The sequence below is a fragment of the Streptomyces sp. NPDC006510 genome, from assembly GCF_040611955.1.
GTDB lineage: Bacteria > Actinomycetota > Actinomycetes > Streptomycetales > Streptomycetaceae > Streptomyces.
Window position 1 is genome coordinate 1 of the sequence record NZ_JBEXPH010000030.1, and the last position, 54,876, is coordinate 54,876.

The 54,876-nt window shown below is 69.3% G+C and carries 53 protein-coding genes and 8 pseudogenes (1 of these 61 only partly in view); 31 read left to right on the forward strand and 30 right to left on the reverse strand.

Annotated features, from left to right (window positions below; genetic code table 11):
• Positions 1-96, forward strand: a pseudogene (locus ABZY11_RS12505) (IS630 family transposase); the annotation flags it as partial.
• Between the two features lie 152 nt (positions 97-248).
• On the opposite strand, the gene ABZY11_RS12510 reads toward ABZY11_RS12505, so the two are convergent.
• Together ABZY11_RS12510 and ABZY11_RS12515 are read right to left on the reverse strand one after the other, a co-directional pair.
• Entirely contained in the window at positions 249-890 is a 642-nt protein-coding gene (locus ABZY11_RS12510) for a DUF5701 family protein (protein ID WP_356479102.1), read from the reverse strand.
• Positions 891-1,219: 329 nt separating this feature from the next.
• Positions 1,220-1,792 (reverse strand): class I SAM-dependent methyltransferase, encoded by a 573-nt coding sequence (locus ABZY11_RS12515; protein WP_356479103.1) that lies wholly within the window; start codon positions 1,790-1,792, stop codon positions 1,220-1,222.
• 358 nt (positions 1,793-2,150) lie between these two features.
• Here ABZY11_RS12515 and ABZY11_RS12520 point away from each other — a divergent pair.
• The 3 genes and pseudogenes from ABZY11_RS12520 to ABZY11_RS12530 form a co-directional block, all read left to right on the forward strand.
• Positions 2,151-2,443, forward strand: a pseudogene (locus ABZY11_RS12520) (hypothetical protein); the annotation flags it as partial.
• Positions 2,444-2,508: 65 nt separating this feature from the next.
• Positions 2,509-2,790: a hypothetical protein gene (locus tag ABZY11_RS12525; protein ID WP_356479158.1), complete on the forward strand. Its 282-nt coding sequence runs from the start codon at positions 2,509-2,511 to the stop codon at positions 2,788-2,790.
• A 95-nt stretch (positions 2,791-2,885) separates the two neighbouring features.
• Positions 2,886-3,329: an HIT family protein gene (locus ABZY11_RS12530; RefSeq protein WP_356479104.1), complete on the forward strand. Its 444-nt coding sequence runs from the start codon at positions 2,886-2,888 to the stop codon at positions 3,327-3,329.
• 179 nt (positions 3,330-3,508) lie between these two features.
• Here the strand turns inward: ABZY11_RS12530 and ABZY11_RS12535 are convergent, their stop codons facing one another.
• Together ABZY11_RS12535 and ABZY11_RS12540 are read right to left on the reverse strand one after the other, a co-directional pair.
• The gene (locus ABZY11_RS12535) at positions 3,509-3,850 is read right to left on the reverse strand and encodes a DUF5713 family protein (RefSeq protein WP_356479154.1); all 342 of its coding nucleotides are present in this window, start codon (positions 3,848-3,850) and stop codon (positions 3,509-3,511) included.
• 631 nt (positions 3,851-4,481) lie between these two features.
• Positions 4,482-5,015: a hypothetical protein gene (locus tag ABZY11_RS12540; RefSeq protein WP_356479105.1), complete on the reverse strand. Its 534-nt coding sequence runs from the start codon at positions 5,013-5,015 to the stop codon at positions 4,482-4,484.
• Between the two features lie 99 nt (positions 5,016-5,114).
• Between ABZY11_RS12540 and ABZY11_RS12545 the strand changes: the two are divergent.
• Positions 5,115-5,489 (forward strand): annotated as a pseudogene (locus tag ABZY11_RS12545) (MFS transporter); the annotation flags it as partial.
• Positions 5,490-5,700: 211 nt separating this feature from the next.
• Here the strand turns inward: ABZY11_RS12545 and ABZY11_RS12550 are convergent.
• From ABZY11_RS12550 to ABZY11_RS12575, 6 genes are all read right to left on the reverse strand, one after another.
• Entirely contained in the window at positions 5,701-6,072 is a 372-nt protein-coding gene (locus ABZY11_RS12550; RefSeq protein ID WP_356479106.1) for a hypothetical protein, read from the reverse strand.
• 131 nt (positions 6,073-6,203) lie between these two features.
• On the reverse strand, positions 6,204-7,580 hold the full coding sequence (locus ABZY11_RS12555) for an SMI1/KNR4 family protein (RefSeq protein ID WP_356479107.1): 1,377 nt from the start codon (positions 7,578-7,580) through the stop codon (positions 6,204-6,206).
• A 135-nt stretch (positions 7,581-7,715) separates the two neighbouring features.
• Positions 7,716-8,657 (reverse strand): aminoglycoside phosphotransferase family protein, encoded by a 942-nt coding sequence (locus ABZY11_RS12560; protein WP_356479108.1) that lies wholly within the window; start codon positions 8,655-8,657, stop codon positions 7,716-7,718.
• Between the two features lie 83 nt (positions 8,658-8,740).
• Complete coding sequence (locus ABZY11_RS12565) at positions 8,741-9,175, reverse strand: GrpB family protein (protein ID WP_356479109.1); 435 nt, start codon at positions 9,173-9,175, stop codon at positions 8,741-8,743.
• Positions 9,141-9,356 carry a hypothetical protein gene (locus tag ABZY11_RS12570; RefSeq protein WP_356479110.1) on the reverse strand — a complete coding sequence of 72 codons (216 nt, stop codon included), beginning with the start codon at positions 9,354-9,356 and terminating at the stop codon, positions 9,141-9,143. The genes ABZY11_RS12565 and ABZY11_RS12570 overlap by 35 nt, the downstream gene beginning before the upstream one ends.
• A 218-nt stretch (positions 9,357-9,574) precedes the next feature.
• Positions 9,575-10,186 carry a TetR/AcrR family transcriptional regulator gene (locus ABZY11_RS12575; protein ID WP_356479111.1) on the reverse strand — a complete coding sequence of 204 codons (612 nt, stop codon included), beginning with the start codon at positions 10,184-10,186 and terminating at the stop codon, positions 9,575-9,577.
• A 247-nt stretch (positions 10,187-10,433) separates the two neighbouring features.
• On the opposite strand from ABZY11_RS12575, the gene ABZY11_RS12580 reads away from it, so the two are divergent.
• From ABZY11_RS12580 to ABZY11_RS12600, 5 genes and pseudogenes are all read left to right on the forward strand, one after another.
• Positions 10,434-10,991 carry a 2Fe-2S iron-sulfur cluster-binding protein gene (locus tag ABZY11_RS12580; RefSeq protein WP_356479112.1) on the forward strand — a complete coding sequence of 186 codons (558 nt, stop codon included), beginning with the start codon at positions 10,434-10,436 and terminating at the stop codon, positions 10,989-10,991.
• Positions 10,988-11,980 carry a xanthine dehydrogenase family protein subunit M gene (locus ABZY11_RS12585; protein WP_356479113.1) on the forward strand — a complete coding sequence of 331 codons (993 nt, stop codon included), beginning with the start codon at positions 10,988-10,990 and terminating at the stop codon, positions 11,978-11,980. Before ABZY11_RS12580 ends, ABZY11_RS12585 begins: the two co-directional genes overlap by 4 nt.
• Entirely contained in the window at positions 11,977-14,139 is a 2,163-nt protein-coding gene (locus ABZY11_RS12590) for a xanthine dehydrogenase family protein molybdopterin-binding subunit (RefSeq protein ID WP_356479114.1), read from the forward strand. The genes ABZY11_RS12585 and ABZY11_RS12590 overlap by 4 nt, the downstream gene beginning before the upstream one ends.
• The gene (locus ABZY11_RS12595; RefSeq protein WP_356479115.1) at positions 14,132-15,280 is read left to right on the forward strand and encodes an XdhC family protein; all 1,149 of its coding nucleotides are present in this window, start codon (positions 14,132-14,134) and stop codon (positions 15,278-15,280) included. The genes ABZY11_RS12590 and ABZY11_RS12595 overlap by 8 nt, the downstream gene beginning before the upstream one ends.
• 42 nt (positions 15,281-15,322) lie before the next feature.
• Positions 15,323-15,477: pseudogene (locus tag ABZY11_RS12600) on the forward strand (IS5/IS1182 family transposase); the annotation flags it as partial.
• 129 nt (positions 15,478-15,606) lie between these two features.
• Here ABZY11_RS12600 and ABZY11_RS12605 read toward each other — a convergent pair.
• From ABZY11_RS12605 to ABZY11_RS12625, 5 genes are all read right to left on the reverse strand, one after another.
• On the reverse strand, positions 15,607-16,086 hold the full coding sequence (locus ABZY11_RS12605) for a hypothetical protein (RefSeq protein ID WP_356479116.1): 480 nt from the start codon (positions 16,084-16,086) through the stop codon (positions 15,607-15,609).
• Positions 16,087-16,170: 84 nt separating this feature from the next.
• Positions 16,171-16,923 carry a MarC family protein gene (locus ABZY11_RS12610; protein WP_356479117.1) on the reverse strand — a complete coding sequence of 251 codons (753 nt, stop codon included), beginning with the start codon at positions 16,921-16,923 and terminating at the stop codon, positions 16,171-16,173.
• Positions 16,924-16,983: 60 nt separating this feature from the next.
• Positions 16,984-17,442, reverse strand: coding sequence for a hypothetical protein (locus ABZY11_RS12615; protein ID WP_356479118.1), 459 nt, complete (start codon positions 17,440-17,442; stop codon positions 16,984-16,986).
• A gap of 244 nt (positions 17,443-17,686) precedes the next feature.
• Positions 17,687-18,712 (reverse strand): hypothetical protein, encoded by a 1,026-nt coding sequence (locus tag ABZY11_RS12620; RefSeq protein ID WP_356479119.1) that lies wholly within the window; start codon positions 18,710-18,712, stop codon positions 17,687-17,689.
• Between the two features lie 342 nt (positions 18,713-19,054).
• Entirely contained in the window at positions 19,055-19,537 is a 483-nt protein-coding gene (locus ABZY11_RS12625; RefSeq protein WP_356479120.1) for a hypothetical protein, read from the reverse strand.
• A 239-nt stretch (positions 19,538-19,776) separates the two neighbouring features.
• Here ABZY11_RS12625 and ABZY11_RS12630 point away from each other — a divergent pair, with 239 nt between their 5' ends.
• From ABZY11_RS12630 to ABZY11_RS12645, 4 genes are all read left to right on the forward strand, one after another.
• A complete protein-coding gene (locus tag ABZY11_RS12630; protein WP_356479155.1) occupies positions 19,777-20,538 on the forward strand; it encodes a DeoR/GlpR family DNA-binding transcription regulator in 762 nt (253 codons plus the stop codon).
• The gene (gene pfkB, locus ABZY11_RS12635; RefSeq protein ID WP_356479121.1) at positions 20,535-21,482 is read left to right on the forward strand and encodes a 1-phosphofructokinase; all 948 of its coding nucleotides are present in this window, start codon (positions 20,535-20,537) and stop codon (positions 21,480-21,482) included. Before ABZY11_RS12630 ends, pfkB begins: the two co-directional genes overlap by 4 nt.
• 85 nt (positions 21,483-21,567) lie before the next feature.
• Entirely contained in the window at positions 21,568-23,610 is a 2,043-nt protein-coding gene (locus ABZY11_RS12640; protein ID WP_356479122.1) for a fructose-specific PTS transporter subunit EIIC, read from the forward strand.
• A gap of 45 nt (positions 23,611-23,655) precedes the next feature.
• Positions 23,656-23,928, forward strand: a complete 273-nt coding sequence (locus ABZY11_RS12645; RefSeq protein ID WP_356479123.1) for an HPr family phosphocarrier protein — start codon at positions 23,656-23,658, stop codon at positions 23,926-23,928.
• A gap of 288 nt (positions 23,929-24,216) precedes the next feature.
• Here the strand turns inward: ABZY11_RS12645 and ABZY11_RS12650 are convergent.
• Both ABZY11_RS12650 and ABZY11_RS12655 read right to left on the reverse strand, forming a co-directional pair.
• Positions 24,217-24,868, reverse strand: a pseudogene (locus tag ABZY11_RS12650) (SUMF1/EgtB/PvdO family nonheme iron enzyme).
• A 245-nt stretch (positions 24,869-25,113) separates the two neighbouring features.
• A complete protein-coding gene (locus tag ABZY11_RS12655) occupies positions 25,114-25,611 on the reverse strand; it encodes an NUDIX domain-containing protein (RefSeq protein WP_356479124.1) in 498 nt (165 codons plus the stop codon).
• Positions 25,612-25,653: 42 nt separating this feature from the next.
• Between ABZY11_RS12655 and ABZY11_RS12660 the strand changes: the two genes are divergently transcribed.
• Positions 25,654-26,340, forward strand: a complete 687-nt coding sequence (locus ABZY11_RS12660; RefSeq protein WP_356479125.1) for an NUDIX domain-containing protein — start codon at positions 25,654-25,656, stop codon at positions 26,338-26,340.
• Positions 26,341-26,556: 216 nt separating this feature from the next.
• Here the strand turns inward: ABZY11_RS12660 and ABZY11_RS12665 are convergent, their stop codons facing one another.
• Positions 26,557-27,738, reverse strand: a complete 1,182-nt coding sequence (locus ABZY11_RS12665) for a S1 family peptidase (RefSeq protein ID WP_356479126.1) — start codon at positions 27,736-27,738, stop codon at positions 26,557-26,559.
• Positions 27,739-28,059: 321 nt separating this feature from the next.
• On the opposite strand from ABZY11_RS12665, the gene ABZY11_RS12670 reads away from it, so the two are divergent.
• Positions 28,060-29,373 (forward strand): nucleotidyl transferase AbiEii/AbiGii toxin family protein, encoded by a 1,314-nt coding sequence (locus ABZY11_RS12670; RefSeq protein WP_356479127.1) that lies wholly within the window; start codon positions 28,060-28,062, stop codon positions 29,371-29,373.
• 30 nt (positions 29,374-29,403) lie between these two features.
• Here ABZY11_RS12670 and ABZY11_RS12675 read toward each other — a convergent pair whose 3' ends face one another.
• Together ABZY11_RS12675 and ABZY11_RS12680 are read right to left on the reverse strand one after the other, a co-directional pair.
• Complete coding sequence (locus ABZY11_RS12675; protein ID WP_356479128.1) at positions 29,404-29,673, reverse strand: hypothetical protein; 270 nt, start codon at positions 29,671-29,673, stop codon at positions 29,404-29,406.
• A gap of 35 nt (positions 29,674-29,708) precedes the next feature.
• Positions 29,709-30,173, reverse strand: coding sequence for a MarR family winged helix-turn-helix transcriptional regulator (locus ABZY11_RS12680; RefSeq protein WP_356479156.1), 465 nt, complete (start codon positions 30,171-30,173; stop codon positions 29,709-29,711).
• 57 nt (positions 30,174-30,230) lie between these two features.
• Between ABZY11_RS12680 and ABZY11_RS12685 the strand changes: the two genes are divergently transcribed.
• Positions 30,231-30,638 (forward strand): glyoxalase/bleomycin resistance/extradiol dioxygenase family protein, encoded by a 408-nt coding sequence (locus ABZY11_RS12685; protein WP_356479129.1) that lies wholly within the window; start codon positions 30,231-30,233, stop codon positions 30,636-30,638.
• 198 nt (positions 30,639-30,836) lie between these two features.
• Here ABZY11_RS12685 and ABZY11_RS12690 read toward each other — a convergent pair whose 3' ends face one another.
• Positions 30,837-31,388, reverse strand: coding sequence for a glycoside hydrolase family 25 protein (locus tag ABZY11_RS12690; RefSeq protein WP_356479130.1), 552 nt, complete (start codon positions 31,386-31,388; stop codon positions 30,837-30,839).
• A gap of 135 nt (positions 31,389-31,523) precedes the next feature.
• On the opposite strand from ABZY11_RS12690, the gene ABZY11_RS12695 reads away from it, so the two are divergent.
• The 3 genes and pseudogenes from ABZY11_RS12695 (at position 31,524) to ABZY11_RS12705 (ending at position 33,265) form a co-directional block, all read left to right on the forward strand.
• Positions 31,524-32,237, forward strand: coding sequence for an NAD(P)-binding domain-containing protein (locus tag ABZY11_RS12695; RefSeq protein WP_356479131.1), 714 nt, complete (start codon positions 31,524-31,526; stop codon positions 32,235-32,237).
• A 121-nt stretch (positions 32,238-32,358) separates the two neighbouring features.
• Positions 32,359-32,448: pseudogene (locus ABZY11_RS12700) on the forward strand (IS5/IS1182 family transposase); the annotation flags it as partial.
• Between the two features lie 175 nt (positions 32,449-32,623).
• Positions 32,624-33,265, forward strand: a complete 642-nt coding sequence (locus tag ABZY11_RS12705) for a maleylpyruvate isomerase N-terminal domain-containing protein (RefSeq protein ID WP_356479132.1) — start codon at positions 32,624-32,626, stop codon at positions 33,263-33,265.
• A 202-nt stretch (positions 33,266-33,467) separates the two neighbouring features.
• Here the strand turns inward: ABZY11_RS12705 and ABZY11_RS12710 are convergent.
• From ABZY11_RS12710 to ABZY11_RS12720, 3 genes and pseudogenes are all read right to left on the reverse strand, one after another.
• Positions 33,468-33,696: pseudogene (locus ABZY11_RS12710) on the reverse strand (SDR family NAD(P)-dependent oxidoreductase); the annotation flags it as partial.
• Between the two features lie 146 nt (positions 33,697-33,842).
• On the reverse strand, positions 33,843-35,207 hold the full coding sequence (locus ABZY11_RS12715; RefSeq protein ID WP_356479133.1) for a radical SAM protein: 1,365 nt from the start codon (positions 35,205-35,207) through the stop codon (positions 33,843-33,845).
• A 181-nt stretch (positions 35,208-35,388) separates the two neighbouring features.
• A complete protein-coding gene (locus ABZY11_RS12720) occupies positions 35,389-36,234 on the reverse strand; it encodes a pentapeptide repeat-containing protein (protein WP_356479134.1) in 846 nt (281 codons plus the stop codon).
• A gap of 151 nt (positions 36,235-36,385) precedes the next feature.
• Between ABZY11_RS12720 and ABZY11_RS12725 the strand changes: the two genes are divergently transcribed.
• From ABZY11_RS12725 to ABZY11_RS12755, 7 genes are all read left to right on the forward strand, one after another.
• Entirely contained in the window at positions 36,386-36,508 is a 123-nt protein-coding gene (locus tag ABZY11_RS12725; RefSeq protein WP_356479135.1) for an FAD-linked oxidase C-terminal domain-containing protein, read from the forward strand.
• A 119-nt stretch (positions 36,509-36,627) separates the two neighbouring features.
• Positions 36,628-37,119 carry a hypothetical protein gene (locus ABZY11_RS12730; protein ID WP_356479136.1) on the forward strand — a complete coding sequence of 164 codons (492 nt, stop codon included), beginning with the start codon at positions 36,628-36,630 and terminating at the stop codon, positions 37,117-37,119.
• Between the two features lie 88 nt (positions 37,120-37,207).
• Entirely contained in the window at positions 37,208-37,435 is a 228-nt protein-coding gene (locus ABZY11_RS12735; RefSeq protein WP_356479137.1) for a hypothetical protein, read from the forward strand.
• Between the two features lie 297 nt (positions 37,436-37,732).
• Positions 37,733-38,899 carry an L-rhamnose isomerase gene (gene rhaI, locus ABZY11_RS12740; RefSeq protein ID WP_356479138.1) on the forward strand — a complete coding sequence of 389 codons (1,167 nt, stop codon included), beginning with the start codon at positions 37,733-37,735 and terminating at the stop codon, positions 38,897-38,899.
• A gap of 65 nt (positions 38,900-38,964) precedes the next feature.
• The gene (locus ABZY11_RS12745) at positions 38,965-41,010 is read left to right on the forward strand and encodes a bifunctional aldolase/short-chain dehydrogenase (RefSeq protein ID WP_356479139.1); all 2,046 of its coding nucleotides are present in this window, start codon (positions 38,965-38,967) and stop codon (positions 41,008-41,010) included.
• Positions 41,011-41,115: 105 nt separating this feature from the next.
• Complete coding sequence (locus ABZY11_RS12750; protein WP_356479140.1) at positions 41,116-42,594, forward strand: rhamnulokinase family protein; 1,479 nt, start codon at positions 41,116-41,118, stop codon at positions 42,592-42,594.
• 86 nt (positions 42,595-42,680) lie between these two features.
• Entirely contained in the window at positions 42,681-44,144 is a 1,464-nt protein-coding gene (locus tag ABZY11_RS12755; protein WP_356479141.1) for an L-fucose/L-arabinose isomerase family protein, read from the forward strand.
• A gap of 36 nt (positions 44,145-44,180) precedes the next feature.
• On the opposite strand, the gene ABZY11_RS12760 is transcribed toward ABZY11_RS12755, so the two are convergent.
• Complete coding sequence (locus ABZY11_RS12760; RefSeq protein ID WP_356479142.1) at positions 44,181-45,254, reverse strand: enoyl-CoA hydratase/isomerase family protein; 1,074 nt, start codon at positions 45,252-45,254, stop codon at positions 44,181-44,183.
• Between the two features lie 243 nt (positions 45,255-45,497).
• Between ABZY11_RS12760 and ABZY11_RS12765 the strand changes: the two genes are divergently transcribed.
• The gene (locus tag ABZY11_RS12765) at positions 45,498-47,630 is read left to right on the forward strand and encodes a SpoIIE family protein phosphatase (RefSeq protein WP_356479143.1); all 2,133 of its coding nucleotides are present in this window, start codon (positions 45,498-45,500) and stop codon (positions 47,628-47,630) included.
• 139 nt (positions 47,631-47,769) lie between these two features.
• On the opposite strand, the pseudogene ABZY11_RS12770 reads toward ABZY11_RS12765, so the two are convergent.
• The 5 genes and pseudogenes from ABZY11_RS12770 to ABZY11_RS12790 form a co-directional block, all read right to left on the reverse strand.
• Positions 47,770-48,139, reverse strand: a pseudogene (locus ABZY11_RS12770) (LAETG motif-containing sortase-dependent surface protein); the annotation flags it as partial.
• 132 nt (positions 48,140-48,271) lie between these two features.
• Positions 48,272-48,760 (reverse strand): GNAT family N-acetyltransferase, encoded by a 489-nt coding sequence (locus tag ABZY11_RS12775; RefSeq protein WP_356479144.1) that lies wholly within the window; start codon positions 48,758-48,760, stop codon positions 48,272-48,274.
• A 93-nt stretch (positions 48,761-48,853) separates the two neighbouring features.
• Entirely contained in the window at positions 48,854-49,927 is a 1,074-nt protein-coding gene (locus tag ABZY11_RS12780; protein WP_356479145.1) for a DUF6397 family protein, read from the reverse strand.
• Between the two features lie 95 nt (positions 49,928-50,022).
• A complete protein-coding gene (locus tag ABZY11_RS12785; RefSeq protein WP_356479146.1) occupies positions 50,023-50,436 on the reverse strand; it encodes a roadblock/LC7 domain-containing protein in 414 nt (137 codons plus the stop codon).
• Positions 50,437-50,576: 140 nt separating this feature from the next.
• The gene (locus ABZY11_RS12790) at positions 50,577-51,203 is read right to left on the reverse strand and encodes an ATP/GTP-binding protein (protein ID WP_356479147.1); all 627 of its coding nucleotides are present in this window, start codon (positions 51,201-51,203) and stop codon (positions 50,577-50,579) included.
• Between the two features lie 421 nt (positions 51,204-51,624).
• Between ABZY11_RS12790 and ABZY11_RS12795 the strand changes: the two genes are divergently transcribed.
• The 3 genes in view from ABZY11_RS12795 to ABZY11_RS12805 are tightly spaced (each overlapping or abutting the next) and all read left to right on the forward strand, a layout consistent with a single transcriptional unit that may run on beyond the window.
• Positions 51,625-51,990 (forward strand): metalloregulator ArsR/SmtB family transcription factor, encoded by a 366-nt coding sequence (locus ABZY11_RS12795; protein ID WP_356479148.1) that lies wholly within the window; start codon positions 51,625-51,627, stop codon positions 51,988-51,990.
• Entirely contained in the window at positions 51,974-54,694 is a 2,721-nt protein-coding gene (mgtA, locus tag ABZY11_RS12800; protein WP_356479149.1) for a magnesium-translocating P-type ATPase, read from the forward strand. The genes ABZY11_RS12795 and mgtA overlap by 17 nt, the downstream gene beginning before the upstream one ends.
• Positions 54,691-54,876, forward strand: partial view of a GNAT family N-acetyltransferase gene (locus tag ABZY11_RS12805; RefSeq protein WP_356479150.1) — the 5' end (the start) only. 375 nt of this gene lie beyond the right edge of the window; only the first 186 of its 561 coding nucleotides appear in the window; the start codon lies at positions 54,691-54,693; its stop codon lies off the right edge, out of view. The genes mgtA and ABZY11_RS12805 overlap by 4 nt, the downstream gene beginning before the upstream one ends.

The window sequence follows — 54,876 nt, forward strand, 5'->3', positions numbered from 1 at the left end:
CGCAACCGGCTCAAACGCCTGCAGTACCGGCCCGACACCCTCGACGGCTTCATAGCCGGCACCGGCCTGGCCGTCGACACCCCAACGTCACCCTAACCAGCCGAAGTCAGTAAGGAAGTGCCCGGGAGTGAGTACTGCTGGGGAACGGCCAACGCCGCACCGCCTGTGCAAATCAACTTCGTGACCGAGCGGGGCGGCTGTCCGACGCTGCCCCTGTTCATCCCGCGGCGGTTTGCTGCGCCAACGGATCAGGTCAGGGTTCGGGTGGTCGCCGAGGCGAAGCCCAGCCACGTGTGCCGGTTGCCCTCCCAACACCAGCCCACCTTCGGCGCATTACGATTGTCCCGGCCGTCCCGCCCGGTCCCATTACTGATCCACAATGCGGGTGTTCGTGCGTCGAACGCACCGTTGGCCTTCCGCAGGCGGGACCCGATGGTCATGAAGCAGTGGCCCCGTTCAAGTGCCGCCGGCTGCTGGATCACCCAGTGAATACCCTCCACCAGAAGCAGTGGAGTGCGACCCCCTTCAATAATGGCGGGTAGTGCCTCGTGAGGGCTCCAGTTCGACATGTGATCGCCTCGATCGAGACCCTCCACCACGTAGATCGGCTCGTCGGGTACGTTCACGGGCTCGATGGGTGAGAACTGATCAATATCGGGCATGTCCACCACAACGAACCCTGACTTCCCCTGATGTCGGAGCAGGGGCGCGAGGGCCGACGCGGGAACCCGGTCCGCGCGGACCACAAGAAGGCCTGCGCTGTCCCTGGTCTCCGCGGCCATGGAACGCAATTCGTCGGGCCGAAAGCCCCCGAGTTCATGCACTCCGAGTTCGATCAATCGCTCTGCTTGGTCGGTGATTGAAGGCAGAGTGTGCAATTCGACTGACATGCGACTCCATGGGAACGTCGAAGCAGGACACGTTGGACTCGACCGCCTACAACGCGGCGCAGGCCGGAATCGTTCCTCATCTCCCCAGCCAATGAGCCCCTTCCAACCTGCCGCTGAGTGAGCGGTTCCGGTGCGGGTGCTCAGATGTTCGCTGAGGCATGACGCTACTGGCTTCGGCCGGCGGGAACCGGGTTTCGTCGGACTGCGCTCCACCTCGATGTCCTCGCAGGTCACCGGCGTGAGCATGCCCTCACCCGCACGTGAGGGGCATCCGCTGGTGGGACAGACCGGCCCACGTGGCGTGCACAAGAAACCTGCGGCCTTCGTGGCTAGAGGCGACGTGTCGCAACAACGACAGAACTTGCTGGAGTTGTGAGTACTTCAGTGGCGTCCAGAGCCGGATGAGTGAGGTAGAACAGGCGGAGCTCATCCACTTCACCCTCGAAACGAGGCGGCCACTGGAGCGATGGGGTGAAGTCGTCCAAGATGAGAAGGCCGCCGGGAGCGAGTTGCTCGACGACCCCCTGCGGGTCGTCACGCTTGCCCCCGCCGTCGCAGAAGAAGACGTCGAAGGGGGCATGCTGCTCAAGCAGCCGCCAGTCACCAGTGAGAACGCTGACGCGCTCGTCGTCCGCGAAGATACCGGCCGCTCGACGGGCCAGCTCCTCGTCACGCTCTACGGTGACCAGGCGGGCCCCGGCGCCGAGGCCACTGTGCAGCCAGGCGGTCCCCACTCCCGAGCCTGTGCCGCTCTCCGCAATGATTCCGTGGGGCTTCGCGGCAGCGGCCAGCCTGAGCAGCCTGCCCACTTCAGGGATGCAGCTCTTCTTGAATCCCGCCTCGGAGGCGACACGCTCTGCGGCCACCACACGAGGCGGAACCACACGTTCTGCCATAATCACGCCTCCTTCATTGTGAACACGACGCTATCCGCCGGCAGAGACATCCGCATGAAGTTCCGCCTGTCCGGACCCGGCGAACCCCTCCGGTCCCATACCTGTTCATTGCGCGCCCCACCGTCAACTGCATCGGCTTCGACGCGCTGCGCCTAACGATGGGCATTTTCGACGGACCGTCACAACCCCGTAGAGCGGCATCGGGCCGGCAAGCCAACGCACGACTGTGATCCGTATGTGATCGGCCACTCGCAATCTCCATGGTCAGGGGATTCACGGGATGAGCGGTCAAATCGAGGCAGCACGTGACGTACCGGCGCGCGGCGATTCCGGCACTGGTGGGAGGACTTGTCCTGACAGCGCTGCCGCCGCCCTTCAGACGGTCTCCTTCAACCGCGGGCTGTTCGTCGAACCGGGCGACCTCCTGCGCCAGTGACTGCTGCTCGGCGCCTGGTCGAGCCCGGCGGGCGCGCTGCTCGGCGACTGGCTCCTGTAACGGGACACCGATGTGCTGCTTGCTCGCCGTGGTGTGGTGGGCGCTGCGGCGGCTGCCCGTTCTGCTCACCCGGACCACCGTCCCCGGCGATGGCGGAGGGCGCGGTCTGCGCGACCGTCATCGGGCTGCTGGCGAGCCAGCTGCTGCGGGTGGCTATGGACGTCCGGCCCGAGGACAGTGGGCGCTGTGGCCCACGTGGTACTGACCGTGGCTGCCGACAGCACGCATGCTCCCCAGCGGCACCGGAGCGCCGGATGCCTTTTGGCTGCTGGAGTTGGCCGATGACGGGCTCACCGGATTCATGCCGCCGCCGATGCCGGACTCGATGTGGGTGCTGAACGCCGTGTACGAGCACGAACAGGTCCCGACCGACCTGCCGTACGACGCGTGTCACCGAGCCCGGGTGAGCGAGGGAACTATCGCGCCGCAGATCGTCGGGGGTATCGACCTCTCACGCATGGGGACTGCTACCGGCGGCGGCCTGGGAAGCGCCGACCACCCCGGGTAGCCACGGCCTTCGTGAGGGAATTCGCTCGCGCCGGCCCGACTCCCTTGATGTGGTGTGATCGGCACAAGGAACTTCGGAGCTTGAGGGGGCAGCTTGTGGCAGGCGACGGATGCATCTTCTGCGCGATAGTGCGCGGTCAGGCGGATGCCAGCATCGTTCATGAAGATGAGTCGGTGATCGCGTTCATGGATCTCCGGCCCGTCAACCCGGGCCACCTGTTGGTAGTTCCCAAGACGCACGCAGTGGGGCTGGAGGATCTTCAGGAGGACGTCGGCGTCCGGGTCTGGAAGGTGGCGCACCGCCTCGGGCGGGCGTTGCGCCGTTCAGGCCTGCGGTGTGAGGGCGTCAACCTGCTCCTCGCGGATGGCGAAGCAGCGTTCCAAGAGGTTTTCCATGTACACCTTCATGTCATCCCCCGCTTCGCGGGGGATCCATTTCGCATTGATTCCGACTGGCGCGTTCATCAACGAGAGCAGCTCGACGAGACATCTGCAGCTGTCCGTAGCGGTCTCGCCGCCCTGGACGCCAGGCAAGGTTGACGCCCGATGGGCGGCGGGACACGCGGCGAATGTCAGTTGTCGGGAGTGGCTTCGGGGGCGGGCGGCCCCGCGATTGCCCTGACCGGGTCGGCACCAGCCCGTGGAAACCCGACTGCCGCAGGTGCCCGCCACGTATCTACCAGGCCGAGCACCTCGACCCTCCACCCATCGCTCGTGCCTCACCAATCCCTGGCGGCGATCAGTTTCTCCGCATCTGCGTCCGGGAATCCGTAGGCCGACGCCACGAACCAGAAGTCCTCGCCTATCTCTTCTCGCGCAACGGTCTCGATCTCGCTCCCTGCTGCCTCGAACTCGGCCTCCAGCAGGTTGAACTGCTCTGTCGCCGCCTCCGTGAGCACGTACAGGGCCGACAGATCCTCCGGCTGCTCTGCCTCGATCCGTTCGCAGAGCTTCAGCAAAATCGTCCTTCCCTTGTCGAGGACGTGATCCGGAAAATATGGGTCCGCGTACAGCTGCTGCAGAAAGGCGTGCTCATTCACGTGCTGGTTTGTGATCGGCATGGTGCCCCATCTCTTTCGAAGTGCCAACGTCCCGATCATGTACCACGCCACTGACAAGGTCGGCGCCAGACTCGGGACCAGCACTCTCACCACGCGCCGCACCCTCCACTGCGCTGCTTCGTGATCCATGCGCGAGCTGCATCGGTGAGCCGCCGTTGGTAGCGGCTTCGCCGGGCGGTGGCCTTGCGGCGTCGAACTCCGGCGCCGGGACGGTCGGCCGTCGGCAGTGGCTTTCTCTCCCTGCCCGCTCGGCGCCTGGACCTCCCACCGCACTGACCCCGGCCCGCCGAAGGACCGGGCGGAACCGTTCCAGCAGGGCAACAACCGCGTTTCGGCCGGCTCGCAGGTGAGCGTCTCCCCCTCCTCGTACGGGGCCCCACCACTGACAGCCCCCACGCGGTACGTTCCTTCGTTGCCCGCGTCATCATGGCCTACGGTCCGGCGAGTCCTCGTCTTCCGGCAGACCTGACGACGGGCACCCCATCCGATTGCCGACCGCCGGAGGCACACGGTCCAACGCTCAAACGTTCAACCCCGGCCACGCCCCCAGCGACCTTCGCAGCGTCGCTCGGAGCGGGCACCGTGTTCATCGTGGCCGCTCCCTGCTCCAGCCCGGTCCGGACGAAGGACCCTAGCTCCGCTCGGTGGCGTGCTCCTTGAGGAAAGCTCCTGCGTGGGCGGCGGCCTCTGCCTTCGTGGCGTAGTACGACGTGCTGTCGGCCTCATCGCGCGTTCCATCGGCTCCCTCTCCGACCCACCGCCAGCCGCCCGACGACTGATCACGGGTCAATACGGCGCTGCCACCGCACAGTTCGACGAGGCTCGAATCCGCTTCCGCGGAGGCCGACCTGTCGATGGCTTCGGGCCACTTCTTGCGGGCGCCCTGTCGGGTGATACCCCAAGCAGTACCCAACTGCTCGTAGCTCGCGCCGTAGGAGCCGGCGGTCCTGGCCGCGATTGCCGTCAGCCGTTTGACCTCCGCGTCCACCACCTTCCAGGTGGTGAGGATCGACAGAGTCACGTCGATGGGGTCGGCATCCCACATGCGCTCTTCAGGAAGTCCGGTCGCTCGGGCGCGCATGGCCGAGGCAAGTGGATTGAGAGCGTCCAGAAGAGCCGTGTCGAGGGCTGTCTGTTCCGCAGTAGTGATCTCAGGCAGCGTCATGTGGGTAACTTTAGTTACCAAAAATAGATCACGCAACTAAAGTTACCCAAGTCGCCGCGGCACCCCGCCGTCAGGGGACGCCCCGCCACCCCACGCGCCGCCGTCGCCATGCTGTTCATCGGCTGGGTCTCCAGTCACCTCGGCGCCACACGCACTCTCGTCATGGGCCTGGCGGTCATCGTCGTCTTCGCCGCTCTCGCCGGCTCCACCAACTCCATCAACGGCATCGTCGGCTTCCGTGCCGGCCGGGGTCTGGGCAACGCACTGTTCATCGCGACCTCCCTCGCCGTCATCGTCGCCTCCGCGAGTGGCGGGTTCGGCGGGGCGATCATCCTGTACGAGACCGCGCTCGGCCTCGACATCGCCGTCGGCCCGCTGCTGGGCGGCGAGTTGGGCGGCATCAGCTGGCGCGGCCCGTTCTCCGGCGTCGCCGTGCTGCTGGCCGTCGCACTGGTCGCGACGCTCGCCTTCGTCTCGAACCGCACGCATGCTGCTCGCATGGCCTGTTCGAGACGAGTGAAGGCGGCCCGGTCCCACTGCATGCCACGCAGCTGGAGGAGGAAGCTGCCCTCCTCCGCGTTGAACTCCCGCCTCAGAATTTCGATCGTCTCGTCCATGAGATCAGATCATGACAGCTGCGAAAGGCCTCGGTTCAGCGGGACCGGGAGCTCACCGCGCACCTTGTTCAGATCCACCTGTCCGGTTCACCGGGCCCCCAGCCCCGCTGCAGGGACTGCGTCTCCGTCACCGCCATCCGCGCCGACAACCACGCGTCATACACCGCGGCCAGGCGCGGCCCGCCGCTGCCCGAGCGGACCTGGTCGCGGTACACGTGCAGCTCGGACTTGGGCATCCTGCCCACCCAGCCGACGTACTCAAGCAGTGTCATCCCCCGGCCACGCGCCTCCTCGGTGAGGATGGTCCGGTGGTGGTCGGAGATCTCGCCGATGTGCTCCGGGTGCACTCTCGTACGGATGAGGGTGCCGTCGCGCAGCTTGTCCATGGTCCAACCGGCGTTGTCGTCGGCGGCGTTACCGCCGTTGCGTCGCATGGTCATGCCCAGGATTGTCGTTCCTGTGCCCGGCCTGTCGCCACCCCTGCGACACGCATGGGCAAGGCATCCTCGGCGCAGGTGCCTGCATGCTCCACCCGCGACCTGTGGAGGGTCGATCGACTTCCGGCCATTGGCTACGGAACGGGATCGAGGTGGCCTTCGAGGACGGTCCGGGTGATCAGGGGGCGGTCCCAGAGGGCGAGGACTTCGTTGGCGATCGCCACGATCGGGAGCGGATGCGGACTGCCGTGCACCTTGATGGCGGCCGCCGACAGACTGCGCGGGACGGCCCCGGCGTCGAGCAGGACACGCCACTCCTCCGGCCCGAGCTCAAGGAACTCCAGTCCGGTCAGCTTGGCGATCTCCAGTGGATCGGCGAGCGTTCCGGGGTACGCGGTGAGCGTCCGCAGGCGGGGCAGCCCGGTTATGGGGGCAAGGCTCAGCGGCTCGTCCTCCCACCAGCCGATGGACAGAACCTCCAGCCCGGGGTGGGCAGCGGCCTGGATGCTTCGCAGGCTCCGGATGTTCACGTGGGCGACGGGCTGGTCCTGGTGAGGGTCGCCGTGCCATTCGTTGCGCCGGTTCAAGACCAGATCTGTAAGGGAGTCGGCGAGCAGTTCGGCGCCGATGTACTGCTCATGGTCGATGATGATGATCTGGCCCGCATGTCCGCGTGGGCCCGGTGTCAGATCGACCGCGATCCGGTCGCCGCCGCCGCTGTCGCCGAAGACGATCCAGCCGGGTGAGCCGACCAGCCCCTGCACCGGGGCGTCGGGTGGGGTGGCGACCGCCGCCATTGCCCCGAACCGCCAGGGGCACGGACGGGACGACGCGTCGGCAATGTACAGGTCGTCCAGGGAGAAGAGCTCGCAGCCGACCGCTCGGGACACTCGCGCCGGTGCCTCGTAGTCGTCGCCCCAGTCCTCCCACCTCGACCGCGTCACCCGGTAGAGCACCTTGAGCTCGTCGGGCAGGTCGACGCCGAGGCGCGCTTCCGCGGCGGCGATCTCTTCCTCGGTGGCGCCGACGGCATCGGGGATGCGTGTGCGGAGCGTCCGCTCCAGCAACGCCGGATCCGCGGACGGGGCCGGCATCGCGTCCGGCACAGGGTCGGGAAGGCGGCGCCAGGGCTCGGGGACGGAGCCCTCGACCAGGATGAGCGAACCCGGGTACGGGTTGCCGATCCCGGGCTCCGCGGCGGGGCTGGGACTGAGCAGGTGGAGCACGGACTTCCCGGTCGGCTCGATCTCCGCCGTGAACGAAATGCTGTCGGCGCCGGTGCCCGCGAGGGCGCGCTGCACCCGCTTCACCGCATTGAACTCGTCCTGCATGTCCTCGGCCCTGACCGATCGTCCGGGCGGCGGGAACCCTCGCTCCTGGGGAATGCTCCACCCATACGCGCCTATCTGTCCCGCCACGTGACCGCCCGAGCCGGCGAGACGCTCCGCGTTTCCGGCCCGCAGAAGCCTCAGCAACGGTTTCCAGGTCGCGAAATCATCTATCAAGGGCATGGGTGCCTCCGGCCGTAGACATGGTGGGTGAAGGTGATTATCACGGATGGCCACGGCCCCGCCCGAGCCGCCCGCGCCGCCCGAATCACCAGTCACGGAGGTGATCCGATCCCGACCACCTTCCAGGTCGTTCCGTCAGGAGCTCCGAGCGCGATCAACGAGCAACTCCGCCAGAGAGTCGACGAATTGCGTGAGCCAGTCCAGTCGCGCCCCTCCCCGCGCCCGGCGAAATCCGTGGCGGCGGCCCCAGAACGCAGACTGGACTGCATGGAACTGCGCCCAACGCCGGGCGCGTTCGCGATCGACTTCGGCGGCGTCGGCGAAGACGTACAGGGCTCGGTCCATCGCCGTCCGCAGGTCGCCCGCTGCGAGGAGCGTCAGCGCCCGCGACCTGAGCAGAATTCCGGCGTCGTATGCGGGGTCTCCCACGTACCCCTTGGGGTCGACGGCCAGCCACGGCTCACGGTCGGCGCGCAGGATGTTGCCGGCATGCAGGTCGCCGTGGATAAGGGTGTCCGGCTGATCACGGCCCAGCTCCTGGACGGTCGCCACGGCCGCGTCCACCGCGTACCGGGACAACGTATGCGTCAGCTCCTCGGTGTCCCTGCGGAGTTGGGATTCCCAGGCGTCGGCCTGCTCCCGGAGCCGGGGTAGTTCTGGCGGCGCGGGGATCGCCAGCCGATGACTGATGCGCCCTGCTGTCGCCACCACCTCATCGCCCTCTTCGATCTCCGCCAGGGTCGACGCCCGGGCCCGCTCCAGCAGCATCGCGAAGTGCTCGTCGTCACGCTCGTGCAGCAGCACGGCTCCGCGTCCGCCCCAGGCCGCAAACGCGTCCGGCTCGTGGACGTTGCCAGGATGGGGAAAGGACACCTTCACCACGGCCGCTCCCTCTGCCGGCCGTCGCACCGGAACAATGACCCCGACGCCCCCATGCATGATTTCGCCGTCCGGCACGCATCCCCAGCGCCCCAACAGCTCTTCCACAACCCCGGGCAGTTCGACGAGCCAGGCCGCTCCGGGCTCACCCTCGCGCTCGATCGTGCTCCTCGCGAACCCCTCTGGTACGTCAATCATTCCCGCACCCTACGCACCAGCCGAGTGTCAAACCGGACCGGTGGCACCTCTCTCGTCCCGGCACAGGCGCCTCCGAGCTCCGCTCACCTCGCGGAAGACTCGCATCCTGCGATACGCCCCGGTGGTGGCTGCCGGCCCGTTGCCGCCGCCCAGCGTTCGGCCGCGATCATCAGGATCCCAGTGGCCGGGGCCTTGATCTGCCCGTAGCGCAGCAGGTCAGGCGCGCTGTGGGCCAGCCGTCGTTTGAACGCGCCCCATTCCCGACGGGCGGCTTCATCGGCACGCAGGCAGCCGCGGAACAAGAGAGCGAAACGGCAGTTCGGGCCGCCTTCCTCACGCAGGTGGACATTGCACCTTCGTGCGCCCGCCGGCGGGGCGAACACCAGCTTGCGGCACTCCTGCCCGCCGGAAATCTCCGCTCGGTTCCACGGCTCGGGCCGGCAACGGAAACCGATCGCGGCAAGGAGCCCGATCTGCCGGGCTTCATGGATCGCATCGACGCGCACCTGGATGTCCACGCAGTCCTTGGCCGTCAGGCCCGGCACCGCTGTGGTCGATCGCGCGCGCATGACTCCCCAGGGCCTTGTGCAACTCCCCGGCCAGCCGCTCGAAATCCACCGGCCACTGCGACTGGTACTCCAGCACGGCCACCGCGGCCGCCTCATCGGCAAACGGCATGCCTCCAGTCTGAACGCTCACGAGCCTCCTGGACGCTGAACAACCGGAATCAGGCTGCCGCACAGGGAGCAGTTCGCCCACGACCGGATCGCACCGCATCTGACAGACACTGAGGCCGAACTCGCCTCAATCTCCTGGCCGGATGCGCCCTCCGAGCTCTTGAGCCTTCTCAGCTCTCTCCGCCTTCTCAACCAAGGCGCGGCACATACCCCGACCGCCCAACTGCCGTCGGCCGTAAGTCAGTCCGCCTCGGCCTCATCCGCCGCGAGCCCTCGCGCTCCAGTCGCCCCCGCCCGCAGGCCGTCCATCACAAGGTCCAGGAGGCGCGTCGCTCGCGGCTGCCAGTCGCTGTGCGGGTCGAGCTGCCAGAGCCCGGCGATGGCGAGCACGAAGTCGTCGGGGGTGAGACCCGGGCGGATGGCGCCGGCCTTCTCGTTGGCGTTCAGCAGCATTGTGACCGCCTGAGTGACCGGGCCGTGCCCGAGTTGCGCCAGGCTGCCGTACTTGCTGGTGGACTTGCGCAAAGCGTCGGCCAGGCCGGCCTTGGCCATGGCGTACTGGGCAAGACGGTCCATCCACTCCCTGAGGGCCCGGTCGGGTGCGCGAGTCCGGAGGAGCTGGGCCGCAGTGTCGGCGACCTGCTGCATCTCGTAGCGGTAGACCTCCAGGACAAGTGCCTCGCGGTTGGGGAAGTTGCGGTAGAACGTCCCCTGCCCGACGCCCGCCTTCTTCGCGATGGTACTCAACGGGGCGTCAGCCGCCCGCGTCAGCTCCGCCAGTGCGACTTCCAGGATGCGCTCACGGTTCCGTTGCGCGTCCGGGCGCAGCGTCGCGCTCTTCTCGCCCCGCACTCGTCCTCCTCCCGGAAGGCGCAGCCAAGTTCGCCCTTGCTGAGCGGACAGCTGTCCGCTAGGTTCGACGAAAAGCGGACAGCTGTCCGCTTGGCTTCACCATAGCGGCAGATCCGGCCGGTGTGGCCGACCTGTGCCCACCATCAACGGTTCATTCATCCTTATCGCCCTCTCCCTCCCGGAATGCCCAGCGGGATCGTCTTGTTAGACGCGCATCAGCAATCAGCAATGCGAAAGAAGGCTGATCATGACCCCATCGACGTCCAGTGCCATCACCCTGAACATCAATGGCGAGAAGTACACACTGCCCGTCGACCATCGCACCACCCTGCTCGACGCCCTGCGCGAGCATCTCGATCTGACCGGCTCCAAGAAGGGCTGTGACCAGGGGCAATGCGGCGCCTGCACGGTGCTGCTCGATGGGCGTCGGGCTGTGTCCTGCCTCCAGCTCGCGGTCGCGGCCGAGGGGCGCGCGATCACCACCATCGAGGGCGTGGCCGATGGCGAACGGCTCCATCCGGTGCAGCAGGCCTTTCTCGACCTCGACGGCTATCAGTGCGGCTACTGCACACCCGGGCAGATCTGTTCCGCCATCGCGGTGATCGAGGAGCACGCGGCGGGCTGGCCGAGCGCGGTGACCGGCGACGTCCGGCCCGAAGCGGGGGTGCCCGGGCTCAGCGCCGAAGAGATCCGCGAGCGCATGAGCGGCAATCTGTGCCGCTGCGGCGCCTATGTGTCGATCGTGCAGGCAGTCGCGCGAGCGGCGGAAGCAGCCGGGGCCCAGGGCAAGGAGACAGTGGCATGAGGGAATTCGGATACGAACGAGCCTTCGACGTTTCCGGAGCGGTCGCCCTGCTCGGTTCCGATCCCGATGCCCGCTTCCTCGGCGGCGGCACCAACCTCGTCGACTTGATGAAGGCCGGCGTGGAAAGGCCGGCACTGCTTGTCGACGTGCGAGAACTCCCGCTCGACAGTGTCGAGTTAACCCATGACGGCGGATTGCGCATCGGTGCGACCGTCACCAACAGCGATCTCGCGGCTCACCCCGACGTACGGCGTCACTACCCGGCGTTGGCGCAGGCCGTGCTCGCCGGCGCCTCCGGGCAGCTGCGCAACATGGCCACGGTCGGCGGGAATCTGCTCCAGCGGACCCGTTGCGGCTACTTCACCGACATCAGCAGACCGTGCAACAAGCGTGCCCCCGGCAGTGGTTGCCCTGCCGTCGACGGCGAGCACCACAACCACGCGATCCTCGGCGCCTCCGAGCACTGCATCGCCACCCATCCGTCGGACATGGCGGTCGCGCTCGCCGCGTTCGACGCCGTCATCTCGTACGAAACGGCGGACGGGCCGGGCGAGTTGCCGATCGACGGGCTCTATCCTGCCGTGGGCGACACGCCACACATCGAAACCGCTCTTCCGCCTGGCGCGCTGATCACCGGGGTCACGCTGCCGGCCGCCCCGGTGGCCGCCGGCTCGCGGTACCGGAAGGTGCGTGAGCGCGCCTCGTTCGCCTTCGCGATCGGCTCGACCGCCGCCGCGCTCGACGTCCAGGACGGTGTCGTACGCGAAGTCCGTCTCGCGCTCGGGGCCGTCGCGTCGAGGCCCTGGCGAGCGCGGACGGCCGAGCAGGCGCTGATCGGCGGACCGGCGAGCGCGGAGGCGTTCGCCGCCGCGGCCGATGCCGAACTGGCGGCCGCCAAGGCCCTTCCCGACAACGGATACAAGGTGACGCTGATGCGCAACCTCATCGTGGCCGAGCTGACCGGACTCACCGAGGAGGTCTCCCGATGACCACGACGACCGGGGGCGCCGCCGTGACCGGAGCCGTCGGCTCCGCCCGCACCCGGCTGGAGGGCCGTGACAAGGTCACCGGTGCGGCCCGCTACGCCGGAGAGGTTCCCTTCACCGAACTCACCCACGGTTGGCTGGTGTTGTCGACCGCGGCCCGTGGCCGGATCCGCTCCGTGGAGGATGGCCCCGTCCTGGCCATGCCCGGCGTTCTCACGGTGCTGCACCACGGAAACGCACCGCGCGTCGACACCGAGTACGTGGGCATGCTGGGGCGGCCGAACCCGATCGTCGGTATCTTCCAGCACGATCGAGTGCCCTTCGCGGGCTGGCCTGTGGCGCTGGTGGTGGCCGAGACCTCCGAGCAGGCCAGGGAGGCCGCCGAGGCACTGGTGGTCCGGTACGACGAGGAACCGCACGATGTCGCGTTCCACTCCGGCCGTTCGGACGCCTACACGCCGGAGAACACCCCGATGGTCCAGGCCGAGACGGAGAAGGGGGACGTGGAGGCTCAACTCGACGCCTCCGCCTTCGTCGTGGACGCGGAGTACACCACTCCGGAGGAGTACCACAATCCGATGGAGCCGCATGCGGCGACGGCCCGCTGGGACGGCGGCCGACTCGACGTCATCGACTCCAACCAGGGCAGCAGCTGGGTGGCGAGCGAGCTGGCGCAGCTCTTCTCCCTCGATCCGGCCGCCGTTCGGGTACGTTCCGAACACGTCGGGGGTGCCTTCGGGTCGAAGGGGCTGAGCCCGCATCAAGTGGCGGCCGTGATGGCCACGACCGTCCTCCACCGACCGGTCCGTGTTGTGCTGACCCGCCGTCAGATGTTCTCGCTCATCGGATTCCGCAGCCCCACGGCGCAGCGGATCAGGCTCGGTGCCGACGCCGACGGCCGGCTGCGTGCCTTCGACCACCAGGCGCAGAGTCTCACGTCGACCGTGCACGAATTCGTCGAGTCGAGCGCCGTGCTGGGGCGCGTGATGTACGACGCCGACGCGCATCACACCGTTCACCGGCTCGTTCGGCTCGATGTGCCGACCCCGACGTGGATGCGCGCGCCGGGCGAGGCGCCGGGGTCCTTCGCCCTCGAATCGGCCCTCGACGAGCTGGCCGAGAAGTGTGGCATCGACCCGATCGCGCTGCGCGCTCGCAACGAACCCGAGACGGGCCCGGTGTCCGGGCTGCCGTTCAGCAGCCGCAATGTGCTGGCCTGCTTCGAGGAGGGCGCCCGCAGGTTCGGCTGGGCGGACCGTGATCCTCGTCCCGGACTGCGCCGGGAGGGGCGCTGGCTGATCGGGACCGGAACGGCGGCGGCCACCTATCCCTCTGGGGTCGGGCCGTCCACCGCGGCCGTGACCGCGGAGGCGGACGGAACCTTCACCGTTCGGATCAACGCGGCGGACGTCGGAACCGGGGCGCGGACCGCGATGGCCCTGGTCGCCGCGGACACGCTGGCGGTCGACCCGGACCGCGTCCAGGTACGCATCGCGGACAGCGACCTCGGCCCGGCGATGATCGCCGGCGGCTCCATGGGAACGCGCTCCTGGGCGTGGGCCGTGACAGTCGCCGCGGACGAACTGCGGGAACGGCTCGCCCTGGGCGGAGGTATCCCGCCGGAGGGGATCACCGCTCGGTCGAACACGGCCGAGGCCATCGGCGCTCTCGCGAAGAAGGAACGCCACTCCTTCGGAGCACAGTTCGCCGAGGTCGCGGTGGATGTGGACACGGGTGAAGTACGTGTGCGACGGCTGCTCGGCATCTATGCCGCGGGCACGATCGTCAATCCGCTCACCGCCCGCAGCCAGTTCATCGGCGGGATGGTCTGGGGGCTGTCCATGGCGCTCCACGAGGAGGCGATCAGGGACCGGGCCTCGGGCGGCCATGTCGGCGCCGACCTCGCCGGCTATCACGTCGCCGCGCACGCCGACGTGCCGCTCATCGAGGCCGACTGGGTGGACGACCCCGTCCCGGGCGATCCGGTCGGGATCAAGGGCATCGGCGAGATCGGGATCGTGGGCGTAGCGGCCGCGATCGCCAACGCGGTGTGGCACGCGACCGGCGTACGCCACCGGAACCTGCCGATCCGTCCGGACCGCGTCCTGCGTGCGGCGGACGAGGCCCGGCGCCCGGCGGCGGGAGGAGCCCTGAGTGCTTGACATCGCCGAGGAGCTGGACCAGTGGTTCGAGGAGGGCCGGGACTTCGCCGTCGCCACCGTCGTGGCCGTCAGCGGCAGCGCGCCGCGCGGTCCCGGCGCCGCCCTGGCCGTCGACCGTGACGGCACCGCCATCGGTTCCGTCTCCGGCGGCTGCGTGGAGGGCGCGGTGTACGACCTGTGCGTCCAGGCGCTCCAGGACGGGCGGACGGTGCGCGAACGGTTCGGATACGACGACGAGGACGCCTTCGCGGTGGGACTCACCTGCGGCGGTGTCATCGAAGTCCTGGTCGCACCGGTGCGCACGGACGCGCCGGTGTTCCGGGCAGCGGTGTCGGCTGCGGGCCGAGGGGAGGCGGCGTCGCTCGCCCGGGTGGTCCGGGGCCCGGTGGAGCTGCTCGGCCGGGCGCTGCTCGTCCACCGCGACGGTTCGTACGAGGGCAGCCTCGACGGACAGCCGGAACTGGACGGAACGGCGGTGGCGGGGGCTCGCGCGATGCTGGACACCGGCCGTACCGGCACCGTCGAGATCGCGGAGGACGGGTCGCACTGTCCGGGCGGGGTGACGCTCTTCGTGGAGTCGAGGGTGCCGCCGCCCCGGCTGATCGTCTTCGGCGCCGTGGACTTCGCGACGGCGCTGGTCCGGGCGGGCAAGTTCCTCGGCTACCACGTGACCGTGTGCGACGCCCGGCCGGTCTTCGCCACGCGTATCCGCTTCCCCGAGGCCGACGACCTCGTGGTCGACTGGCCGCACCGCTACCTCCGGCGCACCGCGACCGACGAACGAACCGTCCTGTGCGTGCTCACCCATGACGCCAAGTTCGACGTTCCGCTGCTGGAGACGGCCCTGCGGCTGCCGGTCGCGTTCGTCGGCGCGATGGGCTCGCGCCGCACCCACGACGACCGCAACCGCCGCCTGCGCGAAGTCGGCGTCACCGAAAGCGAGTTGGCCCGCCTGCACTCCCCCATCGGGCTCGACCTCGGCGCCCGCACCCCCGAGGAGACCGCCCTGTCGATCGCCGCGGAGATCGTCGCGGCGCGCCGGGGCGGAACGGGTGTTCCACTGACCGGTTCGGGGACACCCATCCACCATGACGTGAACGGGAGGGAGTCAGGCGAGGACACCTCCCGGGCGGCGGCGTGACCTGATGGGGCTGGGCCGGGCAGCCGGGCGGGTGCGCGACCGGCCGGCCGGCTCGTCGAGTGGGCCGCTTCGGTTCTCGGCCGTGAGCTGGAGATCGTACGCAGGGACCCTGGTCGGCGGGGCTTCCAGGCCCAGCCCAAGCATCGGGTGGTCGAACGGACCTCTCATGGCTCACCGCCCACCGGCGCCTCGCGCGGGACTACGGGACCGGCCCGAAGCACTCGGAAACGGTGATCCGCTGGGCGATGGCCGGTGTGATGGTCCGTCGGCCGGCCCGTGGCCGAGCAGCAGTCCTGAAGGGCCCGCGCCGTCTCGCACGATCGGGCTCAGGTGTCGTAGTAGCCGTCCCAAGGGGCCTGGAAGCCCAGGCCGTCGGGATAGAACTCGGCCCACACACCGTCGTCGTCTTCCTCGTCGGCGTCGTCCTCGTGTTGTTCCAGGACCAGACCGAACAGGGCTCCCTCGGACCGAACGGCGAAGGGTGCGATCGCGATGTCCTGGTACCGCCGCTCCGGAAGAGCGTCCAGCCACTCGGTAAGCAGCTGGCACGCGGCGGCGATTGCCTTCTTCTCACCGTCCGCCGTTGTGCCGGTGAAACGGATGCGCGAGTCCAGGTGCCGACCGGCCCCGTCGAACCGGTGGAGTACGGCGCACCAACGCTTCTGGGACTGCCAGTGGTCGTCACTCCAGCCCTCGGGGAACACCGCGGTGACCGATGCGAAGAACTGGCCGCCCTGCCACCGCCCGATGGTGCTCGTGCGGTAGTCAGGCTCATGCCTGATCGGGATGACCTCGGGAACGCTCATGGGCGAACCATAGGTGCTACCTGTGACAACCGGCGACGGCGGACCGGCCTGCCGGCCGCGCCCGTCGAGATCTCCACCCCGGCCTCAGTGGCCGCGCCCGCTCAGCCCGACACCGAGTTCCGCCAGGCCGTCGAGGACCAGGTCGATACCGACTGCCGCGAGCAGCAACCCCAGCAGGCGGCCGAGCAGTTCGAATGTCGCGTGGTGCGTGGCACGCAGAACACGTTCCAGAAGCAGGATGCAGACGAGGTCCAGCAGAATCACCGCCACGTACGCACCGGCAACCGTGGAACGCCAGGTCCAGGATGAACGCGCTGTGGCCTCGATGAGCAGTGCCGTCATGGCCAGCGGACTGACGACGAACGGTACGAGGAGTTCACGCAGGCCGCTGGTCACATCGGGGGTTCCCTCGTCCGGTAGGTCCATTCCGGTCCGAATCCCCAGGACGAGACCGACGGCGTAGAGGAAGAAGATGACCCCGCCTGCAAGCAGGAGAGCAGGGGTGCTGATGTGGAAGAGGTCCAGTAGCAGAGGGGCGGTCATACTGGCGACCAGACCGATTAAGATCGCCGCGCCGCAGGGCATCAGGGCGATGGTGCGCAGTTGGCGAGTGGAGTGCAGTTTCGCGAGGTGGGCAAAGGAGAGCAGCACCTTGGGCGGCCCGACGACCGAGACCGGGCCAGGTCCCGCCCGGCCGCGGCGAGAAGCCCGGGGCGCGTGCTGAAAGGCGGGCCACAGAACTGGGCCGTAGCCCGTCCAAGCCGCTGCGGCCCGACTGGAAGCGGGGCGCTCCCGGCCGCGCAGACGGCCCGTGCCCCCGCCCGCAGGCGAGGACACGGGTCGACCGACCGCACCGCGGCCTCGGCCCGGTGCTTCGCTCGGCGCTCAGAACACGGATCAGAACACGAACGGTCCGGGTGACTGGGTGGACGTCGCGTTGCAGGTCGCGGTGATGCCCAGGACCACAACCTTGAGGGATTTGGCCACCAGGCTGTCCCCCGTGGCGACGGTCCCGCTGAGCGGGCCCGTCGACACGGGGCTTCCGGCGGGGATGGCGGGGTTGGAGTTCCCGGTGAACGTCACCGTTCCCGTGCCCTTGTTGGTGAGCGTGAGCGTGGATTTCACCGAGTTCGCCCCGATGTTGATCGGCGACGTGATGGCGGACGTCGAGAGGTTGATGGTCGCGGTCGTACCGCTCTGGGTGGCGGTGAGGGTCGCACTGCCCGAGCCGTAGGCTCCGCAGTCGAAGGAAATGGTGGCGGTGGTGGGGGTGACCGCCTCGGCCGTGGGTGCCAGCGCGAGCGTGCCTGCGGCGAGGGCGGAACAGATACCGAGTCGCCGTATGCCATACCTCATGGTGGTTGCCCTTCATGTGGGGGGACTGCCGACGCGCTGAATCGACGTGACGCGCCGGAACGCGGCAATTTCCTGACGAATCGTCAGAGGGGATTGCCGCCCCCATTGAGGCACGGCCCCCTTCAAGCAACAAGGCACATCACCATGATTCTTGACATGCTACGGCCAATTCTGGTCACCCCTGGGCAGCCACCCTGGTCCCGCCAGTCACACCCCGCCCCGAAGCAGCCGGGTCACCCGCCCGTCAGGAGGGCAGTTTCAGGTCGGTGCATCCATGGCGCTGCGCCGCACGTTCGGCAAAGGCACGCAGTGCGGTACGGAGGTAGCCGCGCGGCGGGGCCGCGTACTCGGTGTCGTTGACGGTGAACAGGGCGCGCGGCCCCGTTCCGCATGCCGCGCTCGCCCAGGCACTGTGGCGGTCCGTGCCCGCGTCTCCGCGGTAGCTGCCGGGGTCGTCGTCGGAGGTCCGCAGGCGCTGCGCATACGGGCCGAACGCGGCGCCGAACCAGTAGAGCTCCTCGTCGCGCGCCTTGGTCTCGCCGAGTGCACAGGTCTCCAGGAGGGCGGTGCCGGTGGCGGTGGTCTCGCGGTGCCAGTCGACGGAATCGTCGCCCGGGACGGGTACCCCGGCGCAGGTGCCGATGGCGGTTCCGGGCGCCGGGTGGTCGGGCTGTACGGGAATGGACGGCACGCCGGTGCCGTGCGGGGCGTCGCACGACCACCGTTCGGCGGCCCGCTCGGCGGTGGCCGTGGCCAGCCGGGCGATCTGCCGGGTCTCCTCGGCGTTCTCGTGCGACTCGTCGGCGCTGACGGCCACCGCGAGGGAGGCGGGCCTGTTGGTGCAGTTGAGCACGATGCCGGTTTCGCGGAAATCGGTGTAGCCCTGCCAGCCGCCGCCGATACCGACGGGCAGATGGTCGGAACTCCCGTCGCGCAGCATCGCGAGCGGTTCACCTGCGAGGAAGCGGTTGCGGACGGCGTCGTGCGGAATCAGGGCGACCAGCAGCCGGGTGTCCGCCACCCCGCACTCGTTCCAGCGGTCGTCATCCGCACCGCCCGTGCGGTCCCCCGGCAGTCCGGGATCGGTGGAGTACGAGGTCAGGGCGGCGGATTCGGCGACCGGAAGCAGACCCTCGCAGTACGTGGCGAGCCGGTCCTCGTACCGCCACCGCTTACCGGTGTCGCTCATCCGGTACCAGCCGTAGCCGACCGCGAGCAGCACGGCCAGTGGCACCACGGCGTACAGCGCGATCCGGCGCATCGTCCTCACGAAGCGTCACCCTCCCCCGTATCGATCACACCCTCCTGCCTATCACCCGTGGCCCCGGGCCCGACAGCCGCCGTACCCGAAATGGGCACCGCTACGGGCTTTGAGCGGCGCGGATCACCTCAGCCACAGGGCCCGGAGCGGTCGCGCTCGCTGCGATCAGGGCCAGGCACGTCGCGGATCGCGGCGAGCCGTGGATGCGTGAGGCTATCGTCAGGCATGCCGCGGAAGTTGGAAGATATTGCCGATCCGCCGGTGGGCGGCCGCACAGCTGCACCGCCGCCCAGATGTACGCGTACGGCGGGCGCGGCGGATCGTCGCGCGCGCTCAGCCGCTCCGATTCCCCTATGGCTGGAGCGGCCACACGATCTGCCCGTGCAGAACCTCCAGCGCATCCGGTGTCGAGGCCTCGTGGAACCTCAAGCAGCCGATCGAAACGGCATGGTCCGCGAGCCGGTGGGTGTCGTGAACTCGCCCGGCCAGCCAGCAGAGCAGCTCGCCGATCTTCTCGAAGTCGTCCGGATGGATTTCCTGCCGGGAGGTCAGCGACCAGCCCTTCCGCGGCGGATCCGCGCGGCCGGCCAGCGCCGAGCCGAGCACGCCGCCCACCCGCCAGGCCGCTCCGCTGCAGGCCAGCAGGGGACGAGGTTCGTCCTCGACCACCGGTTCCCCCGCCTCGTTCACCACTACGTACGGGAACTCGGTCACGATGGACAGGCGCTCCGGCTGCGGCCCGATTCCCAGGTGCCAGCGCAGTTCGGCTAGCTCCTGCTCGGAGAGCTCGTCCCGCAGATCGACCGATACCGCCAACTCGTACACGTCACTCACGCCACGCACCCTACAGAGGCTGCCCACCACACCCTGTCCGACCCGGACAGGGCAGTGCACCCCCTACGCACCGCTCCAGGACCTGCCACACCACGCCCCCGCCCCCGCACTCGCACCCTCAGTTCGGCCACGTTTCCGTTCAGGCCCGTTCCATGCCCGAATCTGTTTACATCCTCGAACCACGGGCGTAACCTGACGACGAAACCACTCAGTCGGGCATGGAACGGATTCAAAACAACATGTATGCACCGGAGCGGCAGCAAGCGATCCTCCACCTCGCCCGCGAGAGCGGCCGGGTCGATGTGCTGTCCCTGGCCGAGGAATTCCAGGTCACCGCCGAGACCGTGCGGCGTGATCTGAAGAGTCTCGACCGGGCCGGACTGCTGCGGCGTGTCCATGGTGGTGCGATCCCGGCCGGGCGGCTCGACTTCGAGCCCGATCTCGCCGAGCGCGACGCGGTAGCCATCGACGAGAAGGAGCGCATCGCGACAGCCGCGATCGCCGAGCTCCCCACCGACGGCAGCGTGATCATCGACGCGGGCAGCACGGCCGCCCGGCTGGCCGCGGCCATTCCGCTCGACGCCCACCTCACCGTGGTCACCCATGCACTGCCGGTGGCCGCCCGGCTCGCCGACCACCCGGGCATCGCACTGCATCTGGTCGGCGGCCGGGTCCGGCCCCGCACTCGCGCCGCCGTCGATGCCTGGGCGTTGAACACCTACCGCGAGATCAACGCCGACGTCGTCTTCCTTGCCACCAACGGCTTCTCGCCGAAGGGCGGTCTGACCACGCCGGACCTGGCCGAGGCCGCCGTCAAGCGCGCCATGATCGCCGCCGCCAGGCGAGTCGTGCTCCTGGCCGACTCAGCCAAGCTCGGCCAGGAGCACTTCGCCCGGTTCGGCGATCTCGCCCAGGTCGATCTACTCATCACCGACACCGGACTCGGCTCCGACGACGCCCTCGCCATCGAGGGCCAGGGCACGGAAGTAGTACGCGCATGATCCTCACCGTCACCCCCAATCCAAGCCTCGACCGGACGTACGAGCTGCCCGGACTGACACGCGGGGCGGTGCTCCGGGCCACGGACGACCGGGTCGACCCCGGGGGCAAAGGCATCAACGTCTCGCGCGCGGTCGCGGCGGCCGGCCGCCGCACGATCGCTGTCGCACCGCTCGGCGGGCCCGAGGGCGAGCTGCTCGCCCGGCTGCTGGGCGAGTACGGCATCGAGGCGGCCGGTGTGCCGATCGTCGGGAGCACTCGTATCAATGTCACGCTCGTCGAGCCCGACGGAACGCTCACCAAGGTCAATGCGGTGGGCCCGCAGATCACCGCGGCCGAGGCCGAGGCTCTGCTGGATGCCGTCCAGACCAGGTCGGCGGCCACGGACTGGATCGCCTGCTGCGGCAGCCTGCCGCGCGGACTGCCCCCGGAGTGGTACGCCGAGCTGGTGGCCCGGAGTCACCGTGCCGGGGCCTCGATCGCCCTCGACACCTCCGGCGCGGCGCTGACCGCGGCGCTGCGGGAGCGCCCCGATGTGATCAAGCCGAACGTGGAGGAGCTCGCCGAGGCCGTCGGTCGCCCGCTGGCGACGGTGGGCGATGCCGTGAAGGCGGCGGAGGAGCTCCGCGAGCGCGGTGCCCGATCCGTTCTGGCCAGCCTCGGGGCCGACGGCCAGTTGCTGGTCGACGGCGCGGGTACGTACTTCGGCAGCGCTCGGGTGAACACGGTCCGCAGCAACGTCGGAGCGGGCGACGCCTCCCTGGCCGGCTTCCTCGCCGCGGGTGGAAGCGGCCCGGCCGCGCTCGCCGCGGCGGTCGCCCACGGCGCGGCGGCCGTGCAGCTGCCGGGCAGTGTCATGCCGACCCCCGCCGATCTCGATCTTTCGGCGGTCACCACGACCACCGAAGTCCCCCTGGACCGACCCCTGACGGAGCCGACTTCATGACTGCCGCGCATCCGCAACCCAGCCCGCCGACCCGAGTGTCCCCCCGAGCCGCCCACAGGACGGTCCACAAGCAAGGAGCCCCGCGATGAGTGAACTGATCACCGCGGAACTGGTCGATCTCGATCTGTCCGCCGAGACGAAGCACGATGCCGCACGGTCGCTCGCCGAGCGGATGGTGTCCGAGGGCCGGGTGACCGATCTCGACGGCTTCCTCGCCGATGTCGAAGCCCGTGAGGCACAGATGCCGACCGGTCTGGATGGTGGCATCGGCATCCCGCACTGCCGCAGCGAGCATGTCACGGCGCCCACACTCGCGTTCGGCCGCAGTGGCCCGGGCATCGACTTCGGCGCGGCGGACGGCCCCGCCGATCTGATCTTCCTGATTGCCGCGCCGGCCGGGGCCGACGACGACCACCTCACCATCCTCTCCGCCCTGGCGCGACGGCTGATGGACCGGGAATTCACGGACGCGCTGCGCGCGGAGCGCGACCCCGGTGCGGCCGCGGCCCTGATCCGCGGCGAGGAGGCCGCTCCGGCCGGCTCGGCTCCGGAGGCCTCGGCACCGGATGACGCGCCGGCTCCGAAGACCTCGGCCTCGGACGACGCGCCGATGGCGGGCCCTGTCACAGGCAGCGCCGCACCGGCCGCCGAACCCTTCCGGATCGTCGCCGTCACCTCATGTCCGACCGGTATCGCACACACCTACATGGCCGCCGAGTCACTGGCGGCGGCGGCCCGTGCCGACGGCGTGGTACTCGATGTCGAGACGCAGGGATCAGCCGGGTTCGAGCGGCTCGATCCCGAGCTGATCGCCGCCGCCGACGCGGTCATCTGGGCACATGACGTCGAGGTGCGCGACAGGGCACGGTTCGACGGCAAGCCGATCGTCGACACCGGGGTCAAGGCGGGAATCAACCGCCCTGCCGAGCTGATCGCCGAGGCCCGGCAGAAGGCGGAGCGTGGCGAGACCAGCACCGTGGCGGCCGGCGCCGGACAGCAGGACGGCAGAGCCGCGCCCGGCGGTGACCACGCGCACTTCGGGGTCCGGCTCCGGACCTACCTGATGTCCGGTGTCAGTTACATGGTGCCGTTCGTCGCGGCGGGCGGGCTCCTCATCGCGCTGTCGTTCGCCATCGGCGGCTACGAGATAGCCGGCGCGAAATCCGTCGCGGACCACTTCGTCTGGGGCCAGGCCGACAGCTGGGCCGCTCTGCTCAACCAGATCGGCACCGCCGCCTTCGCCTTCCTGGTGCCGGTGCTTGCCGGGTATATCGCGTACGGCATGGCTGACCGGCCGGCGCTCGTCCCCGGCTTCGTGGGCGGCGCCATCGCACTGACCATCGACGCGGGCTTCCTCGGCGGCCTCACGGCGGGTCTGCTGGCCGGTGCGGTGGTGATGGCGATCCAACGCGTGAAGGTCCATCCCACGTTGCGGGGCATCATGCCGGTGCTGGTGATTCCCCTGATCGCCTCGGCGGTCGTCGGCTTCCTGATGTTCATCGTGGTCGGCAAGCCGATCGCGTCCCTCCAACACGCCCTGACCGACGGCCTCAACGGGCTCTCCGGCTCGAACGCGATCATTCTCGGCATCGTCCTCGGCCTGATGATGTGCTTCGACATGGGCGGGCCGCTCAACAAGGTGGCGTACGCCTTCGCGGTCGGCGGTCTGGCCGACCCGACGCCCGGCAGCCTCAAGGTGATGGCCGCGGTGATGGCGGCCGGCATGGTGCCGCCGCTGGCCATGGCACTCGCGACCACGGTGCGCGGCAGGCTGTTCAGCAAGGCCGAGCGGGAGAACGGCCGGGCGGCCTGGGTCCTGGGCGCTTCGTTCATCACCGAGGGCGCGATCCCGTTCGCGGCGGCCGACCCGCTCCGGGTGATCCCGTCGGTGATGGCCGGCGGCGCGGTGACCGGCGCCCTGTCGATGGCTTTCGGCTGCACCTTGCGCGCCCCGCACGGTGGCATCTTCGTGGTGCCGCTCATCGGGAATCCACTCCTCTACCTGCTGGCCATCGCCGCCGGTACGACGGTCGCGACCGCCCTGGTGGTCCTGCTCAAGGGCGTGCGCCGGAGCACGGAGGCGCCAGCCCCGGCGACCGATACGCCCAAGGTCTCCGTCGCCGCCTGACGGAATCCCCGTACCCCCGACCCCACCGACACACAGGAGTTCCCCATGCATCAGCGCACCGTCGTCATTGGTTCCCGCAGCGGCCTTCACGCCCGCCCGGCCTCGTTGTTCGTCAAGGCGGCCACCCAGCAGCCGGTCAAGGTGACGATCGGCCGGGACGGCCAGGGCGCGGTCGACGCCCGGAGCCTGCTCTCCGTACTCGCCCTCGGTGCCCAGCACGGCGATTCAGTGGTGCTGGCCGCGGAGGGCGACGGCGCGGAGGCTGCTGTCGAGGAGCTGGCCGCGCTGCTCGCTCGCGACCTCGACGCGACGCAGTAACTTCGGCTGCCCCCACCGTCCCCCGAGCGCACACCGGCTCCGGGGACGGTGTGCGTTCCCGCCCACTGCTTCAGCCGCCGGATCAAACCCGTACGTCGAACCCGTACCCAGCCCCGGCACCTCATGAGAAGCTCTGCTCCGGGAAGTGGCCTTCTGTCACAGCTTCCTCCGAGCAGCCACGCCGGAGCACCACACCACCTTCGTGCACCTGAGCAAGTGGTCCCCAACCCCCGGGCAACCCGGCCACATTGGTGTGTGCGGCATCAGCGCAACGTTCCCGACACCGGCTCACAGCTTTCGGGCGAGCCGGAACCCCAGGTCGTCGATGCGGAAGGTCGGGTGGCTCTTTCGGCGGCACGACGCCCGGCAGCTTCGGGGCCGGTCGAATCCGCCCCCGCCACGGAACACCCGGTACGGACCGTAGACTTCCGGGTCATAGAGGTCCCAGCACCACTCCCACACGTTGCCGATCATGTCGTGGAGCCCCCACGCGTTGGGCATCCTGGTCGCGACGTCGTGCACCTCACCGCCCGAGTTCCCGCGGTGCCAGGCGATCTCGTCCAGGTCCCCGTAGCGGATGCCGGAGGTTCCGGCCCTGCACGCGTACTCCCACTCCGCCTCGGACGGGAGTCGATAGCCGTCGGCCTGCCAGTCGCAGACCACGTCCAGCCCGTCGGGGTCGTCGCCCGTCGAGTAGCAGGGCTGGAGCCCCGTCGTCTGCGAGAGGAGGTTGCAGAACCGGACAGCATCGTTCCAGGAGATCTCGGTCACGGGTGTACGCGGACCGGCCGAACTCACCGGTGCCTCACCGCGAACCGCGCGGTAGAGCTCACAGGTCACGGGATACGGCGCCAGTCGGAAGGCACCCGACCTCCACCTTCCAGTCCGTCATCGTGCCCTCGTCGCGCAGGACGATCTCTCCGGCGGGAACGCTCCTCATGTTCTCGGAATTCACCTGGCGAAGTATGGCTTCCGCGCTCATCACAACTCCTCGTGCACGCCGGCGCATCAAGCCGGTGCGCCGGACCGACAAGCTCACGGGTGGATGACCCGTACTGCTGTCTCCTGAGCAACTGACCATACATACGAGGGCGGCGCGGCAGCGCCAGGCGGGATCTCTATTCCCGTGCCGACCGCCGGCTCTGCGGCCGCTGGTCCATCCCATCCACCATTTCCCGAACTGGGTCACCGTTCCCTCGGCCCGTCATCGAGAAGGGTCTCGTGGTGGCAGTCGGACGACATCGACGTGGCCCAAAGGGGATCGATGTGGCCCAGCCAGGCGTCCTGTTCGTCCGCCAACGGTTGCGTCAGGGGAAGCGGGAGGAAGCGGCATGCGAAGGTGAGGCCGGCGTCGTCGCCGTCTCCCATGACACGGTGCTCCCACACATCAGGGGTGTCGGCCGGTGCCCGGAGGAAGAAGAAGGTGGTCCGGCGTGGCTGTCCCGTATCGGGGTGCGGCTTGTCCTCCATGGCGATCCGGCGGACCACGACGACTGCCGACAGCCCGGTTTCTTCAGCGACCTCTCGCAGGACAGCCTGTTCCAGTTCCTCGCCCGGTCCGACTCCGCCTGCGGGCACCTGAGTGCCGGCCGCCGGCATTCCTATGTGGTCGAACACCAGCAACTCGGGTACGGCACGGTGCCGGATCACGTATGCGGCGACACGAATTCTTGGTCGGGTCATACAGCCACTATCTGGCGTCGGCTCGGTGAGCCGATCTGACCGGTGACCGTTGAGTTCGACGATGCCGGCCTTGTCATAGCCAGAGAGCCTGATGAGGACGGGGCCTACCGCTTCCCTCGCCATGACCGGGCACCGGACAGCGCACGGTGCTCGCTGCCCCTGGCCGAGGCATTGCACGCGCGGATCCGGCCCGTCGGAACTGCTGAGACCGTGCTGCGGAACTGGGTGGCGGGAGGTCCGGCGCAGCAAGTGGTTTCCTGGGACGATCCGGCGGCAGCCGATCCGGTGCGGGTCCGGGCCGGCGCGGTGGTGATTCGTGATGAACGGATGCTGCTCATCGGCTTCGAGGAGGACGGAGAGCCGTACTACGAGATCCCGGGCGGTGGAGTCGAGGCCGGTGAGATACTGCACGCCGCAGTGGTCCGCGAGCTGCGGGAGGAGTCCGGCCTGGGCGGCAGTGTGGTCAGGGAAGTGGCGCGCGTCTGGAAGGACAATCGACGTGAGCACTATTTCCTTGTGCATGCCGAAGGCGAGCTCGATGCCCGTGCGGAACTCGACAACCATGGCGGTGCGCCCACGTGGATTCCGGTCGACCAGTTGCCCACCACTCCGCTGTGGCCGCGGCGGCTGGCCTGGCGCATCGCTCACTGGCACACGGCAGGCTGGCCGACCCGGCCGGCCGAACTCGCCGACAGCATCAACGACCTGGGCGCTGCCTGCACTTGGTGAGCGTTCGCTGCGCTCGTCGTCGATGCTGATGGCGCCAGGCGCCGGTGGCCGGAATGTGGGGACCCCGCCGCCCGAGCACCCGTCTCCCGAGCGCCTCGCGTCCGCCAGCAGGGCCTGCCGCATCCGAGCGATGGAGCTCATGCCGCGGCAGGCCCTCGCGCAGTGCGCGTCGTGCGCGTCATACGGACCGGATCCAACCGGTCCTCGTACGTCCCGTCAGGCTGTGTGCAGTGTCAGCCCGTACCGGTTCAGAATCTCATTGATCGGCTGGTGCCAGGTCTGCCCGCCGCTGGTGCAGTCGCCCCAGCCTCCCGATGTGACGCCCTGGGCCTGATCCCCGCTGATGAACGAGCCGCCCGAATCTCCCGGCTCGGCGCAGACGCTCGTCTTGGTCATCTGGTAGACCGCGCCCTGGCTGTAGTTCACGGTTTCGTTCGTGGCCAGCACGTTGCCGCAGTGCCAGTGGCTGGTGGAGCCGGAGCGGCATATCGAGGCCCCGATGGGTGCCTCTGCGGAACCCCGCACCAACTGGTCCGAAACGGTGCCCCAGCCGAGGACCACGGGGACGGTCCACCAGCCGTTGCCGACGCTGACCCAGGCATAGTCGTCACCGGGGAAGGACGACCCCTGGAAGCTACCGATCGCCGAACGGTCCCAGCCGCTGACCGCAGCACCGGTCTGTCCGCAATGTCCTGCCGTGACGAAGCCGCCGTGAACGGAGAAGCCGATGGAGCATCGGACGTTGCCCGTGTAGTAGGGATCGCCGCCCACGGTTCCGGCAGAGAAGGTCCTGGGGGCCTGGGCTGTCCGGTTCACCTGCACGGGGCCGGTTCTGCGGGCCCGTTCGACGAACTCGCGGACATCGTTGTCATCAGCTGCCGAAGCGACAACGTCGATGACGACCCGGTTGGCCTTCGGGTCGACGTGCCAGCTGCTGACGCCGTCCGGTGCCACCAGACCGTCGATCCGCGTCTTGGTCGCGTCGAGCTGCCGCGCACTGTGGCGCACCAGCCGGACGGACGCGCCGGACGCTCGTACGGCGCCCGACTTCCGGCCGTCGGTGACGGCCACTGTGAGCCTGCCCGTGGCCGGGTCGAACCAGGAGCCGGCGTAGGACGATCCGGCGGCCCGTCGCGCCTTTCCCTGTACGGCGGTTGCGGTCTTCTCCGCGGCCAGTCGCACCCTGGCCTGATCTTCCGTCAGGCCGAGGTCTCTCCGCATGGCGGAGAGCATTCCTGCGGACGCCGACGCTTCATCGGTCGCTGAACGGGTTGTCGCGGAGGGCGAGTCCATGGGCGAGTCCACGGCGGCGGCAGATGCCGGACCGGAGGCAAGGCCCACGGTCGCCCAGGCTCCGACAACCAGTGCGGCAGCCAGGCTCGCACGCAGCGCGTTCATACATCTCAAGGCAATGGCCCTTCTGTTGTTCCGGCTTCGTGGGGGAGGAACAGCAGGCGTCCGGGAGCTCTCTTCTGAGAGCGCTCTCAGAGTGTGCCGCAACGGACTGTAACGCAGCACGCCTATCAGGTCCATGCCAATGAGCGTTTCCGGCCTGCCGATTGGCGGGCACGTCCTGCCCCGTAGCCCCCGCACCCGGACCCGCCGCTCTCCGCGCGGCGCGGGCACCTATGCTCGCGTCAGATGATCGCGCGTGCCCGATGCGCCAGCGTCCACCGCGTACCTTCGAGCAGCGACGCACTCTCCCGCAGGAGCCTCACCATGACATCTTCCGCCGACGAGCCCTCTTCCTGGAGCAGGTTGTGGAGGGGGTCCGAACGAATTCCCCATCTGCCTCTCGATGAGGAGACGCGGCGCAACGCGGACCTTCCGGGCACCTTGCTGCCCGCACCGGACGGGATGAACCATCCGGTGATCTTCGAGCCCGCCCTGAAGCAGTTCGCCAATGCCTACCGGGCGGGGGAACCGGACTTCGGCGATGGCCAGGAAGAGGTGGGGCGGGCATGGCATCGGGCACGGCGTACCGTACTGGACACGGTGCTCGCGTCCATCGCGAACGGCCCGTGGGGCGGCCATCTGGTGTTGCGTGGCAGCGTGTTGATGGCCACGTGGTTCGGAGAGGCCGCCCGTGACCCGGGAGATCTGGACTTCCTGTTCGTGCCCCGGGACTGGGCCATGGACGACCCCCGGACCTCGGGTCTCTTCGACACGATCGCCCGGGACGCGGCAGCGGTCGCCGCACGCGGCTCGGTCCGGATCGACGCGGCGGGCATGGTGACGGAGGACATCTGGACGTACGACCGGGTTCCGGGCCGGCGCATGCTGCTGCCGTGGACGGCAAACGGGGTGCCCGGCGGCACCGTACAGCTCGACGTGGTGTTCAACGAGATCCTGCCCTCCCCCGCCGCACCCACCGAACTGCAGCCGCTGGGAGACGGCCCGGGTTGTCGCGTGCAGGCCGTGTCCCCCGAGCTCTCACTGGCCTGGAAGTTGCTGTGGCTGGTCACCGACGCGTATCCGCAGGGCAAGGATCTGTACGATGCCGTGCTGCTCGCGGAACACACCCCGCCGAGCTACGAACTGGTGCGGGACGCCTTCGTTCTCGGCGGGACCGAGGGCCTTCGGCCCGCCGGCGCCTGGTGGCTCAACGAGTCGGAGCCGCAGACCGGTTGGGAGCACTTCACCGCCGAACACCCGTGGGTCACGGAGAGTGCGGCGAGCTACTGCGAACGTCTCGCGCGGGCTCTGACACCGCTGCTGGAGACGGCGAAGCGACCGGACGGCGCGGGCTCGGAGGTATCTGGCCGGTACGGGCAGTGGGCCCGGTGGCTGCAACCACTGGTGGAGTCCACGCGCGCGACAGCCGCGGAAAACCCCGCCGCCGCACTCGGGTTTCTGGCCGAAGGCGGGCAGGACGGGCTGACGGCGGCCGTCGTGGTCGTACGGGAGATCGCCGGGCCCCGGCAGATGGGTCTGGCGGAGGCACTCGCCGGCGTCCTGTCCCATGAGAGGAGTTGGCAGTACTGGCGGAACCACCCCGAGGCGTGTGACCGGGCCCTCGACGAGTTGCACTGATCGGCTCCCCCGGGCCCTGCCCCGCCCAGGTCAGCCGCCCCGGCCGATCGCGCTGCGCAGCATGGCGACCGTCGTCGCGGCGGCCGCGCGTTCCGCCACGTCCTCCGTCGCGCGTACTCGTTCCTCCAGGAGAACCACGGCTGCCTGGAGGACGCCCACGCGCACCGGCACGCTCTGCATCGCCGTCAGTACGGCCGCCGCCCGTTCGGCCGGAGTGGCCGTGGCGGCCTGCGGAATGAGGGTGGTGATTCCGCGCCCGAGCGCGCGGTCGCGAGGCGGCTGAGCCGCGGCTGTGGTCACCTGAGAAGTGTGCCGCACCGGACCCGGGGAATGGGTCAGCGACCTGGCTGCGACTCTTCGGGGCCTTCGTGCACATGGGCGTGGACACGTCTCAACAGCGCTGCCAGCTGGGCTTGTTCGGACAGGGTCAAGGGGGCGAGCAGAGCCTCCTGCACAGCCCGCGCCTCGTCCTGAAGCTCTGCGAGCAGTACGCGGCCGGCCGAGGTGGGCGTGACGGTCACCCGGCGGCGGTCGCCGGTGTCCCGGGCCCGGTCGACGAGACCGGCCACCGCGAGATCGTCCACGATCTTGACGATGTCACTGCGGTCGATGCCGAGCCGCGATGCCAGTTCCCGCTGCACATGAGGGCCGAAGTCGACGAGCGCCGACAGCACGGCCATGTGCCAGAGCCGCAGATCCCGCTCGGCCAGTCGCGCCGCCAGCCGGCTCCGCGCCGCCTTGCCCGTCTTGGACAGCAGATACGTCGTGAGTCCCAGGAGGCTGGGCGGGGTCTCGCTCATCGACGTTATCTTAGGCACGTACCAATCATAGGTCTTCACCTACTATCGGAGTGCATCATGGATGCCTTGCACCCACGTCTGCTGGTGAGCGGGTTCGCCGATTGCTTCCGCTTCTACGACGCGGTCCTGCCCCGCCTGATCGGGGCCGTCCGGGCCAGTGGCAGCGAGTCGGGCCCGTACGCGCACTGGGACGTCGACGGCCAGGGGGTGCTGGTGCTGTTCGATCGCGGTGCGATGGCCGCCGTCACAGGTGCTGCCGGGCTGCCGGCCGAGGCACCTCCCGCCCAGGACCGTTCGATGTTCGTCTGCCGGGTCGCAGATGTCGATGCCAGCCTGGCTCTGTGTCTCGCCCACGGCGCCGCGCACGTCGCCGGGGCGTGCGACCGGCCGGAGTGGGGACCCGGGCTCCGCACCGCCCATGTACGTGACCCCGACGGCTGTCTCATCGAGTTGCAGTCCTACTGAGCGGCTCAGGGCTGCGCCTGTCCGTACCCGGCCGGGGGCACGGACGACACCAGTGGCCCGCAGAGTACGGTTCGGCGCCGGTCGCGGATGAGGCGCCCGACACCCTGCCCGTGTCCTGCGCCCGATCGCCTCACCCTGTTGCTGCCATGTGCCCGCTCGCCGGCGTCCGGCCCTCGGGCCCACCGCCTCCCGCGATGCCTACCCCCGAGCCCAGTTACGCATGGCGGTCCGCGAGGAGAAGGCGGCAACGTCCTTGTCGAGCGGCCGGTCGGTGTACTGATGGATGCGCCAGGAGGCCTGGATCCGCGGCTTCCCCGCGGTCACGTAGTCTGCGATCCACAGCCCGTCCCCCGCGTACGACGTGGTGTCGTGATTCAGCCAGAAGTAGCGGTTGCAGTACAGCAGAACCTTGTGGTGGGGCCGCAGGCGCTTGACCTCACGGATGAAGCGGTCCTTCTCGGCGTTGCTCGCCCTTGTGCCCTCGCCGTTCTCCTCCCAGTCCACGGCGAGCAGATCACCCGCCTTCTCCGGAGCCTTGCTCACGAAGTACTCGGCCTGGGCCGTGATGTTCCCCGGCCAGAGAAAGTGATAGAAGCCGACCACGCACTCCGCGTCCCTCGCGCGTTTCACCTGCGCCGATAGATGCGGATTGATGTACGAACGACCTTCGGTGGCCTTGATGAAGACGAAGTCCAGTCCGTCCGTGTCGAAGGACGACTGATGGGAGCTGACATCGACGCCATGCAGCATGGACACCGCCTTCAAGTGGGCTCAGTGATTCCGTTCTCATCGTGTAGGTGCCCGCAGTCACTCGCTCCCATCCTTCGGATGAACGGGCGAACCGCTTTTCCCTCGCCTGGAATAGCAGCCGGAAACGGGTAGTTGATGAAGCGTCGAGACCACATCACCTACCGCAGTCGCCATCGGAAGGTCGGATCCATGAAGATCGGCATCATCGGAGCGGGCAACATCGGCGGAAACCTCACCCGTCGCCTCACCGCGCTTGGCCACGAGGTGTCCATCGCCAACTCACGCGGCCCTGAGACGCTCTCCGCACTCACCGAGGAGACCGGAGCCACGGCGGTCAACGCGGCGGAAGCGGCTCGGGACGCCCAGGTCGTTGTCGTCACCGTCCCTCTCAAGGCCGTCCCCGATCTGCCCGCCGGCCTGATCGACGGTGCCGCGGACGGGGTCGCGGTCATCGACACGGGCAACTACTACCCGCAACAGCGCGACGGCCGCATCGCCGCGATCGAGGACGGCAAGCCCGAGAGCCGGTGGACCGAGGAGCAGATCGGCCATCCGGTGATCAAGGCGTTCAACGGAACGTACGCGCAGGACATCCTCTCCAACGGCCGCCCCAAGGGCAGTCCCGGCCGTCAGGCACTGCCGGTGGCCGGTGACGACGCGGCGGCCAAGCAGGTGGTGCGCGACCTCATCGACGAGCTGGGTTTCGACACCGTGGACGCCGGGGGCCTCGACGAGTCCTGGCGTCAGCAGCCCGGCACGCCCGTTTACGGTCATCAGGGCGACGTGGAGGCCATCAGCAAAGCACTCGCCGAAGCGTCCCCCGAGCGCACGGCCGAGTGGCGCGCCTGACCAGCACCGCTGCCGGGATCGACGGGGTCGCCCTCGTCGATCCCCCCGTCAACGTCGGGCGCGTTCACATGCGCGCGCACTTGGGCTTGCGCCCGGTCCCGGAGAAGGCCGTGCGGCAGGCGAAGCCCTCGGTCGCTCCCGCGGCCGGCTACCCCGCAAACTCCACCTCAGCGCGGACGGAAAGTGCCGCCCACTCTCGTCGGCCGTCACGCCGCCCAGCAGGCGGATTGCGCCCGGTTCGAATCGATCAGGCAGCCTGTCTCCTCGAAAGCCCGACGTTCGCCGGGGGGGCGCCCCACACTGAAGGCGAGTCCACCCACTGGTCATGTTGTTCACTATTTGGAAACCTTGGCTGCTGTGATCTTCACACGGGCAAGATGCCTGGCATGACTACTGAGATACGGCAGGCGTACCTGCTGGCTGCCGAACGGGCTGTGCAGCTTCTGGCGGCGGATGAGGTGGCGCGTTGTTGGGAGAAGGAGTCAGTGCTGCCGGGGATGTCAGTGGGCGGACTGGCTGGTCACCTTGCGCGCAGCGTTCTGCAGGTCGAGTGGTTCCTTGATGGTCAGGTGCACGGTGCGGAGCCAGTATCGCCGGTGCGCTACTACGCCAGGCTCGTAGGCACGTCCGTACCCGACTCCGCGCTCAACGTCGGCGTGCGTGCACGGAGCGAGGAAACGGCCGCAGCCGGCCCCACCGTCGTGGGTGAGCAGGCTCAGGCTGCGTGGCAACGGCTGGCGCGGCGGTTGGACGAGGAACCGGCCGATCGGCGGGTGGCCATCCTCCACCGACCAGGAGAGGAAATGCTGCTCGACGGCTATCTCCAGACCCGCTGTGTCGAACTGACGATCCACCTCGATGACTTGGCATTGAGTGTGGGCGCTCCTTGCCCGGCGCCCGAAGCCGCGCTCGCCGTCGCAGTTGACGTGCTGGTCGCGGCTGCCCGCGAACGGCATGGCGATCAGGCCGTGTTGCATGCGCTGGCCAGACGTGAACGTGATGTGGACCAGGCTTTGCGCGTGCTGTAGGCAGTCTCACTCTTCGTCGGACACCCCGCCCGTGCAGCACCGCCGTCGAGGAGAGCGGGGTTGTCCCGGCGGTAGCTCACCCGCGAGGTCCCGCCCGTTGCGCATCTCCTGAACAGCGAACCGGTGATCGGAGAGACACGGCCCAATCGTCGAAGGCGGGCTGCGGCGGACCTTCTCCCACGCGAGTGTCTCGTGCGGGCCCTTCGAGGTGGGCCTGGATCGCGTCGGTCGCATCATTGCCGAGCGGCAGTCGCAGTGGCGGCTCCTCGGCGGCGAGAGCGGTGAGGAGGGCCGCCGCGGCCTTGCGACCGGCCACCCATGCTGCTCATCTGCACGATGGAGCCGGACTGCTGACGGCGCATGTGGGGCGGCACCGCGCGGACCAGTGCCGCGGGGCCGAAGAAGTGCAGGTCCATCGGGTCCCGCAGTTCCTGGCCGGTGTGCCGAGCCGCTGCGGACCGTGTTCGCCTGGGTAGACGGCACGGACAACAACTTCGTGCGGGAGTTGGCCCACGTCGTGCGTGAACTGGCGGCCGCGGTCCGGACCCGGGCCCGGACCCCGACGACCGAACCGGTACTACTGGGCGTCGTCCGGACGGGCCGGAAGGCTGTCCATGAACGAGCTGACGGAGAAGACGGCGCGCCCGGGTCCGGGCGGGCCGTAGCCGGGGGGCGAGCTGAGGCCGTACTCCTCCATGGTCGCGCGATAGGCGTCCAGCAGTCGGATGTGGTACTCCAGCGGCGCTCCGTCCGGGTTGGTCTTCCCGAGCGGGGTGGTGGGCTCCGGGCACCAGGTGGTGAACCGCGGGGTGATGCCGTGCGACATGAAGAACCGCAGGCCCTCGGTGGTCGAGGCGATGGCTTCGTCCACCGTGGTGAAGCCGAAGGGCTCGGCCATCTCCACGCCCGCCACAAAGTTGGGGATGACATTGCGAGGGCCGAAGACCTCGGCGGAGTCCAGGATGCGGCGGTGCCACTCGTCACGGCCCACGTAGCGTTCCTTGCCCGGGCAGTAGAGCTCGAACAGCCGGCGGTCCCACACCTCGTAGTTGGGGTGGTAGATCTGCACGCCGTAGTCGTGGAACCGCTGCACGTCGGCCTTGGGCAGGGCCTGGGCGACGACCTTGCCGATCCAGCGGCCGGGGAAGCGCTCCTCGATGGCCTTGGCGTACTGCCCGTAGAAATCGGCCTCGTCGCGCCCGCCGATGTGGGATGTGATGGCCCCGCCGGTGAGAGTGTAGGCGGTGGAGGTCTTCGCCGTGTCGTACTTGTCGATGATGGCGAGCGCCTCCAGGACCTCTTCGACCGGCTTCACTCCGGTGTACGGGCGTCCTGCCGCCTTGTGCTGGCGCCAGTTGTGGTTGATGTCGCAGTACTGACACTCCTCCTTCGCCCCGAAGTACTGGCAGACCCGGAAGACCGTCAGGTAGACGAGGTATCCCCACTGGATGGTGGGCGCCACCTCCATCACGGACTTGCCGTTCTCCAGCGTGTGCCGGTAATAGTCCGGCATGGGCGGCAGACCAACGTCGGAAATGCGGCGGCCGTCGAGATACAGCCCGAGCACGCCGTCGTCGTCGGCCGCGACACGGTACGGGGACGCCGGGTTGACCCGCACCGACACGACGGTCCTGCGCAGGTCGTACGGACCGCCGGTGAGGACGATCTCCTCCGGCGGACGGCGGAGGGCGGCCGCGCCGAGCTCGGGGAGCGTGCCGTGGTCGAACGAGAAGATGAAGTAGGACTTCGGCTTGACGTCACCGCCCTCGTTGTCGCTGAGCGCGGACTCGTCGAACGCCACGCCGCCGCGCAGCAGATCCTCCTTGATGACGGCTTCCCGGGGCACGTGCGGGAACTGCTCCATGAGGCGCTCGACCAGACGGGTGCGGTTCCCGTCCGTGGGACTTGGTTCGGTGCGGCTGCGGTCGGTACTGCTGGGCATGTGCGGGACTCCTCGGTCCGGTCGTCTGCGGCGTTCCGGGTACGCCACACTGTGCAACGAACCGGACACGTCCGCAGTGCCCCGACGCACCGGCCGATTCGTCCCGGTGCGGCGTGGACGGTCCGCGGCCGTCAGTGGTGCGGGCCGGGTCGTGCGTCGGTGGCTGCCTCCGGACCGGGATTCACCGGTCCCAGTGCGCGGGGCGGCTGAGGGACGGCGGGAGCTTCGTCGCCGCGTTACCCCTGGCCGCGTTGAGCTGGGCCTGAGTGAGAAAGAGGCTTCCGGTGAGGTCGGCACCGGACAGCTCCGCGTCCCGGAAGTCGGCACCGATCAGGTCGGCCAGACGCAGATCGGCACCGGTGAGGTCCGCCGCGATCAAATACGCGCCGCGCAGGTCGGCGCCCCGCAGATCGGCGCCCTTGAGCCTGGCTCCGATGAGGTCGGCGCCGCGATGGTCGCGCTTCTTCCTGCGCGGCGCCGTCGCTCGTACCAGCTCGCTGGTACGGAGCAGCAGCTCGGCCACGACGTCGCGGTGCCCGGCCACGTCCAGTTCACCGAACGCGTCCGCCGGGAGGCCGGTGAGGCGTTCCGTCTCGTCGAGGGTGCGCCGGATCTCCTGGTGGAGGGGCCGCGCGGGTTCCAGGGACAGCGCTTCGGTGAGGTACCAGAGGAGTTCATGGAGCTGCCGCATGACCGGGAACACCTGGAACATCTGCTGGGCGATCCGCGGGGCACTGCGCCAGTCCTGGCCGTCGAAGGTCTCGCCGGAGACCTTCTGGCCCGCCCCGAAGCAGTCGTACACGGTGCAGCCGGGGAAGCCCTGGGTGCGCAGCTCGGTGTGGATGCCGCAGCGGAAGTCCTCCTGGAGGTTCCGGCATGGCTTCCCGGCGTCCTTGTCGATCGCGAAGTCCGCGGACCGTGTCAGGGTCAGCGCTACACAGCACAGCCCGAAGCAGTTCGCGCAGTCGGCGCGCAGCGCGGCACGGGCGGTGCGATCGGTGCCGGGGCCTTGGACGTTGTCGGGCACGGTGCGCGGATCCTCTGGGTACGGAGCTGTCGGACGGTCGACCTTATCGGGATCCGTCACCCGTTCGCGTCAATTTCGTGATCACTGAATTCGGAGGGCCGACCGATCCCGACCTCTGCGAGCACGGGATGAACAGAGAGCTGGTTCCGCGGTGCCGGCCATGCACCACGCGGTGAAGGCGGCGCTCGACCCGCACGGCATTCTCAACCCGGGCAAGGGGCTCGGCGGTATCGGGCCGGCGCGTGCCGGTGAAGGGGACGCCCCGCAGGCGTGACCCGGAGCATCGGGCGTGGTGGCATCGGCGACGGGAACGGCCGGTGCTCCGCGCCCGAGCCACTGTCAGTGGCACGACGCACACTGGCAGCAGTAGGGCACGGGCGAAGGGGGACGCTGATGGACACCGAGGACGGGACCGGGTTCGAACCGGCCACCGGGGACGGCCCGACGGCTCCGGCACCGGACGCGAGGCGCGCCGCCTCCGTTCGGACGGCGTTCGAGGGGCTGCTCCAGATCCGTCGGTTGACGAACTCCGGGCACGCCGACCCGCAGGGCGTACCCGCGCAGTGGGAGACGCACCGGCCGGTACGGGCGGTCGCCATCGCTCTGGAGGCATCAGGCCTTGCCGCCTCGGCCGTTGACGGATCGGGCCTGCGTACGGCGACCGGTTACCGCTTGCAGCGGGGCGAGGCACCGGGCGGTGTACGTGTCGAGTGGCTCGGTCCGCCCGGCAGCGGGGCCGCCCGTTCGGAGGAGGCCGAGCTGGCCCGGTGCGCGGCCGTGCTGCGGGAGTTGGGCTGGACGGTGCTGCTGTACCGGGGAGCGCGTCGTCGAAGATTCCTGGAGGTCGAGCCACCGGCCGGTGCGCGACGACCGAACAGCGGGTAGCGGGCGCCCCCGCGCCGCCGTCGGCGGGCGTTGTCAGACCCATGGGGGATGCTGGTGGGTCCGACACCTCTGACCGGGAGATGCTGAGATGTGCAATGACGAACTCGCCGCGGCACAGGCGTATGTCCGACTGCTGGAGGCCACTCGCGCCGCGCTCGCGGAGCCGGACGACGGCCCCTTGTACGTGCCGTTGCTCGCCTCGCCGATCGCCGAGGCCGATGGTGCGCTGGAGCGTGCCGGCCTGTTCGGTAACGAGTCCCGGTTCTTCGACCTCGTGAGCTCTCTCCAGCCGAGCATGTCCGGCAGTGGCCGCTGAGTCAACCCTGCTGAACGGCACCGCGGTCGCCTGGTGCTCCACCGCTGGACGAGGCCGGCCGAATCGCCCCGGCCGGCCTCAAGCCGTCACTCTTCACCTCGTCGCCCCGGTGCGCCACCATGCTCAGAACGAGTCGGCGGACCGGGCACCCGCACGGTGAATTGATTCAAGACACCAAGAGAACCCGACCGGCGACTTGACTGAACGACTGAGCAAACCTAGCGTACGACCTGGATGAAACGATTCATTCATCCGAAAGGTATCCGGTCACTGGATGACTCTGCTTACGAGGTGTTCATGTCTGATGTGTCGGCCGTCAAGGCAGCTCTGAAGTCCCAGGTCATCGAGACACCGTCGTGGGGGTACGGGAACTCCGGGACGCGGTTCAAGGTGTTCGCGCAGCCGGGTGTGCCGCGCGACCCGTTCGAGAAGCTGGAGGACGCGGCGCAGGTGCACGCGTTCACGGGTGTGGCGCCGAAGGTGTCGTTGCACATTCCGTGGGACAGGGTCGAGGACTACGCCGTGCTGACCCGGCATGCCGAGGATCTCGGGGTGCGGATCGGGGCGATCAACTCCAACGTCTTCCAGGACGACGACTACAAGCTCGGTTCGGTCACCCACCCGGACCCGAAGGTGCGCCGCAAGGCAACCGACCATCTGCTGGAGTGCGTCGACATCATGGACGAGACCGGGTCTCCCGATCTCAAGCTCTGGTTCTCCGACGGCACCAACTACCCCGGGCAGGACGACATCACGGCCCGTCAGGACCGGCTCGCCGAGGCGCTGGCCGAGGTGTACGGGCGTCTGGGGGCCGAGCAGCGGATGCTGCTGGAGTACAAGCTCTTCGAGCCCGCGTTCTACACGATGGACGTGCCGGACTGGGGTACGGCGTACGCGCACTGCCTGAACCTCGGTCCGAAGGCCCAGGTGGTCGTGGACACCGGGCACCACGCGCCGGGCACCAACATCGAGTTCATCGTGGCCTCGCTGCTGCGCGCGGGAAAGCTCGGCGCCTTCGACTTCAACTCCCGGTTCTACGCGGACGACGATCTGATGGCCGGGGCCGCCGACCCGTTCCAGTTGTTCCGGATCATGCACGAGGTGGTCAGGAACGACGGCCTCAAGCCCGAGACGAACGTCAACTTCATGCTCGACCAGTGTCACAACATCGAGGCGAAGATCCCCGCCGTGATCCGGTCGGTCGCCAATGTGCAGGAGGCGACCGCCAAGGCTCTGCTGGTCGACATGGCGGCGCTGAGCGCCGCGCAGCAGTCCGGCGATGTACTGGCCGCGAACGGCGCCCTGATGGATGCGTACAACACCGATGTGCGTCCGCTGCTGGCCGAGGTGCGTGAGGAACTCGGCCTGGCGAGGGACCCGTTCGCCGCCTACCTGGCCTCGGGCAACCAGGAGCGGATCGCCGCCGCCCGGGTCGGTGGCGATCAGGCCGGCTGGGGCGCCTGAGCCCCGCCCGCTCCCCCGCCCGACCATCGACCGGTTCAGACGGACCCCGACCACGAAGGAAACTCATGACCTCCGCGACGCATACCGAAGTCGCCGCGCTGCTGGAACGCGCCCACCGGATCGGCTCCGACGCCCGGAACACCAACTACGCCGGTGGCAATACATCGGTCAAGGCCCCCGCAACCGACCCGGTCACCGGCGGCGACACCGAACTGCTGTGGGTCAAGGGTTCCGGTGGTGATCTCGGCACGCTCACCGAGGCCGGGCTCGCCGTGCTGCGCCTGGACCGGGTGCGGGCTCTCAAGGACGTGTACCCGGGGGTGGAGCGCGAGGACGAGATGGTGTCGGCGTTCGACTACTGCCTGCACGGCAAGGGTGGTGCGGCCCCGTCCATCGACACGGCGATGCATGCCTTGATCGAGGCCGCTCACGTCGACCATCTGCATCCGGACTCGGGGATCGCGCTGGCGTGCGCGGTCGACGGTGAGAAGCTGACTGCGGAGTGCTTCGGGGACAAAGTGGCCTGGGTGGGCTGGCGGAGGCCGGGGTTCCAGCTCGGTCTGGACATCGCCGCGGTCAAGGCGGCCAACCCGCGGGCCGTCGGAGTGATCCTCGGCGGCCATGGCATCACGGCCTGGGGCGAGACGTCCGAGGAGTGCGAGCGCAATGCCCTCTGGATGATCCGCACCGCCGAGACCTTCCTCCAGGAACGGGGCAGGGCCGAACCCTTCGGCCCCGCCTGGAGGGGCCGGGAGCCGCTCCCCGAGGAGCGGCGCCGGGAGCGTGCGGCCGCGCTCGCCCCGCTGATCCGCGGTCTGGCCTCCACCGACCGTCCGCAGGTGGGCCACTTCACCGACACGGAGCCGGTGCTGGACTTCCTCGCCCGTACCGAACACCCGCGGCTCGCCTCGCTGGGCACCTCGTGCCCGGACCACTTCCTTCGTACGAAGGTCAGCCCGCTGGTGCTCGACCTGCCGGCGGATGCCCCGCTGGACGAGGCGGCGGCGCGGCTGAAGGAGCTGCACGGGGAGTACCGGGAGGCGTATCGCGCGTACTACGAGCGTCATGCCTCGCCCGACTCCCCCGCGATGCGCGGTGCGGACCCGGCGATCGTGCTGGTGCCCGGGGTCGGCATGTTCTCCTTCGGCAAGGACAAGCAGACGGCCCGGGTCGCCGGGGAGTTCTACCTCAATGCCATCAATGTGATGCGTGGCGCCGAGGCCGTCTCCTCGTACGCACCGATCGAGGAGTCCGAGAAGTTCCGGATCGAGTACTGGGAGCTGGAGGAGGCCAAGCTCCGCCGGATGCCGAAGGCCAAGCCGCTGGCCACCCGGGTGGCGCTGGTCACGGGCGCGGGGTCCGGCATCGGCAAGGCCATCGCGCACCGGCTGGTCGCGGAGGGGGCGTGTGTCGTCGTCGCGGACATCGACGCGGAGAACGCCGCCTCGGTGGCACAGGAGCTCGGCGGGTCGGACAAGGCGGTCGCCGTGACGGTCGATGTGACCAGCGAGGAGCAGATCGCCGGCGCGTTCCGGGCTGCGGCGCTGGCGTTCGGTGGTGTGGATCTCGTGGTGAACAACGCCGGGATCTCCATCTCGAAGCCGCTGCTGGAGACGACGGCCCGGGAATGGGATCTTCAGCACGACATCATGGCGCGCGGCTCGTTCCTGGTGTCGCGCGAGGCCGCCCGGGTGATGAGGACGCAGAATCTCGGTGGCGACATCGTCTACATCACGTCGAAGAACGCCGTGTTCGCGGGTCCGAACAACATCGCCTACTCGGCCACCAAGGCCGACCAGGCTCACCAGGTGCGGCTGTTGGCGGCGGAGCTGGGCGAGCACGGGATCCGGGTCAACGGCATCAACCCGGATGGCGTGGTGCGCGGTTCGGGGATCTTCGCAGGCGGCTGGGGCGCCCAGCGTGCGGCGACTTACGGCATCGAGGAGGAGAAGCTCGGCGAGTTCTACGCCCAGCGGACCCTCCTCAAGCGCGAAGTGCTCCCGGAGCATGTGGCCAATGCCGTCTTCGCGCTGACCGGCGGGGACCTCACGCACACGACCGGACTTCATGTTCCCGTCGATGCCGGTGTGGCCGCGGCGTTCCTTCGATGACACGCCTTCCAGCGATGCCGAGCGTTCCGGCGGGGACCCGCGTTCCCGAGACGACGCGAGTTCCCAAGATGTCCCGTTCTTCCGCGATCACCGGATGAGATTCCCATGTCTGTGACGTCACCAAGCGACGCGACCTTCGCCGCCGTGGACCTCGGTGCCACCAGCGGCCGGGTGATCACCGGTCTGGCCGGTCCCGGGAAGCTCGTACTGACCGAGGCGCACCGATTCGCCAATACGCCGGTCCGGTTGCCGGACGGGTTGCGGTGGGACGTGCTCGCGCTGTACCAGGGGATGCTGGACGGTCTGCGGACCGCTGCGCGCAACGGTCCGATCGCCTCGATCGGCATCGATACCTGGGCCGTCGACTACGGCCTGCTCGATGCGGACGGGGCGCTGCTCGGGCTGCCGTTCCACTACCGCGACAGCCGGAACGGAAGGGCGGCCGAGCAGGTGCTGACGGTGTGCGGGGCGCAGGAGCTGTATGCCGTCAGCGGATTGCAGCATCTGCCGTTCAACACCGTGTTCCAGCTGGCTGCTCACCGTGCGAGTGCCCAGTGGGGTGCGGCCCGGACGATGCTGCTGCTCCCCGATCTGCTGACGCACTGGCTGACCGGCGCGGTGGGTGCGGAGATCACCAATGCGTCCACGACCGGTCTGTTCGACGCGTCGGCCGGCGGCTGGTCCGATGCGCTGATCGGCCGGCTGGGTCTGGAGCGTTCGTGGTTCCCGCCGTTGCGTGAGCCGGGTGATCCGGCGGGGACACTGCTGCCGCATGTTGCCGAATACACGGGTCTGCCGGCCGGGACGCCGGTGACGGCCGTCGCCTCGCACGACACGGCGTCGGCGGTCGCGGCGGTGCCCGCGACCGAGCCCGGTTTCGCCTATGTGTCATGCGGTACGTGGTCGCTGGCAGGACTTGAGCTGACGGCTCCGGTACTGACGGAGGATTCCCGCGCGGCGAACTTCACCAACGAGCGCGGGGTGGACGGCACCGTCCGCTATCTCCGCAACATCATGGGGATGTGGCTGCTGGAGGAGTGCCGACGGACCTGGGAACGGCGGGGCCAGGCTTTGGGCCTGGCCGAGCTGCTCGCGGAGGCCGCCCGCGCCCGGCCGTTCGCGGCGCTGATCGATCCCGACGACGAGACGTTCCTCTCACCGGGTGACATGCCCTCGCGTATCGACACCCATCTCGTGGGGACCGGGCAGGTACCGCCCGACAGTCCCGGCGGCTATGCCCGATGTGTCCTGGAGAGCCTGGCGCTGGCTCATCGCCGGACTCTGCGGCAGGCTGCCGGCCTCGCGGGGCGGGAGCTGAGCCGGATCCACCTTGTCGGCGGGGGGTCGCGCAACGAGCTGCTGTGCCAGTGGACCGCGGATGCCACGGGGCTGCCCGTCACGGCCGGCCCGGCCGAGGCGACCGCGCTCGGCAACATCCTGTTGCAGGCACGTGCCCATGGACTGGTGGGCGACCTCACGGACATGCGACAACTGGTGGCACAGACCCAGGAATTGCGCCACTACACCCCGCGGGGGGACCGGCGGGCCTGGGACCGGGCCGCCGCGAGGCTGGAACCGGCCTGAGCCCACTCGCCCCCTGCTCGCGCCGGAAAGTCCGGGCTCCCTTCGGGGAAGCCCGGACCCTCGACGGAACCGAAGGAAGGAAACTCATGACTGATGTCTCGCCCGCCGTGCTCGGCGGTGTGCTCACCCGCACCACGCGCCGTCGTACCCGTGTCGGTCTGGTGTCCGGCGGACTCGGTGCGTACTGGCCGCAGTTCCCCGGTCTGCTCGACCGGCTGCGGGAGTCGGCCCGCTTCGTGACCGGGCGGTTCGAGGAGATGGACTGCGAGGTCGTCGACGCCGGGTTCATCTCCGACCCGCAGGAGGCCGCGAAGGCCGCGGAACGGCTGCGCTCGGCCGACTGCGACATCGTCGTGACGTTTCTGACGACGTATCTGACAGCCTCGATGGTGCTGCCGATCGCCCAGCGCACGCAGGCTCCGGTGCTGGTGATCGACCTCCAGCCGACCGAGGCGATGGACCACCCGGACACCGACACGGGCAAGTGGCTGGCGTACTGCGGGCAGTGCCCGCTGCCGGAGGTCGCCAATGTGTTCCGGCGCGGCGGCATCCCCTTCCGCTCGGTCTCGGGCCATCTGCACGACGAGAACGCGTGGATGCGGATCCGCCGCTGGATCCGCGCCGCTAGGGTGCGCGGCGCACTGCGCCACGGCCGGCACGGTCTGATGGGCCACCTCTACCCCGGCATGCTCGACGTGTCCACCGACATGACGCTGGTCTCCACCCAGTTCGGCGGGCATGTCGAAGTCCTCGAATTCGACGACCTGCGGGTCCGGGTCGCCGCCGTGACGGACGAGGCTGCCGCCGAACGCGTCGAGCTCGCGCGTACGGTCTTCACCCTCGACGACTCCGTCGACGAGGACGACCTCGCCTGGGCGGCACGGGTTTCGGTCGGACTGGACCGGCTCGTCGAGGACTTCGGACTCGACAGTCTCGCCTACTACCACCGCGGCCTGGAGGGCGAGATCCACGAGCGGCTCGGCGCCGGCCTGATCCTCGGCGCGTCGCTGCTGACCGCGCGCGGCATCCCGATGGCCGGTGAGTACGAACTGCGCACCAGCCTCGCCATGCTGATCTCCGACACCATCGGTGCCGGTGGTTCGTTCACCGAACTCCAGGCCCTCAATTTCCGGGACCGGGTTGTCGAGATGGGCCACGACGGCCCCGCCCACCTCGCCATCAGCGCCAAGGATCCGCTGTTGCGCGGACTGGGCGTCTACCACGGCAAGCGCGGCTGGGGCGTGAGCGTGGAATTCGACGTCAGGCATGGCCCGGTCACCACGTTCGGTATCGGTCAGGAAGCCGACGGGACCTTCACCTTCATCGCCTCCGAGGGCGAGGTCGTGCCCGGACCGCTGCTGGAGATCGGCAACACCACCTCCCGGGTCGACTTCGGTTTCGACCCCGGCGAGTGGACCGATGCCTGGTCCGCGACCGGCATCGGTCACCACTGGACGCTGTGCACCGGCCATCGCGCCAAGGACCTCAAGGCCGCGGCCGACCTGCTCGGCATCCCGTTCCGCAGGGTCGACGGGCCGAACGACCTCTGAATCCCGTACGTGGTCTCCGCCCCGCCTCAGTGCGTCTCAGTCCGTCGTCCTGGAGGGGGCGGCCAGGCCGAGTTCGCGGTCGCCCAGCGGGGCGAAGAAGCGTGCCACGTCGGCCTCGGTGACGTCGGCGAGAGCCGGCGGGCTCCACTGCGGGTTGCGGTCCTTGTCGATGATCTGGGCCCGCACGCCCTCCACGAAGTCGGGCCTGGTGAAGGCGGTGCACGAAGTCCGGTACTCCTGGTCGAGCACCGCTTCCAGGCTGCCGAGCCCGCGTGTCCTGCGCAGAGCGGAGAGGGTCACCTTGAGGGCGGTGGGCGACTTGGTCAGGATGGTTTCGGCGGCCTGCTTGGCGGCAGGGACGCCACTGTTTTCGAGCCGGTCGACGATCTCCTCGACCGTGTCCGCCCGGTAGCAGGAGTCGATCCACTCACGGTGCGCGGCCAGTTCACCGTCCGGCGCGGGTGAGGCGTGCCGCCGCACCGTCACCCCGATCTCGGCTGCCGTTCCGCAACCGGCGAGGTCAGCGGTGAGTTCGGCGAGCCGCTGCGACGGTACGAAGTGGTCCGCGAGCCCGCACAGCAGCGCATCGCCCGCGCCGACCGCTTCCGCGGTGAGCGCCAGGTGGGTGCCGAGCTCACCGGGCGCCGCGCCGAGCAGGTGCGTGCCACCGACATCGGGGACGAATCCGATGCCGGTCTCGGGCATGGCGACGCGCGAGCGTTCGGTGACGACGCGGACGTCGCCGTGGGCCGAGACGCCGACGCCTCCGCCCATCACGATGCCGTCCATGATCGCGACGTAGGGCTTGGGGAATCGGGCGATGCGGGCATTGAGCCTGTACTCGTCGCGCCAGAAGTCCATCGATGTGCTGCCGCCTGCCCGGGCGTCCTCGTAGAGGGACCGGATGTCGCCGCCCGCGCAGAGGCCGCGCTCGCCCGCCCCGGTGATCAGGACCGCGGTGACGGAGTCGTCGAGCTCGGCGTCGGCGAGTGCTTCGGTGACGCGCGCGACCATGGCGTGATTCAGCGCGTTGAGCGCACGTGGACGGTTGAGCGTGATGTGCCGGACCCGGCCTTCGGTGTGCAGCAGAACTGGATCTTCGTGATTCATGGACGCGCTCCGGTCAGCCCCTGTGCCGTATCGACCGCCGATCGCGGACGATCTTCCGCTGCCATTCTGCGGGGCGGGGTCCGTGCCGGATCAGCAGGGGTCCCGAGCCCGACCGGTCCGGTCCTCGGGCCGGATTCTGCCAGGTTTCCGCTGTGGCAACCTGCCGGAAGCGGTTCGACAATTGAGTCACCCAGTACGGGCCGTGCCGCCCGGTAGCTCCGCCCGGCGACCTCCGGAGCAGCCATGACCGATCACGACCAGCAACCGAGCACCTCCGTCCCGTCGCGCCTGCTGATCGAGAAGACCCACAACGGCGAGAACGAGACGGTCCAGCGGCTTGCCATGAACCGGACGGGCAGCTTCGAGTGGGACATGCGGGCCGGGACGCTCGACATGGACGATGCCGGGCTGCTGGTGTTCGGTCTGGACCCGCAGACCTTCGACTCGCGGCCCGAGACCGTGCTGGACCGGCTCGAACAGTCGGAACGGACCCGTCTCGATCTGGCGATCGACGAGGCGATCAGGAGCGGACGCAGTTCGTACACCGTTCATATCCGGGTGCCGATGGACGACGGCAGGGACCAGTGGACCCATATCCAGGCACGCATACTGCGCAGCGACGACGGCCAGGCGCACCGGGTCGTCGGGGTGGTGCAGGACGCCACGGCGGAAGTCACCCATTCGGCCTTCTTGCTCGACCTGGAAAAACGGCGGCAGCGGCAGACCAGCATCGTTGAACGCACAACGAGCGCGCTCTCACGCGCGGTGACCGTCGACGATGTGACCGCCGCGCTCACCGGACCCAGCGCACTTGCCAGGCTCGGAGCGGACGGTCTCTCGCTCGGTCTCGTCGAGAACACCACGCTGAGCGTCATCGCGCTGAGCGGCAACTCGGTGGAGGCGATCGACGCGCTCGGGGACGCCGGGCTGGACCGGCGGTTCCCCCTGGCGGACACCGTTCTCAGCGGCCGGCCCCGGTTCCTGACCTCGGTCTCGGCTCTCATCCGTCGCTACCCCGCACTGGCTCCCTGCGCCGACCGGCTGAAGTTCCGGGCCGCCGCCTATCTGCCCCTCGTGGCCCAGGCGCGTTCCCTCGGCACCCTGGCGCTCTTCTACCGCGAGAGCACGTCCTTCAACGCGGATGAGCGCAATCTGTGTCTGGGGCTGGCCGCCATCGTGGCGCAGTCCCTGCAGCGCGCAAAGCTCTTCGACGAGGAACGCGAATTCGCCACCGGCCTCCAGTCCGCGATGCTGCCGCGGCGGATCCAGGAGATCGAGGGCGGCGAGATCGCGGTGCGCTACCACGCCGCCTGGAGCGGACGTCAGGTCGGCGGTGACTGGTACGACGTGATCGCGCTGCCCAAGAACCGGTTCGGGATCGTGGTCGGTGACGTACAGGGTCACGACACGCACGCCGCCGCCATCATGGGCCAGTTGCGCATCGCCCTGCGCGCGTACGCCGGCGAGGGGCATCCTCCGTCGACGGTGCTGGCCCGAGCCTCGCGTTTCCTCGCCGAGCTGGACACGGACCGCTTCGCGACCTGTACGTACGCCCAGGTCGATCTCGCGTCGGGGACCGTGCGCGTGGTCCGGGCCGGGCATTTCGGCCCATTGATCCGGCATATGGACGGCCGGGTCGGCAGCCCCCAGGTCCGGGGAGGTCTGCCGCTGGGCATCTCGACCGAGTTCGAGGACGAGGAGTTCCCGGAGACCCGCCTCGACCTGGTGCCGGGCGAAACGCTTGTCCTGTACACCGATGGGCTGGTGGAGGAGCCGGGGGCCGACATCGACGCGGGTGTGCGGGCGCTGATCAACGAGGTGAGCGTGGGGCCGGCGGGCGCCCAGGCACTGGCGGACCATCTGTCGGACCAGCTCTGGGAGCGTTGGGGGTCGGGGGACGACGTTGCCCTTCTGGTGCTTCGGCGCAGCCCGGACCCCGGGTCACCACGGGCCCCGCGGTTGCACCAGTACATCCACCAGGCGGATCCGGAGGGGCTGTCCGACGCCCGGACCATCGTGCGTCAAGCCCTGACCGACTGGGACATGGCCGAACTCGCGGACGATGCGGAGCTGGTGACCGGCGAGCTGCTGGTGAATGTCCTGCTGCACACGGAAGGCGGCGCGGTCCTCACTCTGGAGGTGCTGCCGGAGCCCGTCAGGCGGGTCCGCCTCTCCGTGCAGGACCGCTCCAGCGCCTGGCCGAGGCGTCGCAGCCCGGGCGAAACCGCGACATCGGGGCGGGGCCTGCTGCTCCTGGATGCCGTCGCGACCCGGTGGGGCATCGAGCCGCGCGGCGAGGGCAAGGCGGTCTGGTGCGAGATCGGGCCTCCGGTGCCACCCGCCACCACTCCCCCGCCGAACGCGCAGCAGGTGTGACGACGGCCCCGAGGAACTCGCCGCCCCTGCCGGCGGCGGCCGTCCGGGGTGACGCGCCGCCCCACGTGCCAGGCGTGGGGCGGCACCACCTCGGCCGATGGTTCCGGCACAGCCCGTGTCAGGAGCCCCGGTTCATTCGTCAGTGCTGTGGGGTACGGCGCTTGCGCACGGACCACATGATGCCGCCGCCCCCAGAAGTACAGCCACGGCCGCTCCGGCGATGACCGGAGTGGCGGACGAGGAACCCGTCTCGGCCAGGTCGGGCGAGCCGGGGCTCGGGGACCACGGCGGGCGCGGACGTCGAAGGCGCGTCGCTGGGCGTCGCGCTCATGTGGGGCGCCTCGGTGGACGGAGCCGGGGACGGTGTGCCCTCGGACGGCGCGGGCGGCGGGGTGGTTGTCCTCGCACACGGGTGCCGTCTTGGTCTCGTCGCGCGAGAAGTTGTCGCCGTCACCGGCCTTGACGACTAGCTGGACCTTCAGTTCCTTGTCGTGGGCGGGCAGTTCGAGCTTCTTGTGGATCAACTGCCCGCACATCGCCACTGGTTCGTACATGACGGTACGGCACGGAGGACAGGACCGCGTGGGCGCCCCCCGGAGCAGCCGGCGAAGGTGTTGCCGGAGAGACCGGAAAAGCCGTTGTCAGAGGCGGCGGTACATGATGTGCAACCCGACAAACCCCTGTTCCGGGTGGTTGAACCCCTCGGGCAGCGTTCCCAGGATCTCGAAACCGAGCGAACGGTAGAGCCGGACGGCGTGCATGTTCGTCTCCACCACTGCGTTGAACTGCATCGCCCTGAATCCCGACGCGCGGGCCCACTCCAGGGTGTACTCGCACAGGGCCCGGCCGACGCCCTGCCCCGAATGCCTGGGGTCGACCATGTAACTGGCACTGGCGATGTGCGAGCCATTGCCCATGTGGTTGGTGTTCATCTTGGCCGTGCCGAGGATCGTCCCGTCGTCGTCGACCGCGACGACCGTACGGTTGGGGGACTCCAGGACCCACCAGGAGCGGGCATCGACCTCGTCGAGATCGAGTGGGTAGGTGAAGGTCTCGCCCGTGGCAACGATTTCGTGGAAGAACGGCCAGATGGCGGGCCAGTCCTCGGTGGTGGCTTCCCTGATCAGCATGGGAGCCAGGATGCCGGTGTCGTTTTCCCTCCGCTAGTTCTTTATCCATCGGGCAGGCGCGCCCATCGGTCGTGGCCGGCGGCAGCCTCCTCGTCACGCGCCGAACGACGCACGCCCCGGCCCGGATTTCCGACGGCTCGCGGCCCTGGCTGTGCGCCCACGCAGTCCGATCCGGGCGAGCAGCCCAAGTGCGGGTTCCGCTACGTCCGTCGGCGCTTGGGCAGGGCCGGGCGCCGGGCCGGATCGAGGCGGAATGGCAGGAACGGGCACTGACGCCGGACCGGGTCCGGCATCGGCCGGGGAATCCGGCGTGCCTTCCCGCACACTCCCCGGGCGCGGCATGGCGCGCCATTCGCCGCCGGGACGCGGCGCCGGTCGGGCCTCCCGGGCATTGTCCAACTCCATGATCAGGCTCACCCGCCGCCACAGCATCTCGTCCGGTTCGTCGGCCTGCATCAGATACGCCATGGTCTCCCGCGCCAAGGGCGGCCCGGTCGGCCCGAAGGCAGGTTCGGGCCGGATCCTGGCGAGGTACGCGCGTTCGTACGGATCGTCGACCACTTCCGCCAACTGCACCGGGTCCAGCGAGTCCGCGAGCACGGCCGCCCGGGCCCAGGGGTCCTCCGTGAGGCTCAGCAGTCGTTCGACCCGGCGCGAGCGCCAGTTGCGCGCCCGGCAATCGGTGCCTCCCGCCAACTGGTCACGCAGCCAGGCCGGGCTCCTGCCGGTCAGGAGCCGGGATTCCCGGGCGGCGAACCCTGTGAGCTCGTCGGCGAGATAGAGCCAGACGATCGCCCGGTACCGGTTGAGGTAGAACGTGATCGGCGTGAGGCATCCCGCACGGGCGAGCCTGGTGAAGCGGTCCGGACTGATCCCGAGCTGCTGAGCCCCCTTTGCCGTACCGACCGTGCGCACCCTTTCCCGCAGCGCCTCCGGGAACCCCTCCTGCGACCGGAGGCGGTCGACCTCCTCGCAGCCGGCCCTCGGCCTTCCGCCGTCCGGTGGCAGAGTCAGGCGAATCAGTCCCAGATGGACGGCGATCGCGAACTCGCCGCGCTTCAAGCGGAGTTCCTGGGCCGCCGTGCCCACCGCCATTGTGCCTGCGGCGGCTGCGCTCGCCGCCTTCACAGCAGCGGACTCCGTACACACGTCTTCGGTAACAGCCATGAAACTCTCCCCCGCAAGCTCGGTTACTCTCTGTGAGCACCGTAACCCGGAAGGAATTGCGCCCGCCCGGCCTGTGGATAACTCCCGCGGCCGGATCAGATGCGGTCGGCTCCTTCGTCCTTCGCCTGCCGCGCGGCGACGCCCAGATGTTCACCGACCCTGTTGACAAGCAGCGTCATCTCATAGGCGACCTGGCCGACATCGGCCTCGGCCTCGCTCAGCACACACAGACAACTGCCGTCGCCCGCCGCCGTCACGAAAAGCAGTGCCTCGTCGAACTCCACCATGGTCTGCCGGGCCTTCCCCGCCCGGAAGTGGCGGCCCGACCCACGGGCCAGGCTGTGCAGCCCGGACGAGACCGCTGCGAGATGCTCGGCGTCCTCGCGGGCCAGACCCGTGCTCGCCCCCGTCACCAGGCCGTCGTTGGACAGCACCAGCGCGTGTCGTATGTGTTCGACCCTGCTCGTGAGGTCGTCAAGGAGCCAGTCGAGTCCCCTGTCCAGCGCCATTCCCCGCTCCTCCCCGCTCATACGTTCCCCGTGCCCCGTTGCCGTAAGCCTTGCGCACTGGTCACGCAGGGGCAAGCGCTCCTCGGTCATGTGGCTTGGTCCGGGCCCCGTGGCAGGCGGCGGAGGAGCACCCGGGAGGATCAGCTCACCGAGTCGAGGAGCCGGGCGGTGTGCATCCGGCCGGCGTACTCCACCATGCGGATCAGGACTTCCTTGCCGGAGTCCCGGTCGCGCGCGTCGCACAGGACGACGGGTGTGCCGAGGTCGAGATCGAGGGCGCGGGACACCTCGCGTTCACCGTACGTGCGCGCGCCGGCAAAGCAGTTGACCGCGACGACGAAGGGGATGCGGCGGTGCTCGAAGTAGTCGACGGCCGGAAAGCAGTCCTCCAGCCGGCGGGTGTCGGCGAGGACGACGGCCCCGAGCGCGCCCTGGGAGAGCTCGTCCCACAGGAACCAGAAGCGGTCCTGGCCCGGTGTGCCGAACAGATAGAGCGAGAGACCGGACCGGATGGTGATCCGTCCGAAGTCCATGGCGACGGTTGTGGTGGTCTTCTGACCGACGCCGTCCGTGTCGTCGACCGACTGCCCCGCCTCGCTGAGAAGTTCCTCCGTGCGCAGTGGCCGGATCTCGCTGACGGCACCGACCAGCGTTGTCTTTCCGACCCCGAAGCCGCCGGCGACCAATATCTTCAGTGCGAGAGCATCCGTCTCCGCGGCCTCCCCGGCCGTCTCCCCGTATGTGTGGTCAGCGTGTTCGGAAGGCATCGATCACTTCTCTCACCAGAGAGTCCCTGGACATCGAACGAGCAGGTCAGAGCTGCTTTGCGGGCTCGGTTCCCGTGAACCGCCGTCAAGCGCACACCGGCTTCCCGCCTGCCCCCGCCTGCGCAGGCCGACAGCATGGCAAAGAAGAACCTGCGCCGAGGGATGAGATCGATTCTTTGGTGATGTGACCGTTTCAGCTCATTCGCTGCCCGGATCACTCCACAATCCGACGCGTCTGCCGGGACAACGCCTGCCGTTCCCGGTCATACGCGCAAGGGCCCGTTCCTTCCTTCGGTGGGCACGGTGAGTCCGGGCGTCCGGGCCGCGGCTGCCCGAGCGGCCCGCGGACGGCGGCCGTCCGGCGCCTACACTGAAGACCTCGGGTGCGGGAAATCGAGCCACGCGGACAGGGAGAGCAAGAGTGTCGAGAGCTGCCGACGGCGGTTTCGAGGATCCGCCCGCGGATGTACTGGTGGAGGCCGCGGCAGCCTTCGGCCTGCTGGCGACGCCCGCGCGGCTGCACATCGTGTGGGCCCTGTCCCAGGGCGAGAGCGATGTGACCGGACTCGCGGACCGGGTGGGCGGCACCCTGCCTTCGGTGAGCCAGCATCTGACGAAACTCAAACTGGCAGGTCTCGTACGGTCCCGGCGCGAGGGCCGCCGACAGGTCTATCTGGTCGACGATCCCGATGTGGTGACCGTCGTCCGGCTGATGGTCGGCCAGCTCGCAGAGCGCGCCGGACACGCACCCGCTCATACCTCACGCCTCCGTGGGCTCGGTGCCTGAGAGCAGTGCCGCCGCAGGTCCCGGCAGCACCGACCCCGAAGGCCCGTCCGCCGTCGTCGTGCCGATGGCGGGCGCGGCAGCCGGGCGGGGCGCCGCCCCCGATGTCATGACTGCCACTGCCGCCGTTGCCGCGCCGACCTCCCTGCAGGTTCTCCGCTCGCTGGACAGCGGACCGCGGGGGCTGCTGGAGGAACAGGCCGGGGAACGGCTGGCAGGCTTCGGCGAGAACACGCTGCCGGCCTGGCGTCCGGTCTCCTGGCCCCGCCGTTTCCTGCGCAGTCTGCGCGATCCGTTCACCTCGGTGCTCCTGTGTCTGGGCCTGGTCTCAGCGGCGGTGGCCTCGTGGGGCACGGCGTGCGTGACGCTGGTGCTCGTGGTCGTCAGCTGTCTGCTGCGCTCCGCGGAGGAGCACCGGGCGGACCGGTCCACGGCCGCGCTGCGGGAGCTGGTGGCGACCACCGCGACCGTACTGCGTCGCGCGGGGCCCGATGCCGCGCCGCAGGAGCGTGAGGTGCCGGTCGGGGATCTGGTGCCGGGCGATGTGATCCGGCTCGGTCCGGGTGATCTCGTACCTGCCGATGTGCGGCTGTTGCGTGCGAGTGGCCTGACCGTGCATCAGTCGGCGCTCACCGGCGAGTCGGCGCCGGTCGCGAAGCACCCCGTCGACACGCCGTCACGGCCACGCGACGCCGACACCGGGGGCAGCGACGAGGAAGGACCGTTCGCTCGGCCGGAGCTGTGTTTCCAGGGCAGCAGTGTGGCATCCGGCAGCGGTACGGCGGTGGTGACGGCGACGGGGGCGGAAACCAGGTTCGCCGCCGCGTACGACGGTTCGGCGCGCCGCCGCGGCACGAGCGCCTTCGACCGTTCGGTGCACGGTATCTCCTGGACGCTGATCCGCTTCATGCTGCTCACTCCGCCCCTGGTACTCATGGCCAACGCGGCGCTGCGCGGCCGGGGCCTGGAGACGCTGCCGTTCGCCGTCGCGGTGGCTGTCGGGCTGACTCCGGAGATGCTGCCGGTGATCGTCACGACGGCGCTGGCCAGGGGCGCTTCGCTGCTCGCCAGGAACCACGGGGTGATCGTCAAGCGGCTGCCCGCGCTGCACGATCTCGGAGCGATCGACGTGCTGTGCGTGGACAAGACCGGAACCCTCACCCAGGACCGGCCGGTCGTCGAGAGTTCGCTGGACGCGTCGGGCCGGTCCGATCCCGAGGCACTCCACTGGGCCGCCGTCAACGCCCTGTGGACGCTGCAGCTAGCCGATCTGCCCACCCCCGACGCGCTCGACGAGGCGGTGCTGGACGCGGCCGAGGAGCGGGAGGAGACGCCGTCCGCGTATGACGGCGTCGCCGCGCTGCCGTTCGATCCGGTGCGCCGTCTCGCCACCGCGGTCGTCCGCCGCCCCGGAAGGCTCGGCGTCCACACGCTCGTGACCAAGGGAGCGGTCGAGGCGGTGCTCGACCGCTGCGCGCTGGACGAGGCCGAACGGATCCGGCTGGGCGAACTGGCCGCCCGCGAGACCGCGAACGGTCTGCGGCTGCTCGCCGTGGCCCGCACCGAGCGCCCGGCCGGGCCGCGTGCGTACACCACGGCCGACGAAAGAGGACTGACGTTCCTCGGCTTCGTCGCTCTGCGGGACACGCTCACACCGAGCGCGGCGGACGCGCTGGACGCGCTGAAGGAACGGGGCATCGCGGTCAAGGTCCTCACCGGCGACGATCCCGGCACCGTCGCCCGTGCCTGCCGGGATCTCGGCCTGGATCCGGGCGAGGTCATGTCCGCGGAGCGTACAGACGCGCTGTCGGACGGGGCACTCGCGGAGGCCGCCGACCGGGTCAGGGTCTTCGCCCGCTGCACGCCGGAGCACAAGGCACGGATCGTGTCCGCGCTGCGCTCCGCCGGGCGGACCACCGGATTCCTCGGTGACGGGGTCAACGATCTGCCCGCGATGCACGCGGCGGACGTCGGCATCTGTCCGCGCAACGCGGTCGATGTGGCGCGGGAGACCGCGGACGTGGTTCTTGCCGAGAAGGACCTCGCGGCCATCGATCAGGCGATCACCGCCGGCCGGCACTGCAGCGGGAACATCGCCACGTACCTGCGCATCACGCTCTCGTCGAACCTCGGCAATGTCATCGCGATGCTCGCGGCGGGGCTGATGCTGCCGTTCCTGCCGATGCTTCCGGCGCAGGTCCTGGTGCAGAACCTGTGCTTCGACGTGGCACAGCTGGCCTTCGCCTGCGACCGGCCCTCGGCCGAGGTGCTGCGGTGGCCCACGGTGCTGCGCCCGCGCGACTTCCTCCGCTTCATCACGGGCTTCGGTCTGCTGAACGCCGCCGCCGACCTGGCGACGTTCACCGTGCTGGCCTTCGCCCTGCACGGTTCCGCGACCTCCGGCGGGCAGGAGGCCTTCCACTCCGGATGGTTCACCGAGAACCTGCTCACCCAGGCCCTGGTGATGCTGCTGCTCCGTACCGGCGGACGGGTTGCCGGTGGTCGCGGCGGCGGTCCGTTGCGGCTGGCCGCGTGCGGTCTCGCGGTGGTCGGCCTGCTGCTGCCGCTCACCCCACTCGGCGGGCTGCTGGGCATGAGCGCCCTGCCACCGCTCTATTACCTGTTGCTGGCAACGGTGCTGGTCCTGTACGCCTACGGATTGCGGGCGGCCCGTACCCGCTACGAGCAGAAGTGGAGCCACTCGTGATCCCGTCGCGCACCGGCCGTCAGGAGACCGGCACCAGTACCGGCACCGGTCCGGGTATCGGTGGCGGGCAGGTGGTGCGTGCCCGTCGTGCCACGCTCGACGACGTGCCCGCGTTGGTGCGGCTGCGCGGGCTGATGCTGGCCGGGATGGGCGTGGAGACGGGCAGCCCCGACGCTCCGTGG

What these genes read in the sequence shown, in the direction of transcription:
- ABZY11_RS12510 (WP_356479102.1), bottom strand. Translation starts at nt 890, where the DNA reads ATGTCAGTCGAATTGCACACTCTGCCTTCAATCACCGACCAAGCAGAG.
- ABZY11_RS12525 (WP_356479158.1), top strand. Translation starts at nt 2,509, where the DNA reads ATGCTCCCCAGCGGCACCGGAGCGCCGGATGCCTTTTGGCTGCTGGAG.
- ABZY11_RS12535 (WP_356479154.1), bottom strand. Translation starts at nt 3,850, where the DNA reads ATGCCGATCACAAACCAGCACGTGAATGAGCACGCCTTTCTGCAGCAG.
- ABZY11_RS12540 (WP_356479105.1), bottom strand. Translation starts at nt 5,015, where the DNA reads ATGACGCTGCCTGAGATCACTACTGCGGAACAGACAGCCCTCGACACG.
- ABZY11_RS12550 (WP_356479106.1), bottom strand. Translation starts at nt 6,072, where the DNA reads ATGACCATGCGACGCAACGGCGGTAACGCCGCCGACGACAACGCCGGT.
- ABZY11_RS12555 (WP_356479107.1), bottom strand. Translation starts at nt 7,580, where the DNA reads ATGCCCTTGATAGATGATTTCGCGACCTGGAAACCGTTGCTGAGGCTT.
- ABZY11_RS12560 (WP_356479108.1), bottom strand. Translation starts at nt 8,657, where the DNA reads ATGATTGACGTACCAGAGGGGTTCGCGAGGAGCACGATCGAGCGCGAG.
- ABZY11_RS12580 (WP_356479112.1), top strand. Translation starts at nt 10,434, where the DNA reads ATGACCCCATCGACGTCCAGTGCCATCACCCTGAACATCAATGGCGAG.
- ABZY11_RS12585 (WP_356479113.1), top strand. Translation starts at nt 10,988, where the DNA reads ATGAGGGAATTCGGATACGAACGAGCCTTCGACGTTTCCGGAGCGGTC.
- ABZY11_RS12590 (WP_356479114.1), top strand. Translation starts at nt 11,977, where the DNA reads ATGACCACGACGACCGGGGGCGCCGCCGTGACCGGAGCCGTCGGCTCC.
- ABZY11_RS12605 (WP_356479116.1), bottom strand. Translation starts at nt 16,086, where the DNA reads ATGAGCGTTCCCGAGGTCATCCCGATCAGGCATGAGCCTGACTACCGC.
- ABZY11_RS12615 (WP_356479118.1), bottom strand. Translation starts at nt 17,442, where the DNA reads ATGAGGTATGGCATACGGCGACTCGGTATCTGTTCCGCCCTCGCCGCA.
- ABZY11_RS12630 (WP_356479155.1), top strand. Translation starts at nt 19,777, where the DNA reads ATGTATGCACCGGAGCGGCAGCAAGCGATCCTCCACCTCGCCCGCGAG.
- pfkB (WP_356479121.1), top strand. Translation starts at nt 20,535, where the DNA reads ATGATCCTCACCGTCACCCCCAATCCAAGCCTCGACCGGACGTACGAG.
- ABZY11_RS12640 (WP_356479122.1), top strand. Translation starts at nt 21,568, where the DNA reads ATGAGTGAACTGATCACCGCGGAACTGGTCGATCTCGATCTGTCCGCC.
- ABZY11_RS12645 (WP_356479123.1), top strand. Translation starts at nt 23,656, where the DNA reads ATGCATCAGCGCACCGTCGTCATTGGTTCCCGCAGCGGCCTTCACGCC.
- ABZY11_RS12655 (WP_356479124.1), bottom strand. Translation starts at nt 25,611, where the DNA reads ATGACCCGACCAAGAATTCGTGTCGCCGCATACGTGATCCGGCACCGT.
- ABZY11_RS12665 (WP_356479126.1), bottom strand. Translation starts at nt 27,738, where the DNA reads ATGAACGCGCTGCGTGCGAGCCTGGCTGCCGCACTGGTTGTCGGAGCC.
- ABZY11_RS12670 (WP_356479127.1), top strand. Translation starts at nt 28,060, where the DNA reads ATGACATCTTCCGCCGACGAGCCCTCTTCCTGGAGCAGGTTGTGGAGG.
- ABZY11_RS12680 (WP_356479156.1), bottom strand. Translation starts at nt 30,173, where the DNA reads ATGAGCGAGACCCCGCCCAGCCTCCTGGGACTCACGACGTATCTGCTG.
- ABZY11_RS12685 (WP_356479129.1), top strand. Translation starts at nt 30,231, where the DNA reads ATGGATGCCTTGCACCCACGTCTGCTGGTGAGCGGGTTCGCCGATTGC.
- ABZY11_RS12690 (WP_356479130.1), bottom strand. Translation starts at nt 31,388, where the DNA reads ATGCTGCATGGCGTCGATGTCAGCTCCCATCAGTCGTCCTTCGACACG.
- ABZY11_RS12695 (WP_356479131.1), top strand. Translation starts at nt 31,524, where the DNA reads ATGAAGCGTCGAGACCACATCACCTACCGCAGTCGCCATCGGAAGGTC.
- ABZY11_RS12705 (WP_356479132.1), top strand. Translation starts at nt 32,624, where the DNA reads ATGACTACTGAGATACGGCAGGCGTACCTGCTGGCTGCCGAACGGGCT.
- ABZY11_RS12715 (WP_356479133.1), bottom strand. Translation starts at nt 35,207, where the DNA reads ATGCCCAGCAGTACCGACCGCAGCCGCACCGAACCAAGTCCCACGGAC.
- ABZY11_RS12730 (WP_356479136.1), top strand. Translation starts at nt 36,628, where the DNA reads ATGGACACCGAGGACGGGACCGGGTTCGAACCGGCCACCGGGGACGGC.
- ABZY11_RS12735 (WP_356479137.1), top strand. Translation starts at nt 37,208, where the DNA reads ATGTGCAATGACGAACTCGCCGCGGCACAGGCGTATGTCCGACTGCTG.
- rhaI (WP_356479138.1), top strand. Translation starts at nt 37,733, where the DNA reads ATGTCTGATGTGTCGGCCGTCAAGGCAGCTCTGAAGTCCCAGGTCATC.
- ABZY11_RS12745 (WP_356479139.1), top strand. Translation starts at nt 38,965, where the DNA reads ATGACCTCCGCGACGCATACCGAAGTCGCCGCGCTGCTGGAACGCGCC.
- ABZY11_RS12750 (WP_356479140.1), top strand. Translation starts at nt 41,116, where the DNA reads ATGTCTGTGACGTCACCAAGCGACGCGACCTTCGCCGCCGTGGACCTC.
- ABZY11_RS12755 (WP_356479141.1), top strand. Translation starts at nt 42,681, where the DNA reads ATGACTGATGTCTCGCCCGCCGTGCTCGGCGGTGTGCTCACCCGCACC.
- ABZY11_RS12760 (WP_356479142.1), bottom strand. Translation starts at nt 45,254, where the DNA reads ATGAATCACGAAGATCCAGTTCTGCTGCACACCGAAGGCCGGGTCCGG.
- ABZY11_RS12765 (WP_356479143.1), top strand. Translation starts at nt 45,498, where the DNA reads ATGACCGATCACGACCAGCAACCGAGCACCTCCGTCCCGTCGCGCCTG.
- ABZY11_RS12775 (WP_356479144.1), bottom strand. Translation starts at nt 48,760, where the DNA reads ATGCTGATCAGGGAAGCCACCACCGAGGACTGGCCCGCCATCTGGCCG.
- ABZY11_RS12780 (WP_356479145.1), bottom strand. Translation starts at nt 49,927, where the DNA reads ATGGCTGTTACCGAAGACGTGTGTACGGAGTCCGCTGCTGTGAAGGCG.
- ABZY11_RS12785 (WP_356479146.1), bottom strand. Translation starts at nt 50,436, where the DNA reads ATGGCGCTGGACAGGGGACTCGACTGGCTCCTTGACGACCTCACGAGC.
- ABZY11_RS12790 (WP_356479147.1), bottom strand. Translation starts at nt 51,203, where the DNA reads ATGCCTTCCGAACACGCTGACCACACATACGGGGAGACGGCCGGGGAG.